The 54,967-nt window shown below is 64.4% G+C and carries 53 protein-coding genes (1 of these 53 only partly in view); 32 read left to right on the top strand and 21 right to left on the bottom strand.

Features of this window, described 5'->3' with window-relative positions; translation table 11 throughout:
• Window positions 1-62: 62 nt before the first annotated feature.
• The 4 genes from VAR608DRAFT_RS07465 (at window position 63) to VAR608DRAFT_RS07450 (ending at window position 6,945) form a co-directional block, all read left to right on the top strand.
• A complete protein-coding gene (locus VAR608DRAFT_RS07465; RefSeq protein WP_088953482.1) occupies window positions 63-524 on the top strand; it encodes a hypothetical protein in 462 nt (153 codons plus the stop codon).
• Between the two features lie 345 nt (window positions 525-869).
• Window positions 870-2,141 carry a TolC family protein gene (locus VAR608DRAFT_RS07460; RefSeq protein WP_231973327.1) on the top strand — a complete coding sequence of 424 codons (1,272 nt, stop codon included), beginning with the start codon at window positions 870-872 and terminating at the stop codon, window positions 2,139-2,141.
• The gene (locus VAR608DRAFT_RS07455) at window positions 2,138-3,769 is read left to right on the top strand and encodes an efflux RND transporter periplasmic adaptor subunit (protein ID WP_231973325.1); all 1,632 of its coding nucleotides are present in this window, start codon (window positions 2,138-2,140) and stop codon (window positions 3,767-3,769) included. Before VAR608DRAFT_RS07460 ends, VAR608DRAFT_RS07455 begins: the two co-directional genes overlap by 4 nt.
• Before the next feature lie 14 nt (window positions 3,770-3,783).
• A complete protein-coding gene (locus VAR608DRAFT_RS07450; protein ID WP_088958666.1) occupies window positions 3,784-6,945 on the top strand; it encodes an efflux RND transporter permease subunit in 3,162 nt (1,053 codons plus the stop codon).
• A gap of 57 nt (window positions 6,946-7,002) precedes the next feature.
• Here VAR608DRAFT_RS07450 and ftsH read toward each other — a convergent pair whose 3' ends face one another.
• From ftsH to VAR608DRAFT_RS07395, 12 genes are all read right to left on the bottom strand, one after another.
• Window positions 7,003-8,904, bottom strand: a complete 1,902-nt coding sequence (gene ftsH / locus VAR608DRAFT_RS07445) for an ATP-dependent zinc metalloprotease FtsH (RefSeq protein ID WP_443082922.1) — start codon at window positions 8,902-8,904, stop codon at window positions 7,003-7,005.
• A gap of 70 nt (window positions 8,905-8,974) precedes the next feature.
• On the bottom strand, window positions 8,975-10,189 hold the full coding sequence (locus VAR608DRAFT_RS07440) for a hypothetical protein (protein WP_088953479.1): 1,215 nt from the start codon (window positions 10,187-10,189) through the stop codon (window positions 8,975-8,977).
• Window positions 10,186-11,772 carry an oleate hydratase gene (locus VAR608DRAFT_RS07435; RefSeq protein ID WP_088953478.1) on the bottom strand — a complete coding sequence of 529 codons (1,587 nt, stop codon included), beginning with the start codon at window positions 11,770-11,772 and terminating at the stop codon, window positions 10,186-10,188. Before VAR608DRAFT_RS07435 ends, VAR608DRAFT_RS07440 begins: the two co-directional genes overlap by 4 nt.
• Window positions 11,759-13,519: a DUF3141 domain-containing protein gene (locus VAR608DRAFT_RS07430; RefSeq protein WP_088953477.1), complete on the bottom strand. Its 1,761-nt coding sequence runs from the start codon at window positions 13,517-13,519 to the stop codon at window positions 11,759-11,761. The genes VAR608DRAFT_RS07435 and VAR608DRAFT_RS07430 overlap by 14 nt, the downstream gene beginning before the upstream one ends.
• Window positions 13,516-13,722: a heavy-metal-associated domain-containing protein gene (locus VAR608DRAFT_RS07425; protein ID WP_088953476.1), complete on the bottom strand. Its 207-nt coding sequence runs from the start codon at window positions 13,720-13,722 to the stop codon at window positions 13,516-13,518. Before VAR608DRAFT_RS07425 ends, VAR608DRAFT_RS07430 begins: the two co-directional genes overlap by 4 nt.
• Window positions 13,723-13,739: 17 nt before the next feature.
• A complete protein-coding gene (locus VAR608DRAFT_RS07420; RefSeq protein ID WP_088953475.1) occupies window positions 13,740-14,051 on the bottom strand; it encodes a DUF2933 domain-containing protein in 312 nt (103 codons plus the stop codon).
• A gap of 1 nt (window position 14,052) precedes the next feature.
• Window positions 14,053-14,211 (bottom strand): hypothetical protein, encoded by a 159-nt coding sequence (locus VAR608DRAFT_RS36830; RefSeq protein WP_157730711.1) that lies wholly within the window; start codon window positions 14,209-14,211, stop codon window positions 14,053-14,055.
• Between the two features lie 453 nt (window positions 14,212-14,664).
• Window positions 14,665-15,600 (bottom strand): copper homeostasis membrane protein CopD, encoded by a 936-nt coding sequence (gene copD / locus VAR608DRAFT_RS07415; RefSeq protein WP_088953474.1) that lies wholly within the window; start codon window positions 15,598-15,600, stop codon window positions 14,665-14,667.
• Window positions 15,601-15,607: 7 nt separating this feature from the next.
• Window positions 15,608-15,994, bottom strand: coding sequence for a copper homeostasis periplasmic binding protein CopC (gene copC / locus VAR608DRAFT_RS07410; RefSeq protein ID WP_088953473.1), 387 nt, complete (start codon window positions 15,992-15,994; stop codon window positions 15,608-15,610).
• 62 nt (window positions 15,995-16,056) lie between these two features.
• Window positions 16,057-16,932, bottom strand: coding sequence for a copper resistance protein B (locus tag VAR608DRAFT_RS07405; RefSeq protein ID WP_088953472.1), 876 nt, complete (start codon window positions 16,930-16,932; stop codon window positions 16,057-16,059).
• Between the two features lie 8 nt (window positions 16,933-16,940).
• Window positions 16,941-18,857, bottom strand: coding sequence for a copper resistance system multicopper oxidase (locus VAR608DRAFT_RS07400; RefSeq protein ID WP_088953471.1), 1,917 nt, complete (start codon window positions 18,855-18,857; stop codon window positions 16,941-16,943).
• 129 nt (window positions 18,858-18,986) lie between these two features.
• Entirely contained in the window at window positions 18,987-19,391 is a 405-nt protein-coding gene (locus VAR608DRAFT_RS07395; protein WP_157730709.1) for a hypothetical protein, read from the bottom strand.
• A 332-nt stretch (window positions 19,392-19,723) separates the two neighbouring features.
• Between VAR608DRAFT_RS07395 and VAR608DRAFT_RS07390 the strand changes: the two genes are divergently transcribed.
• The 7 genes from VAR608DRAFT_RS07390 (at window position 19,724) to VAR608DRAFT_RS07355 (ending at window position 25,678) form a co-directional block, all read left to right on the top strand.
• Entirely contained in the window at window positions 19,724-20,176 is a 453-nt protein-coding gene (locus tag VAR608DRAFT_RS07390) for a hypothetical protein (protein WP_088953469.1), read from the top strand.
• A 200-nt stretch (window positions 20,177-20,376) separates the two neighbouring features.
• Entirely contained in the window at window positions 20,377-22,761 is a 2,385-nt protein-coding gene (locus tag VAR608DRAFT_RS07385) for a heavy metal translocating P-type ATPase (RefSeq protein WP_269458538.1), read from the top strand.
• A gap of 258 nt (window positions 22,762-23,019) precedes the next feature.
• Window positions 23,020-23,298 carry a DUF2933 domain-containing protein gene (locus VAR608DRAFT_RS07375; RefSeq protein WP_088953467.1) on the top strand — a complete coding sequence of 93 codons (279 nt, stop codon included), beginning with the start codon at window positions 23,020-23,022 and terminating at the stop codon, window positions 23,296-23,298.
• The gene (locus VAR608DRAFT_RS07370; RefSeq protein WP_088953466.1) at window positions 23,295-23,966 is read left to right on the top strand and encodes a methyltransferase family protein; all 672 of its coding nucleotides are present in this window, start codon (window positions 23,295-23,297) and stop codon (window positions 23,964-23,966) included. The genes VAR608DRAFT_RS07375 and VAR608DRAFT_RS07370 overlap by 4 nt, the downstream gene beginning before the upstream one ends.
• Before the next feature lie 18 nt (window positions 23,967-23,984).
• Window positions 23,985-24,263, top strand: a complete 279-nt coding sequence (locus tag VAR608DRAFT_RS07365; protein WP_088953465.1) for a DUF5676 family membrane protein — start codon at window positions 23,985-23,987, stop codon at window positions 24,261-24,263.
• A gap of 87 nt (window positions 24,264-24,350) precedes the next feature.
• Window positions 24,351-25,022: an L-2-amino-thiazoline-4-carboxylic acid hydrolase gene (locus VAR608DRAFT_RS07360; RefSeq protein WP_197700489.1), complete on the top strand. Its 672-nt coding sequence runs from the start codon at window positions 24,351-24,353 to the stop codon at window positions 25,020-25,022.
• On the top strand, window positions 25,022-25,678 hold the full coding sequence (locus VAR608DRAFT_RS07355; protein ID WP_231973323.1) for a hypothetical protein: 657 nt from the start codon (window positions 25,022-25,024) through the stop codon (window positions 25,676-25,678). The genes VAR608DRAFT_RS07360 and VAR608DRAFT_RS07355 overlap by 1 nt, the downstream gene beginning before the upstream one ends.
• A 375-nt stretch (window positions 25,679-26,053) precedes the next feature.
• Here the strand turns inward: VAR608DRAFT_RS07355 and VAR608DRAFT_RS36825 are convergent, their stop codons facing one another.
• The gene (locus VAR608DRAFT_RS36825; protein ID WP_157730707.1) at window positions 26,054-26,356 is read right to left on the bottom strand and encodes a hypothetical protein; all 303 of its coding nucleotides are present in this window, start codon (window positions 26,354-26,356) and stop codon (window positions 26,054-26,056) included.
• A gap of 174 nt (window positions 26,357-26,530) precedes the next feature.
• Here VAR608DRAFT_RS36825 and ligD point away from each other — a divergent pair, with 174 nt between their 5' ends.
• The 3 genes from ligD to VAR608DRAFT_RS07340 all read left to right on the top strand — a co-directional run bounded on the left by ligD (window position 26,531) and on the right by VAR608DRAFT_RS07340 (window position 30,866).
• On the top strand, window positions 26,531-27,958 hold the full coding sequence (ligD, locus tag VAR608DRAFT_RS07350; RefSeq protein WP_231973321.1) for a non-homologous end-joining DNA ligase: 1,428 nt from the start codon (window positions 26,531-26,533) through the stop codon (window positions 27,956-27,958).
• Window positions 27,955-29,031, top strand: coding sequence for an HAD domain-containing protein (locus tag VAR608DRAFT_RS07345; protein ID WP_088953461.1), 1,077 nt, complete (start codon window positions 27,955-27,957; stop codon window positions 29,029-29,031). The genes ligD and VAR608DRAFT_RS07345 overlap by 4 nt, the downstream gene beginning before the upstream one ends.
• A gap of 959 nt (window positions 29,032-29,990) precedes the next feature.
• On the top strand, window positions 29,991-30,866 hold the full coding sequence (locus VAR608DRAFT_RS07340; RefSeq protein ID WP_231973319.1) for a hypothetical protein: 876 nt from the start codon (window positions 29,991-29,993) through the stop codon (window positions 30,864-30,866).
• A 9-nt stretch (window positions 30,867-30,875) separates the two neighbouring features.
• Here the strand turns inward: VAR608DRAFT_RS07340 and VAR608DRAFT_RS07335 are convergent, their stop codons facing one another.
• The 3 genes from VAR608DRAFT_RS07335 to VAR608DRAFT_RS07320 all read right to left on the bottom strand — a co-directional run bounded on the left by VAR608DRAFT_RS07335 (window position 30,876) and on the right by VAR608DRAFT_RS07320 (window position 32,825).
• Window positions 30,876-31,472 carry a type II toxin-antitoxin system VapC family toxin gene (locus tag VAR608DRAFT_RS07335; protein WP_088953460.1) on the bottom strand — a complete coding sequence of 199 codons (597 nt, stop codon included), beginning with the start codon at window positions 31,470-31,472 and terminating at the stop codon, window positions 30,876-30,878.
• Window positions 31,472-32,215, bottom strand: a complete 744-nt coding sequence (locus tag VAR608DRAFT_RS07330) for a hypothetical protein (protein WP_088953459.1) — start codon at window positions 32,213-32,215, stop codon at window positions 31,472-31,474. Before VAR608DRAFT_RS07330 ends, VAR608DRAFT_RS07335 begins: the two co-directional genes overlap by 1 nt.
• Before the next feature lie 313 nt (window positions 32,216-32,528).
• Window positions 32,529-32,825: a hypothetical protein gene (locus VAR608DRAFT_RS07320; protein ID WP_088953457.1), complete on the bottom strand. Its 297-nt coding sequence runs from the start codon at window positions 32,823-32,825 to the stop codon at window positions 32,529-32,531.
• Window positions 32,826-32,979: 154 nt separating this feature from the next.
• On the opposite strand from VAR608DRAFT_RS07320, the gene VAR608DRAFT_RS07315 reads away from it, so the two are divergent.
• Genes VAR608DRAFT_RS07315 through VAR608DRAFT_RS07305 form a run of 3 tightly spaced genes read left to right on the top strand, consistent with a single transcriptional unit; the run spans window position 32,980 to window position 36,780 of the window.
• Complete coding sequence (locus VAR608DRAFT_RS07315; protein ID WP_088953456.1) at window positions 32,980-34,140, top strand: mandelate racemase/muconate lactonizing enzyme family protein; 1,161 nt, start codon at window positions 32,980-32,982, stop codon at window positions 34,138-34,140.
• Window positions 34,141-34,177: 37 nt separating this feature from the next.
• Window positions 34,178-35,317 (top strand): M24 family metallopeptidase, encoded by a 1,140-nt coding sequence (locus tag VAR608DRAFT_RS07310; protein ID WP_088953455.1) that lies wholly within the window; start codon window positions 34,178-34,180, stop codon window positions 35,315-35,317.
• Window positions 35,318-35,340: 23 nt separating this feature from the next.
• The gene (locus VAR608DRAFT_RS07305; RefSeq protein ID WP_088953454.1) at window positions 35,341-36,780 is read left to right on the top strand and encodes an amidohydrolase family protein; all 1,440 of its coding nucleotides are present in this window, start codon (window positions 35,341-35,343) and stop codon (window positions 36,778-36,780) included.
• A gap of 13 nt (window positions 36,781-36,793) precedes the next feature.
• Here VAR608DRAFT_RS07305 and VAR608DRAFT_RS07300 read toward each other — a convergent pair whose 3' ends face one another.
• The 3 genes from VAR608DRAFT_RS07300 to VAR608DRAFT_RS07290 are packed head-to-tail and all read right to left on the bottom strand — an operon-like array spanning window position 36,794 to window position 39,074.
• Window positions 36,794-37,801, bottom strand: a complete 1,008-nt coding sequence (locus VAR608DRAFT_RS07300; RefSeq protein WP_231973318.1) for a CobW family GTP-binding protein — start codon at window positions 37,799-37,801, stop codon at window positions 36,794-36,796.
• A 29-nt stretch (window positions 37,802-37,830) separates the two neighbouring features.
• Complete coding sequence (locus tag VAR608DRAFT_RS07295) at window positions 37,831-38,301, bottom strand: RidA family protein (RefSeq protein ID WP_088953452.1); 471 nt, start codon at window positions 38,299-38,301, stop codon at window positions 37,831-37,833.
• 26 nt (window positions 38,302-38,327) lie between these two features.
• The gene (locus VAR608DRAFT_RS07290) at window positions 38,328-39,074 is read right to left on the bottom strand and encodes a GntR family transcriptional regulator (protein ID WP_088953451.1); all 747 of its coding nucleotides are present in this window, start codon (window positions 39,072-39,074) and stop codon (window positions 38,328-38,330) included.
• Between the two features lie 197 nt (window positions 39,075-39,271).
• On the opposite strand from VAR608DRAFT_RS07290, the gene VAR608DRAFT_RS07285 reads away from it, so the two are divergent.
• From VAR608DRAFT_RS07285 to VAR608DRAFT_RS07230, 12 genes are all read left to right on the top strand, one after another.
• Window positions 39,272-40,273, top strand: coding sequence for an ABC transporter substrate-binding protein (locus VAR608DRAFT_RS07285; protein WP_231973317.1), 1,002 nt, complete (start codon window positions 39,272-39,274; stop codon window positions 40,271-40,273).
• A 46-nt stretch (window positions 40,274-40,319) separates the two neighbouring features.
• Complete coding sequence (locus VAR608DRAFT_RS07280; protein WP_231973316.1) at window positions 40,320-41,111, top strand: ABC transporter permease; 792 nt, start codon at window positions 40,320-40,322, stop codon at window positions 41,109-41,111.
• Window positions 41,112-41,181: 70 nt separating this feature from the next.
• Window positions 41,182-41,970, top strand: coding sequence for an ABC transporter ATP-binding protein (locus VAR608DRAFT_RS07275; protein ID WP_088953449.1), 789 nt, complete (start codon window positions 41,182-41,184; stop codon window positions 41,968-41,970).
• 16 nt (window positions 41,971-41,986) lie between these two features.
• Window positions 41,987-43,075 (top strand): NAD/NADP octopine/nopaline dehydrogenase family protein, encoded by a 1,089-nt coding sequence (locus tag VAR608DRAFT_RS07270; RefSeq protein ID WP_088953448.1) that lies wholly within the window; start codon window positions 41,987-41,989, stop codon window positions 43,073-43,075.
• Window positions 43,072-43,962 carry a dipicolinate synthase subunit DpsA gene (locus VAR608DRAFT_RS07265; protein ID WP_088953447.1) on the top strand — a complete coding sequence of 297 codons (891 nt, stop codon included), beginning with the start codon at window positions 43,072-43,074 and terminating at the stop codon, window positions 43,960-43,962. The genes VAR608DRAFT_RS07270 and VAR608DRAFT_RS07265 overlap by 4 nt, the downstream gene beginning before the upstream one ends.
• Window positions 43,959-45,305, top strand: coding sequence for a dihydroorotase (locus VAR608DRAFT_RS07260; protein ID WP_088953446.1), 1,347 nt, complete (start codon window positions 43,959-43,961; stop codon window positions 45,303-45,305). The genes VAR608DRAFT_RS07265 and VAR608DRAFT_RS07260 overlap by 4 nt, the downstream gene beginning before the upstream one ends.
• The gene (locus VAR608DRAFT_RS07255; RefSeq protein ID WP_157730705.1) at window positions 45,302-45,982 is read left to right on the top strand and encodes a resolvase; all 681 of its coding nucleotides are present in this window, start codon (window positions 45,302-45,304) and stop codon (window positions 45,980-45,982) included. The genes VAR608DRAFT_RS07260 and VAR608DRAFT_RS07255 overlap by 4 nt, the downstream gene beginning before the upstream one ends.
• A 1-nt stretch (window position 45,983) precedes the next feature.
• Window positions 45,984-46,178, top strand: a complete 195-nt coding sequence (locus tag VAR608DRAFT_RS07250; protein ID WP_088953444.1) for a 2-hydroxymuconate tautomerase — start codon at window positions 45,984-45,986, stop codon at window positions 46,176-46,178.
• The gene (locus VAR608DRAFT_RS07245) at window positions 46,178-47,167 is read left to right on the top strand and encodes an isochorismatase family protein (protein WP_088953443.1); all 990 of its coding nucleotides are present in this window, start codon (window positions 46,178-46,180) and stop codon (window positions 47,165-47,167) included. Before VAR608DRAFT_RS07250 ends, VAR608DRAFT_RS07245 begins: the two co-directional genes overlap by 1 nt.
• Window positions 47,168-47,272: 105 nt before the next feature.
• Entirely contained in the window at window positions 47,273-48,403 is a 1,131-nt protein-coding gene (locus VAR608DRAFT_RS07240) for a Re/Si-specific NAD(P)(+) transhydrogenase subunit alpha (RefSeq protein WP_088953442.1), read from the top strand.
• A 35-nt stretch (window positions 48,404-48,438) separates the two neighbouring features.
• Window positions 48,439-48,774, top strand: a complete 336-nt coding sequence (locus VAR608DRAFT_RS07235) for an NAD(P) transhydrogenase subunit alpha (protein ID WP_088953441.1) — start codon at window positions 48,439-48,441, stop codon at window positions 48,772-48,774.
• A gap of 1 nt (window position 48,775) precedes the next feature.
• Complete coding sequence (locus tag VAR608DRAFT_RS07230) at window positions 48,776-50,263, top strand: NAD(P)(+) transhydrogenase (Re/Si-specific) subunit beta (RefSeq protein WP_088953440.1); 1,488 nt, start codon at window positions 48,776-48,778, stop codon at window positions 50,261-50,263.
• A gap of 29 nt (window positions 50,264-50,292) precedes the next feature.
• Here VAR608DRAFT_RS07230 and VAR608DRAFT_RS07225 read toward each other — a convergent pair whose 3' ends face one another.
• Together VAR608DRAFT_RS07225 and VAR608DRAFT_RS07220 are read right to left on the bottom strand one after the other, a co-directional pair.
• Window positions 50,293-51,060 (bottom strand): amino acid ABC transporter ATP-binding protein, encoded by a 768-nt coding sequence (locus VAR608DRAFT_RS07225; protein WP_088953439.1) that lies wholly within the window; start codon window positions 51,058-51,060, stop codon window positions 50,293-50,295.
• Window positions 51,053-51,724, bottom strand: coding sequence for a helix-turn-helix domain-containing protein (locus VAR608DRAFT_RS07220; RefSeq protein WP_088953438.1), 672 nt, complete (start codon window positions 51,722-51,724; stop codon window positions 51,053-51,055). Before VAR608DRAFT_RS07220 ends, VAR608DRAFT_RS07225 begins: the two co-directional genes overlap by 8 nt.
• A 126-nt stretch (window positions 51,725-51,850) precedes the next feature.
• Between VAR608DRAFT_RS07220 and VAR608DRAFT_RS07215 the strand changes: the two genes are divergently transcribed.
• The 3 genes from VAR608DRAFT_RS07215 to VAR608DRAFT_RS07205 form a co-directional block, all read left to right on the top strand.
• Window positions 51,851-52,924, top strand: coding sequence for an amino acid ABC transporter substrate-binding protein (locus VAR608DRAFT_RS07215; protein ID WP_197700488.1), 1,074 nt, complete (start codon window positions 51,851-51,853; stop codon window positions 52,922-52,924).
• 10 nt (window positions 52,925-52,934) lie between these two features.
• The gene (locus tag VAR608DRAFT_RS07210; RefSeq protein ID WP_088953437.1) at window positions 52,935-54,029 is read left to right on the top strand and encodes an ABC transporter permease subunit; all 1,095 of its coding nucleotides are present in this window, start codon (window positions 52,935-52,937) and stop codon (window positions 54,027-54,029) included.
• A gap of 98 nt (window positions 54,030-54,127) precedes the next feature.
• A protein-coding gene (locus VAR608DRAFT_RS07205) for an amino acid ABC transporter permease (RefSeq protein WP_157730703.1) crosses the window boundary here: on the top strand, window positions 54,128-54,967 show its 5' portion. It continues 102 nt past the right edge of the window; 840 of the gene's 942 nt are visible here — the first part of the coding sequence; the start codon lies at window positions 54,128-54,130; its stop codon lies off the right edge, out of view.

The raw sequence follows: 54,967 nt of genomic DNA, 5'->3' as shown, positions 1-54,967 counted from the left end.
GTCAGAGCGAGACTGGCGAGATTGAGACACATCAAGGCGCAGAGGCAGCGGCGCAGGCGAGAATGCGATCAGTCAACCAGTTCAAGATGTTTGCCCAACCCATCCGCATACGCCGACTGTCAGCCAAGGTGCTGCTCGTCTGGCTGTTTGCGCTCGCCATGGGCATCGTCAATGCGTGCGTGATTGCGCCTCAATCGATGCCGGCTGCAGGCACGATGGGCAGCACCGCGGCGGTGCAGCCGACACCGGGTGATCACAATGGCGGCTGCCCCGAGTGCCCCGACGAGGATTCGACCGGGATCTCGCAAGGCTCCTGTGCCAAGTTCTGCGTCGACGAGTCCTCGAGCGTGCCGACTGCCAAGCAGGCGTTCGATCCCTGGCCCGCCCTTGGCATCGCCGTCGTGCCGACGATGGCCCTTGCCGTAGTCGATCCGGAGCCTCGCGTTCACGACAGACCCGACGGCGCGCCACCCCTACAGGCGCGCATTTCCATCCCCATCGCCTATCTGCGCCTGACGCTATGAAGCGTCCACTCGTGCCGCGCTCCCGTCCTGGGATGCCGCGCCGAGCCCATTGCCTCGCCGGCTGCTAGCCGCTGCGTCGCGAAGCGCCTGGCCCTCCAGGGCCTTCCATTGACCTGACGGTGCGCCGCCCGTGTTGCCGCAGCTGTTCGATCGACCTTTCGGAGTCCACCATGAAGTGCACATTGCTGCTTCGGTTCGTCCTTGCCCGCGATCGGCGCCACTGCCGCGTTTGGCTGCTGAAAGCGCGGCCTCGCACCGCCTACCTCTGAGCCGCCGCGCTCACACCGAAGAAGAACGGAGGCCGAGATGCCGCACCGATCCCCACGCACAACACACGCAACTTACGTGAAACGCACAACCCGTCTCGTTGCGGCGCTCGCGACGAGCCTTGCCGCGCTGTCTGGCTCGCCGGCCATCGCGGGCGAACTGGGCTCCGATCTCGCCGGGCTGCTCGACTTCGCGCGAGCCCAGAACCCCGAGCTGGCGGCCATGCGTCACGAAGCCGACGCCGCGAACGAGCGCATCCAGCCGGCCGGCGCCTTGCCCGACCCGGTGCTGCGCGTCGAGCTGGAAAACATCAACAACTATGGCTCCTCGAACCCCCCCAGCCTGCTCCCGTCGAAAGTGGGCGATACCAAGTACACGCTCATGCAACCTATCCCGCTGTGGGGCAAGCGCGATCTGCGGCGTGACGTGGCGGCGGCCGACGCGCAGCAGGCCTCGGCGCGCGCGGGAGTCACCTGGAACGAGCTGGCGGGCAAGGTGAAGGTGGCCTACGCGCAATACTTTCTCGCGGCTGGCACCGAGCGGATCACGCGCGAGGTGCTGGACCTGCTGGCGCGCATGGAGCAGATCGCCCAGGCCCGCTATACCGGCGGCCTGGCGGCACAGCAGGACGCGATCCGGGCGCAGGTCGAGCAGACCACGGTCCGCACCGAGCTGATCAGCCTGGACGCCGACAAGCGCCAGGCCGCCGCCAGGCTCAATGCCTTGCTGGCCCGTGACGCCGGTGCCGCCCTGGCCGAGCCGCAGGCCCTGAGACCCTTGCCCGCGGCGACCACCTTCGATGCTGGCGCGCTGGAGCAACGTGCGCGCGCGACCAACCCCGCCGTGGCGGCCGAGGAAGCGCGGCTGCGCGGCGCGCAGAGCAATCGCGAGCTGACGCTGCGCAACCGCTACCCCGACATCCAGGTCGGCATCGTGCCGACGCAGATGGGCTCGCGCATCACCACCTGGGGCCTGATGGTCGAGATGAACATCCCGCTGCAGCGGGAAACGCGGCGCTCCCAGGAGCGCGAAGCCGAGGCCATTGTCAGCGCCCAGCTCGCGCGCACCCAGGCGCTGCAGGCGCAGCTGCTGGGCGAGCTGGGCGAGAACCTCGCCGGCCTGGACGCCGCGCGCCGCAGCGAGGCCCTGATCGGCACGCAATTGCTGCCGCAGACGGAGCTGAGCTTCCGCTCGGCGCTGGCGGCGTACGAGAACGGCAGGGTCGACTTCGCGACCCTGCTGGAAGCGCAGAGACAGATTCGCAAGGCCAAGGCCGACCGGCTCAAGGCACAGGTCGAGGCGCAGGTACGCCTGACCGAGCTCGAACGTATCGTGGGAGAAGATCTGTGAAGAACACCAACGCCATCCTGCTCGTGATCCTGCTGGCGGCCGTCGGGATTGGCGGCTACGCGCTGGGCTCGCACGGGCGAGCACCGGCCGTCGTGGTCGCCTCGACGGCCGACCCAGCTTCGGGCCCGGCCTCCGCGCCGCGCAAGCTCCTCTACTACCGCAATCCGATGGGCCTGCCCGACACCTCGCCCACGCCCAGGAAGGATCCGATGGGGATGGACTACATCCCAGTCTACGAGGGCGAGGAGCCCGCCTCCGATCCCAATTCGGCCAACCTCGTTCGCATCAGCACCGAGAAGGTCCAGAAGCTGGGTGTGCGAACCGAGGCCGCCACGCTGCGTCCGTTAGGCCGAGCGGTCCGCGCCTCCGGCCGGGTCGAGCCCGACGAGCGGCGCGTGTCGATGATCTCGCCGAAGTTCGAAGGTTACGTCGAGCGCCTGCACATCAATGCGACCGGCCAGCCGGTGGCCAAGGGCCAGCCGCTGTTCGAGGTCTACAGCCCCGAACTGGTCTCTGCCCAACGCGAGTACGCCATTGCCGCACAGGGTGCACAAGCAATGAAGGACGCGGGCAGCGAATCCGCCGCTGGCATGAAGCAGCTCGCCGACTCGGCGCTGGCGCGCCTACGAAACTGGGACCTCTCGCCGGGCGACGTGGCTGCCCTTGCCAAATCCGGCGAAGCGCGTCGCACCGTCACGCTGCGCTCGCCGGTCTCGGGCATCGTCACCGAGAAGAAGGCTTTTCAGGGCATGCGATTCACGCCCGGCGAGGCGCTGTACCAGGTGACGGACCTCTCCTCGGTGTGGGTGGTGGCCGACGTGTTCGAGCAGGACATTGGCCTCGTGAAGACCGGCGCCAAGGCGAGCGTCACGCTGCCGGCCTATCCCGGCCAGACCTTCGGCGGAACCATTACCTACGTCTATCCGACCCTGAAGGCCGAGACCCGCACGGTGCCGGTCCGCATCGAGCTGGCGAACCCCAGGCAGTTGCTGAAGCCGGCGATGTTCGCCCAGGTCGAAGTGCAGCTCGGCACCAGCGCTCCCGTCCTCACGGTGCCGGATTCGGCGGTGATCGACAGCGGCAAGCGCCAGATCGTCCTCGTGCAACGCGGCGAGGGTCGTTTCGAGCCGCGCGAGATTCGCACCGGCGCCCGGGGGGACAACCATGTCGAGGTGCTCGAGGGGCTGAAGGCGGGCGAGGAAGTCGTCGTCGCGGCCAACTTCCTGATCGACGCCGAGAGCAACCTCAAGGCGGCGATCGGTGGGCTCGGTGGGCACGCGGGCCACGGTGGCGCAGCACCTGCAGCTACTGCGGCATCGGCGGAGACATCCACCGCCACGCCAACGCCCGCCGAGTCATCGGTCGGGCACCAGGGCACCGGCAGGGTCGAGGGCATCGACGCGAAGACCGGCACCCTGACCCTGAACCACGAGGCGATCGCATCGATGAAGTGGCCCGCGATGACGATGGAGTTCCAGGTTGCCAACCCGTCGCTGCTGGCCGGACTGAATCCGGGTGCAGCCGTGACCTTCGAGTTCGTCGAGCGCCAGCCCGGTGAATGGGTGGTCACCCGGGTGACGCCCAAGCCTGCTGCGCCTGCCAGCCCGGGCAGCCACAGCGGCCACTGATGGATGAGATGGCCATGTTGAAGAGCATCATTCAGTGGTCCGGGCGCAACCCGTTCCTTATTCTGCTTGCCACGCTGTTCGTGGTGATCGCTGGTGCTGTTGCCGTCATGCGCACACCGCTCGACGCGCTGCCCGACCTGTCGGACGTGCAGGTGATCGTCTACACCGAAGTCCCCGGCCAGGCGCCGCAGGTGGTCGAGGACCAGGTCACCTACCCGCTGACGACGGCGATGCTGGCGGTGCCGAAGTCCAAGGTCGTGCGCGGCTTCTCCTTCTTCGGGGCCTCGTTCGTCTACGTGATCTTCGAGGACGGCACCGACATCTACTGGGCACGCAGCCGGGTGCTGGAGTACCTGAACTTCGCCGCCTCGCGCTTGCCGCAGAGCGTCTCGCCGGCACTCGGGCCCGATGCCACCGGCGTGGGCTGGGTCTACCAGTACGCGCTGCTGGCCAAGAGCAAGACCCTGGCGGAGCTGCGCGCCATCCAGGACTGGTACGTTCGCTACCAGCTCACCAAGGCGCCCGGCGTGGCCGAGGTCGCTTCGCTAGGCGGCTTCGTGCAAACCTACCAGGTCACCGTCGATCCGCTGAAGCTGCGCAGTTTCGGCATTCCGCTGGCGAGGGTCACGCAGATCATCCGCGAGTCCAACCGCGACGTGGGTGGACGGGTCGTCGAGATGGCCGAGACCGAGTACATGGTGCGCGGCAAGGGCTACCTGCGCGGCAAGACCGACATCGAGGCGCTGGTGGTGAAGTCGGACAAGGGCACGCCGGTGCTGATCCGGGACATCGCGCGCGTCGAACTCGCGCCCGACGAGCGTCGGGGACTCTCGGAACTCAACGGAGACGGCGAGGTAGTTTCCGGCATCGCAATGTCCCGGTACGGACAGAACGCGCTGGAGGTCATCCACAACCTCAAGACGCGCATCAACGAAATCTCCGCCGGGCTACCCGAGGGAGTGTCGATCGAGGCGGTGTACGACCGCTCCGACCTGATCCACCGTGCCATCGACACGCTCAAGCGCACATTGCTCGAAGAGAGCCTGATCGTCGCCGCGGTCTGCGTGGTGTTCCTGCTGCACGTGCGCTCCGCACTGGTGGCCATCCTGATGCTGCCGGTGGGCGTGCTGATCGCCTTCATCGCGATGCGGCTGCTGGGCATGAACTCGAACCTCATGAGCCTGGGTGGCATTGCGATCGCGATCGGCGCCATGGTCGATGCGGCCATCGTGATGATCGAGAACGCTCACAAGCACCTGGAGCGATTGCCCAACGGACACACGGTGCGCCAGCGCGCAGACGCGATGCTGGAAGCCTGCGTCGAGGTCGGGCCGGCGCTGTTCTTCTCCCTGCTGATCATCACCGTGTCGTTCCTGCCGGTGTTCACCCTGGAGTCGCAGGAGGGGCGCCTGTTCTCGCCGCTGGCCTTCACCAAGACCTTCTCGATGGCTGGTGCGGCGCTGCTTTCGGTGACGCTGGTTCCGGTGCTGATGATGCTGTTCATCCGCGGCAAAGTGATGCCCGAGGCGCGCAACCCGGTGAACCGCTTCCTCATCTGGGTCTACCGGCCGATCATCGCGGGCGTGATGCGCTGGAAGGTGCTGACCATCCTCGCCTCGCTGCTTGTGCTCGGACTGACCTTGTATCCGGCTTCGAAGCTCGGCAGCGAGTTCATGCCGACGCTCAACGAGGGCACGCTGCTGTACATGCCGGCCTCGCTCCCCGGCATGTCGATCACCAAGGCGGCCGAGGTGCTGCAGACGCAGGACAAGCTCATCAAGAGCTTCCCCGAAGTGGCCTCGGTCTACGGCAAGGCCGGCCGCGCCAACAGCGCGACCGACCCGGCGCCGACCGAGATGTTCGAGACGGTCATCAACCTCAAGCCGCAGAGCGAATGGCGCGCGGGCATGACCACCGACAAGCTGATCGCCGAGATGGACAAGGCGCTGCAGTTCCCCGGCATCTCGAACGCCTGGACCATGCCGATCAAGGCGCGCATCGACATGCTGTCTACCGGCATCCGTACGCCGATCGGCATCAAGGTATTCGGCAAGGACCTGACCGAGATGGAGCGCCTGGCCAAGCAGATCGAGGCGGTGGTCAAGACCGTGCCCGGCACCACCAGCGCCTTTGCCGAGCGCATCACCGGCGGCAGCTACCTGATGATCGAGCCGAACCGCGAGCAACTGGCCCGCTACGGCCTCGGCGTCGGTGAGTTGCAGGACGTGATCGCCACCGCGCTGGGCGGCGAGATGGTGACGACGATGGTCGAGGGCCGCGAACGCTTTGCCGTCACTGTGCGCTACCCGCGCGAACTGCGCGGCAACCCCCAGCAGATCGAGCGCGAGGTACTGGTGCCGGCGATGGACGGCGCGATGGTGCCGCTCGGGCAGGTGGCCCGAGTCTCCATCGAGCGCGGCACGCCGGGCATCCGCACAGAGAACGCGCTGCTGTCGGCTTACATCTTTGTCGACATCCGCGAGCGCGACATCGGCTCCTACGTGAAGGACGCGCGCAAGGCCGTAGCCGACCAGGTCAAGTTCCCGCCCGGCTACTACATCACCTGGAGCGGGCAGTTCGAGTACATGGAGCGTGCCGTCGAGAAGATGAAGATCGTCATCCCGGTGACGCTGCTCACCATCTTTCTGCTGCTGTACCTGAACTTCCGGCGCTTGACCGAAACATTGATCGTGATGCTGTCGGTGCCGTTCGCGCTGGTCGGCGGCGTCTGGTTGATGTGGTGGCTGGGCTACAACCTGTCGGTGGCGGTGGCCGTGGGCTTCATCGCGCTGGCCGGGGTCGCCGCGGAGACCGGCGTGGTGATGTTGATCTACCTCGATCACGCCTGGGAGGCGGTGCAGGCGAAGTGCCGCGAGGAGGGGAGGTCGCCGACGCCGAGCGATCTCTATGCGGCCGTGATGGAGGGCGCCGTCGAGCGCGTCCGACCCAAGATGATGACCGTCGTGGCCATCATGGCCGGACTGCTGCCGATCATGTGGGGCACGGGGACCGGCTCGGAGGTCATGAGCCGCATCGCTGCGCCGATGGTCGGCGGGATGATCTCGTCCACCGTGCTCACGCTGGCCGTCATCCCGGCGATCTACGCGCTTGTCAAGCAATGGCGGCTTGGGCAGGTGACACGCGAAGCCGCTGTCGCCGATCGCCGTCGTTGCTGAGGAGCCCGTCCAGGCGGGCGACCTCGTTGCCCGCCGCCGTGATCTTCCGCCCGTCGGTCACGTCGATTGCAGCGGCACGGCCGCTGCCCGCGACTGACCAGGTGCCGTGGCGGCAGCGGCCATCAGCTCATCGAGCATCACGCGATCGACGACCTCCTTCTCCAGCAGCAGAGCAGCGAGCGCGTCGAGTGTCGCCCGATGGGTCATGAGCGTCTGCGTCACCCGCTCGCGCGACTCTTCGAGGATGCGGCGCACTTCGGCATCGATCTGCTCCGCGGTGCGCTCGCTGAAGCTGCGCGGCTCGGGCATCGTCGGGCCGCTCAGGAAGAGGGGAGTGGGGCGCGAGTCGAAAGTCGCGAGCCCCAGCGTCTCGCTCATGCCGTAGTGCGTCACCATGTGGTGGGCCATGTCGGTGGCTCGCTGGAGATCATTCTCGGCGCCAGTCGACACGTCGTCGAAGACCAGCATCTCTGCCACGCGGCCGCCAAGCAGCACGTCGATGCGGTCGAGCAACTCGCTTCGGCGCATCAGGTAGCGGTCCTCGGTAGGCGACTGCTGCGTGTAGCCGAGCGCGGCGATGCCGCGCGGGATGATGGAGACCTTGGACACCCGATCCGTATTGCGCCGCAGTTCGGCGACCACCGCGTGCCCGGCCTCGTGGAAGGCGACGAACTTGCGCTCCATCGGGTTCATCACCCGGTTCTTCTTCTCGAGCCCGGCGACGATGCGGTCGAGCGCCTCTTCGAAGTCCGTCATCTCCACCGCCTGTTTGTCGCGCTTCGCTGCGCGCAGCGTGGCCTCGTTGACGAGGTTGGCGAGGTCGGCGCCGGCGAAGCCCGGCGTGCGCGCGGCGAGGGCGGCCAGATCAACGTTCGGCGCCAGCGTCACGTGCTTGACGTGCACCTCGAGGATCTGTCTCCGCCCGTTCAAGTCGGGGCGGTCGATCGCGACATGGCGGTCGAAGCGACCTGGCCGCAGCAGCGCCGGATCGAGGATCTCGGGCCGGTTCGTCGCCGCCATGATGATGACGCCACGGTTGGTGTCAAAGCCGTCCATCTCGACCAGCAACTGGTTCAGGGTCTGCTCGTGCTCCTCGTGGCCGCCGCTCAGTCCGACGCCACGCGCCTTGCCCAGCGCGTCGAGCTCGTCGATGAAGACGATGCAGGGCGCTTTCGCCGCGGCCTGCTCGAACAGGTCGCGCACCCGCGCGGCGCCGACGCCGACGAACATCTCGACGAACTCGGAGCCGCTGAGAGACAGGAACGGCACGCCTGCCTCGCCCGCCACGGCCTTGGCCAGCAGCGTCTTGCCGGTACCCGGCGCGCCGACGATCAGCACGCCCTTGGGGATCTTGCCGCCGAGCCGCTTGTAGCGGTCGGGGTTCTTCAGGAACTCGACGACCTCCATCAGCTCCTCGCGCGCCTCGTCGATGCCTGCGACGTCCTTGAAGGTCACGCCGGTCTCTGTCTGCATGTAGACCTTGGCCTTGCTTTTGCCGATCTCCAGCATGCCGGCGTGGCCCATGCCGCCGCCCATGCGCTTCATCAGGACCCACCAGATACCGAAGAAGACCAGCGCGGGCGCCACCCACGAGAGCAAGGCCCCCAGCCATTTGCTCTCGCGCACCGAGCCGTAGCTGACCTTGGCCGCGTCGAGTTGGGCGACCAGGTTCGGGTCCTCGATGAGCACGGTGGCGAAGCCGTGCTCGCCACCGGCGCGCTTGAGCGCCTCGATCTTCTCCTTCGGGAGGATCTCGTCCAGACCCTCGGCGCGCAGGTTGCCAGTGGCCACGCCGTCGGCAATGAGCACATCGTCGAGCTTGCCGGCCGCCAGGGCCCGCTTGAACTCGCTGTAGGTGAGCGTCTGCGTGTGGCGCGTCGCCCCGAACTCCTGTACCAGGATCAGGCCGACCAGTGCGGCCAGCACGTACCACAACGAAAACGTCTGTTTCCTGTCCATTGCCATTCTCTGCTCCGTTCCTCAGCTGTCGCGATGATGGGGTTCAGAAGCCAGAACACCGCCACCGGGACTACACCGCCGGCTCCACACGGATCGCGGGGTCGTCACGCAACGCCTGCTGCGCGCGCGCGAGCCGGTGCGAGTGCTTCGCGTGAAGCGTCAGCAGGGGCTGCTCGCGCTCGACCTTGTCGCCGATCCGCACGTGGAGCACGACCCCGGCCGTCGGCGAGGATGGCGCACCAGCGGCCGCCGCCAGTCGTGAAAGCGCCTGGCCATCGATGAGTCGCACATACCCGTCGCAGGTTGCGAAGACGGGAGCCTGAAGCGGCGCGGCCGCGGGCTCCCGCCAGTCGCCCTGGCTCCGGCAGAGGGATTCGAACTTCGACCACGCCGCCCCGTTGTCGAGCAACCGCCAGGCGTCACGTTCTCCCTGACCCGCCCGACTGGCGCCCCCATGCTCCAACAGACGACCAGCCTCCACGAGCGCGTGCATTCGCAGATCCATCGGGGCCGCGGCAGCGCCGCGCAGGACATCCAGAACGTCGCGCGCAGCCAGGGCAGGGCCGATGCCCCGCCCGACCGGCTGCGAACCGACCGAGCGTGACGCTTGCACCTGCAGGCCGAGCTGCGCTCCCGCCCCGATACACAGGTCTCGAAACGCGTGCCAGGTGTCATCGTCCGGCACGCCCGTGCCGGCGCCGACGGCGACGTCCACGAGCACTCGCGGCACCTGCGCCGCGATCCGCACAGACAACATGGCCGCGAGCCAGAGCGCCAGCGTCGCGGGATGCCGGGTCTCCGCGACTGCTGCCGCAGTCGCCGCGTCCGTCACCGCAGCTGCGCACGCGGCGTCGGCGATGCAGCCTCCCTCCTGCTCGAACACGTGCATCAGCCGTTCCCGGTTGAGCCGGACGTTCGACAGCGCCGCCATGACGGCCAGGCCACTGACCACATGGCTCGGGGACGACATGGCCAGGTGCGGCATCGGAACACCGGCCGCCGAGACGATCGCCACGACGATGGGCGTGGTGTGATGCCCGGGGACCAGCCCGAATCCGATCTTGTCGACCGCCGCGGCGACCTTCCACGGGAGGGGCTGGACCCGCTCGGCCAACGACCGCGCCAGCTCCGCGACATCGTGCGCAGTAACCAGCGGCAGCTCGAATCGGGCAGCCAGCCGCTCCCAGCCCTGCGCGCCGGTCGATTTGGTGGCTGGACGGGTGGATCCGTGTGTCATGGGCTTCACGCGCGTGGTGTCGAGCGGCACTTCGCTGCCCGAGTTCACTGGATCAGCGTTCTCAAGCTGGCAAGCGCGACGCTCGGATCTGCGATGCCGTGATAGATGGGCGGGATCTCGTTGTCCATTTGCAGCAGCCCGTAGACGGCATGCATGGCGCCGCGCACCGAGTACTCGACCGTGAACACGACATCCTCGGGAATTTCCACGTACTGACCCAGTAGCGCAAAGTTCGTGGATCCCGACGGAATCACCGGCGGCCGGTCGCCTGCGTCCCGCCGCTCGAACTCGCTGGTGATGTACGGCATCATTGCGGGGATCACCGTGGTGCTCTTCTGCACTTCGTCGAGGATGTCCTCGAACTTCAGGTGATGAATCAGCTCCGAGAGGAGTTCGCGACCCGACGCCTGTGCCATCGTCTTGTCGATGTAGTCACCCTTTTTGTCTACGAAGAGCCCATACCCCCAGATCGTGTAGACGCCCTCGGGCTGATCGGAAAAATGAGGCGGATGTGGCACCACGATCGACATCAGCCAACTGGAATCCTTGAATGTCATCAGCCCGCCCGTGCCGGGCGCATTGCCAGTCAGCGCCTCGATGCGTTGAATCAGAGTCGGGGATCGCGACGTCAGCGTGAACGACTCCCACTTGCTTGAGTCGACGTTTCCGCAGAACGCATTTGGTCGGCCCAAACCCGGGGCTTTCCGGGCCATGGCTTCCCATAGCGTCCAAGCACCGTCACGCTTGTCCCGTACCAGCTCCGGCGCATGATCGTCATCGCCGTACCTCGCATCTGCAGTCATGGACCCGATGGTGATCAGCGCCAGATCGTCCGGGTCGAGGCGATAGATGGTCTCGCGTCCTTCGCACACGGCATGCAGTGCCTCGACCCGGCGGTGCGATCCCTGCTCGACAAAGTCGACGTCCACGACCTTGGTCCCTCTTTGGAAGATCACGCCTCGCTCGGTGAGCCAGCGCTCGACCGGGCGGACGATGGCGTCGTACTGGTTCAGCGGGGTGCGCCGAACGCCGGCCAGCGTGTGGATGCGCGGAAATTCCTGCAGGAAACGCAACATGTAGCGTCTGAGTTCCACCGCGCTGTGCCAGTTCTGGAACGCGAAGGTCGTCCGCCACATCGCCCAGAAGTTGGTCTCGAAGAAGTGCGACGAAAAGCAGTCCTCGATCCGTCTCGCGTGCAATGAACGCTCCGGCGTCACCAGAAGGCGCATGACTTCCAGGCGGTCCTGCACGTTGAATCCAAGGTCACTCGCATCGAGGATGCGTCGGTCGCGGTCGATCAACCGCGCCTTTGCGTCCGATCGCCACTCGCGGTTGAAGGACCACGCCTGCGCCTTGACGGACGTCCCCGGGTCATCCAGCGAGGGGATGCCGTCGAGCACGTTCCAGAGGCACACATAGGTCTCCTCGGTGAGCATTCGACCGCCGCGAGACACGTAGCCGCTGTAGACGTTTCCCGAGCGATCGAGGGCTCCACCAGCGACCGGGAGTTCCTCGATGATTCGAATGTTCGGTCCTGCAAACCCCGCGTCGCGTATGAGAATCACCGCTGCGCTCAATGCGCCGATTCCGGCCCCGACGAGAAAGGCTTTGCGATCTTCATTGGCATTCATGACTTTGATGTCCGCATGAGTGACTTGGTGTGGATGACGCCTTGTTCAGGATGGCCCCGTCTCGACCCACCTGGAAGCTTGGCCACACGGCGTAGGTTTGTTCGAAGGTCCATTCGGCCCACAGATCGCGCAACGTTCGCCATGATGTCCAGGCCTGTGCCACTGCGTCGGCCCCGGCTCGCTCCAGGCGGTACCAGGGGTTGTTCGCGCGCTTCGGGTCTGCGGCCCCGAGGCGCTCGAGACAGTCGCTCGCCCAGGGCAGCCAGGCCAGCGCCGGCACGGCGCGCTCGGACCACAGCATCCGGCTGGCGCGCATCGGATGGGCCGCGCGCCAGGGCCGCGCGATCTCGGGCCGCATGACTGCCTTCACGGCCGGCGAGACCCACTGCGCATAGATCCGCTCGAGGCCATCGGACACCGCCTTAACGTTGTCGAAACCGGCCGGTGCCGGATCGAATTGCAGATCCTCCACGCGCCGTGCCTCGAAGCGCGCCCGGGGCGCGGCCTCGGCCGAGGGGGCGTCCTCCAGCAGCATCTGGTAGAGCCCCGGGGCCAGTCGCTCGATGGACTGCGCATGGTGGAGGATCGCGCGATGCTCACGACGCGCCACGTCCGCCGAAACGAAGATGCCCAGATGCCCCACTTCGCGGTGGGTCAGGAAGACAATGCGCTGCCCGGCCGCGACGAGGGCCTCCGTGGAGGGATAGATGGCCGGCAGCCAACCCAGGGCTTGGTGCGGCGGCGTGATGTTGTCGCCGTACGAGCTGAAGATCACCAGCGGAGTGCGCACGCTTGTCAGGTCGGCATGGCAGTGCTCGTCGACCACCACCTTGCCATCCTCGAGGAGGTTGCCGACAAAAAGGTCGCGCGCGATCGCGAGCATCTCCTGGCCACCCAAGAAATAGAAGCCGTTCCACCAACGCTCGAACTCCAGAAAGCGCTCACGCTCCAGGCCCGGCTGCGCGAACAGCGTGTCGTACTTCCGGAAGACGCCCTCCGGTCGCAGCGCCTCGAAGTTCTGCACCAGCCAGGCCCCGTCGAAGGTGCCGCCGCCTAGGTCCGAGAGCCAATGCGCGGGCCAGGTTCCACCGGTGAAGCCGCCGAGAAGCCGCATGGGATTCACGCCGCGCTCGCCCGCCCAGTAAGAAAGCGGCGAGCCGTTGAGCACCGCCAGTGCGGCACGGTGACGGCAGTGCGACAAGGCCAACATGAGTGCCCAGCCACCCTGGCAGTTTCCGTACACGATCGGACGCTGGTTGCGATGGCGCGCAGCCAGCAAGTCGATGAACACGGCAAGCGTGCGAACCACGGCGCCCAGGGTCTGGCCTTCCGCGGGCTCGGGATCGAAGACCACGAAATAGACCGGGTGGCCTTCCAGCAAGGCCATCCCAACCTCGGAGTCGCGCTTGAAGCCCCCGATCCCGGGACCGTGGCCGGCGCGCGGATCGACGACCATCACCGGCGCAGCACCCTTGCGCACGTGGCGCTCGAGCGCGTCAGAACCGCAGCGCGTCACCCGCAGCAGCCGGTAGTTGCAGGGCGGCTCGAGGTCGTGCCCGTCGGCAATCTGCTCGGACTCGAAGTGAAGTAGCGGCGGCATGCCGGCCGCCTCGTGTTCGGCCATGTTGGCCGCGCGTTGGCGTAGCGTGTCGGCCGTTTCGACCGCCCGCCATAACAGGTCCAGCCAATACGCGGCGAGCGCCGCATCCTGCGCGAAAGCCCCTTGCGGAATGCTCTGCGTGTTCATGCAAGCCAGTCAATCGCAGCAGCAGCCGTGCTTCTGGACAACGCGCGCCCGGAATGCTCGCCCGTGATCCGAGCGATGCCGCTCGGCAGGTCGACTTGCACATTGACATTGTCTACTCCGGGCTCCCGCTTGAGCGCTTTGGTGACCGAGGCGGCACAGAACCCCCAGGTCATGGCGACAACCTTCAATTCGGTGGTTTCCATCTGCTTCCCACAGAGCTTCAGTGTTGATGACCAGCGTGGCCACCGGCGGGGGGTTGCGGGTTCGAGTTGTGCTCCGGCCGAGCCGCAGGTTCTTCCGGGTTGCGAGGCGTGGTATCGCCATGCCCGCCGTGGCCGCCGTGGCCGAAGATGTGCATCAGCGGGCAGGCCAGAATGAAGAGAAAGGGCAGCAACTGCAGCAAGTGGGCGTTGTGACGGAAGAACATCCAGGCCACGGCCGCAGCCAGGCCTATCCACAACAGCCACTGGTTGATGCGAGACCAGTTGGGGCCGGCTCGGTGCCCTTGCTTAGGGTCGAACGGCAAGTTCATGTCAATGCTCCTTCAGTTCGCGTAGTCGTGGCGCTTCATGCTCCGTCGCGATGCCGAACAGCCATGCCAGGAAAACCTGGATGGGGAAGCGGCGGAGACGGCGACGGTCGCGGAACATGGTCAGTCGGCAAAGGGCAGGTTCAAGTGCCTCGATCAGCATATGGTCGAGTTCATGAAGTGACTTTGATTAGGATCAACTCCAAAACCGTAGTCGGCTACGGAGTCCAGACCCGCTCAAATCGAGCTGCGGCGGAACTTGTACATGGCGCGCGGGAAGTCCGGGATGTCCTGATGTCGATGGCGCGACAGGCAGCACCGGGTCCAAATTGGGCCAGCGAAATCCGACTCACTGGAGTCCAGCCAAGCCATCACCGGGCGCCAATTTCATCGGCGCCGGTGAACCGCTCGCGGGGACGGTGGATGAGGCGACGCAACTGCCTCGGTTCATGCCAGCCGAAGCGTCCGTCGCAGGGCCGGTACTTCGGCAGCCTGCTAGAGCCGGGGCGCCATGTCTCCGGGCATCAAAACGAAGGCCGACGTCGACGCATCGGGCGCGCTGAAAGCGCACTTTGCTGGGACCTGGTGCCGAGCGCACACAGCGAAGGAGTGCGGTTCAACCGCTGGCAACCGACGGCGAAAGCGTTCCAAGCCACGCCACCAGCATCAGGATGCCTGTGGCGGCAGTGAACTCGACGGCGAGACTTCGGCGCAATGCAGCCAGCGCTTCCGAAGCGGAACCATGTCGCAACGCACCGACTAGCCGAGGACTCAGCAGGTATCGATGGGCCGCGGCCAGCCCCAGCATCAGGACAAAGAGCGAGAGTTTGACGAGCATCAACACGCCGTAATCGGTGGAAACTAGCGCCCGCAATGCCCCCTCGCTGATCAGCCAGTAGTTGGACGCGCCGGTGATCACGAGGGTCACGACAATGACGGTGCCGATATTGGCGAAGGCGCCGAGCATCCTGCTGAGCAGTTCCGCTCGATCTGCTGCGGCGAAGCTCGCCCGCACCGACAGCAGTACGAACATCACGAGCGCACCCACCCAGGCGGCACCCGCTAGGAGGTGGAGGATGTCTGCCGACAGGTGCAGCAAGCCCTTCGCACCGTCGTCCATCGCGCCATGCCCGGTCCAAGCGAGGCTCGCAAGCGCCACGGCGCCTGGTACTGCGATGGCGGAAAGGCGAAAGGTCGGCCAACGCCCAAGGAACACGGCAGCGCAGATCGCAAGTGCCAGCGCACCCATGCGCACCAGCCAGCTGATGCCCACGTCCGTTTGCATAACGACCATCTCGTAGACATGCCGTTCCACGGACGCGTAGTCCTCCGCACCGCTCATGGACTTGGCCATCACCGCCATGCCGAGGACGGAAAGCGCGACGCCGAAAATCCCTGTCGCGGCCAGCAGGCCGCCGAGGGGCCTGCGTGCAAACAGCGCGCGCTCATGACGCCGAAACGCGTACAACCCGAACAGCGGCACTCCGAAGAGCAGCATCAGGTCCAGGTAGAGGCCGAAGCGAACCGCGATGGCCTGCCAGTCGTCACCCATGTCGCTGCTACTTCACGCTGAAGGGAACGCTTCCTGTGACGCGATGGGTGTCGGACGACACGGCCCGCCAGTCGATTCGGTAGGTTCCGGCCGTCAGGGGTTGGGTCGGCGTGATCACCATCGTCTTCGGGTCCTTGGTGGCCGAAACCTTGATGGTCATCTTCATTGGCGAATGCCCCGTCATCCCGGGCATGCCGGTCATGACAAGGCTGGCCGCCGAGAACTGGGGCATGAGGTCCTCCGAAAAGTGCAGTTCGATCTTCTCGGGCGCCGGGACCTCGGCATTTTCAGCGGGTGTGGAAGTCAGCAGCTTCGGATGGGCGAGCGCCGCGTTCGCCGCCAGGATCGTGAAACCGACGAAGGCGCATTTGAGGGTGTGGAGAAGGGATGGCATGGAAAGTCCTCGTGAAGTGGAAGAAGGATGGAAAGTCGGTTGCATCGGGGACGCGGCCTCGTCTAGAACCAGAGCCGCACGCCCGCGACCCACCTGAATTGCCGAAGGTCCTGGCCCTTCAGCCGTTCGAAGTCGGCCGTGCGTCCATGCGAGCGGTCCCAGGTCACGCCCAGGTAGGGCGCGAATTCGCGCCGGATCTCGTAGCGCAGGCGCAGGCCGAGCGAACTGCTCGAAAGCCCGGAGCCGATTCCGCGCTGCCGGTCGTCCTTGCCGTAGAAGTTCACTTCGACCGATGGCTGGAGGACGAGCCGGTTCGTGAGCAGGAAATCGTAGGTCCCGGCCAGGCGGGCTGCCGACTGGCCTCCATTGCCCACGAACATCGTGGCCTCTGCGTCGAAGTTGTACAGCGCCAGCCCCTGCAGGCCGAGCGCTGCCCATGTCTGCGAGGGGCCCGGCTTGAAGGTCTGGCGAATGCCGCCGACCACATCCCACCAAGGGTTCAAGGCGTGGCCCCAGAGCAGCTGCAGCTCGGCGTCTTCCGTTTTGCCGTCGTGGCGCTTGCCTTCGGTTCGAATCCACAGCCGGTCGATGTCGCCGCCGATCCAGCCCGACGCGCTCCAGTGCAGCAGGCCGCCGGCGTTGACGTCCTGCCATTCGAGCTTGTCGACCAGGAAGAACGAATGAATGTCCCGGTCGCCCATGTCGTGCAGGCCGGGATCGCGAAAGACAGCCGCGCGGTCTTCGTCCGTCAGCGGCGGCACCGGGGAGTGCACAGGCTGCGAGGGTTCCACGGGTTCCATGGGTTCCATGGGCTCCATGGCGTCATCCGGCGCATGCGCGTGGTCCGCTGCCTGCGCACTGGCAGGCTGGAAGGATGCCGATGCCAGCGCGAGCATCAGCGCGTGGAGAGCTGCGCCTCGAAAGCGTCCGTGGTTCATGGCGTGTTTCATTCCTCGACCCGGACTTCGCGAAACATGCCCGTCTCCATGTGGAACATCAGGTGGCAGTGATAGGCCCAGCGGCCCAGCGCGTCGGCCGTGACCCGATAGCTGCGGCGGGAGCCGGGCGGCATGTCGATGGTGTGCTTGCGCACCATGAACCGGCCCTGTTCGTCCTCCAGGTCGCTCCACATGCCGTGCAGATGGATCGGGTGGGTCATCATGGTGTCGTTCACCAGCACCAGCCGGATGCGCTCCCCGTACTTCAGGTGGATGGGCTGCGCGTCGGAGAACTTGACCCCGTCGAAGGACCACGCGAACTTTTCCATGTGACCCGTCAGGTGCAGTTCGATCGTTCGACCTGGCGCGCGACCGTCAGGGTCGGCAAAGGTGCTGCGCAGGTCGCTGTAGGTGAGCACCCTGCGGCCGTTGTTGCGCAATCCGACTCCGGGATCGTCGAGCCTGGGCTTCGGACTCATGGCCTGCGCGTCCACGAGCGGGTTGCCGCTCTCAGACGCAGGGTGCGCCTGCATCTGCTGCCCCGAATGCATCACGCCGTGGTCCATGCCTGCCATGCCCTGCCTCGAGCCGTGGTCCTGGTCCATGCCCGTCATGCCCTGCATCGAGCCGTGGTCCTGGTCCATGCCCGTCATGCCCTGCATCGAGCCGTGGTCCTGGTCCATGCCCGTCATGCCTTGCATCGAGCCGTGATCCTGGTCCATGCCCGTCATGCCTTGCATCGAGCCGTGATCCTGGTCCATGCCCGTCATGCCTTGCATCGAGCCGTGGTCCATGCCGTCATGGCTCATCCCCATGTCATCCATGGTCAGCAGAGGGCGCACGTCCACCGCAGGAACGGGTGCGGCGAGGCCTTCGCGCAAGGCAAGCGTTCCTCTTGCGTAGCCAGTGCGGTCCATGGATTGGGCAAAGATCGTGTAGGCCTGTACGCCGGCTTCGGGCTCGACGATGACGTCGTAGGTCTCCGCCACCGCCATGCGGAATTCATCGACCGTGACCGGCCTGACAGGCTGGCCGTCGGCAGCGACCACGGTCATCTTCATTCCCGGAATGCGCACGTCGAAGTACGTCATCGCGGCGGCGTTGATGAATCTCAGGCGGACGCGCTCGCCGGGCCGGAAGGTCGCCGTCCAATTGCCCTCCGACGCCTGCCCGTTCATCAGATAGGTGTAGGTGTACCCGCTGACGTCGGCGAGGTCGGTCGGGTTCATGCGCATGGTCGACCACATCCATCGATCGTCCAGGGAGGCTTTCCAGCCCTTGTCCCGGACATCCTGGATCAGGTCGCCGAGCGTTCGCTGGTGGAAATTGTAGTAGTTCGACTGCTTCTTGAGCTTGGCCTTGATCCGAACCGGATCTTCATCGGTCCAGTCGGACAGCATGACCACGTAGTCGCGGTCGTGTGCGACCGGCTCCGGCTGCCGGGGCTCGATCAGCAGGGCCCCATAGACGCCGGTCTGCTCCTGAAACCCCGAATGGCTGTGGTACCAGTAGGTGCCGTGCTGCCTGACCTTGAAGCGATAGGTGAAGGTCTCGCCCGGGGCGATGCCGTGGAAGCTGAGCCCCGGGACGCCGTCCATGGTCGATGGCAGCAGGATGCCATGCCAGTGGATCGAGGTGGGGACCGCGAGCTCGTTGCGGACGCGAAGGGTCACGACATCGCCTTCGCGCCAGCGCAAGGTCGGTCCCGGCAAGCTGCCGTTGATCAGGGTCGCGCTGCGGGTCTGGCCGGTGATGTTCACCGGCACTTCGGAGATGGAGAGGTCGAACTCCGTGCCGCTCAGGCTGGCGGGTTCGGACGTTCGCGGGATGGCAAGCGCCGGGGGCCGCCACAGGGCCAGGCCGCCGGCCACGCCGCTGGCCGCGACGCGATGCAGGAACGTTCGTCGAGGTGCGCTGAATTGCATGATGGAAAGGGGTCGATTCGAGGAGCGCGTGCCAGGCACGCAAGCGCCCGCGCAGTCGGCTACGCGGATGGAGGGTGCGGGAGGCCGACGACCCCCGGGGGGCCATTCAGCCAGCGCGGCCGTTGCGTCTCAGGCGCGCGGGGGCTTCTCGAGCGGGCGAGCAGGCACCGCGACGGGCGCGGCTTCAGGTTCGATCAGGTCGGCCTGCGGAAGAGGTGACCCGGTGGCGAACGAGGGGGTGTCGATGAAGGCGATGCCATGACAGGCGCCGCAAAGATTGCAGAGACCGCAGCCATGATCGACATCGGGAGATGCGGCGCCCGGTGTGTCGCCGACGCTTTTCGCGACAGGGCCGTGCGCCCCGTCGTGGTCGGCATCGAGCGCCTGATCGGGGGCTGCCGACATCGGCGTCATGGCGTCCGCCGCGACGATCGTGTTCTCCGTCATGCACGCGCGCATCGAGGCGGCGGCGTACCCTTGAAAGGGCAGTGCCAACATCATCAGCCAAACCATCCAGATACGAACGCGGCGCATTTACCAATTGTAGAGCCGATCTTGGCCCGCCATTGCGGGGGGCATCCGAGGAGGTGCCAGGATGGGCCGCTCAAGCGTTCAACAGGGCGTGGTCGAAGCCACGGAACAGGCCGCTCTTGGAGTCGGGAACCGATCTGGAACCCGGTCAGAGTTCGCAGCGCGAGGCAACGCGAGAGCGGTGCTCGTAGAAAAGGTGCGACGGCGAAAATCTGGAGGTATCGCTGCCCACAACCGGCTTAGGGTGACCGGTGCTATGCGTCCAATCGCTTTGATATGCATCAAGCCGGATGAGCAGGAGCGCTGCGATCCTAGCAAGTCACTAGGAGCCTGATATGCGTTCTGTCTTTCTTTTTGTGGTCGCTGCGGCGCTTTCGACGGGTGCCTTTGCCCAGTCCTCGGATGCGGAGCACGCCACCCACCATCCCTCCGCGGCGACTGCGAAAGCGCGAAAGCCTGCGGCCAAGTCGACCGCGCCCACGCCGTCTCAGATGAACATGCAGATGAAAGCCATGGAGGAGATGCACGCGAAGATACTGGCCGCCAAGACTCCCGAGGAGCGCCAAGCCCTGATGGCTGACCACATGAAGGTCATGAACGACGGGATGGCCATGATGGATCAGATGAGAAAGGGCACGCCAGGCCCCGGCATGGGCGGCATGGGCATGGAAGGGATGGGTGCCATGCACGGCGACCACGAAATGATGTCCAGGCGGATGGACATGATGGAACACATGATGCAAATGATGATGGACCGCGAGTCGGCGCCCGCACCCGCGACCAAGTGAATTCTGGTGATCTGCTCTCCCGGAGCAGCTCAGCTTGATTTCTCTGCCGGGTTGCGCGAGGGAGCTGTGCGGCCTGGGTTTCGCGTAGCTCCGCGATCGCGACGATTTGATTGAAATCAACTGACATGTACATCGCCAGTCCGATACTCAAATAGTGAATCTTCCACTGCAGGCGGTTGGAACCGTTTGAGGAGGCCTCCATGTCGGACGGATCAGTTGTGACTCTGGGGCGTGAGCACGGGGATACGTCGCTGCTCCAAAGCAAGACCTCAGAGCGGGTGCGGGACCCGGTCTGCGGCATGGACGTCACGCCGAATGAAGCCACCCTCAGCGCGGAAGTTGACCACCGGCGCTATTGGTTCTGCTCCCAGCACTGCAAGGACGCCTTCCTCGCCAATCCCGGGGCATACCTTCTCCAGCCGCCAACCAGCGTGCCTGCAGCCAGCGGCGCCAAACAACTCGCCAAGGACCCCATCTGCGGGATGATGGTCGACAAGGCCACGGCACTTTCGGCTGAGCGCGGCAATCGCAAATACTACTTCTGCAGCGAGAGCTGTCTGCGCATCTTCGAATCGCCAGAGAGCGAATTGAAGGCCATGAAGACGCGCGTGACGATTGCGCTCACCGGCGTGCTCGCGCTCGCCGTGCTGCGTGCAGGTGCCTTTCTGGCCTTGGCGGCCGGAGCGACGCTCCTGACCTGGGCGCCGATTCCCGCACTGCCGTGGTTCACCTGGGGGGTGTGGCTCTTCCTGTTGGTGACCCCGGTTCAGTTCATCGGCGGCTGGAGCTTCTACAAGGGAGCGTGGAACGCCATCCGGACCCGCAACGTCAACATGGACTTCCTCATCGCATTGGGGACGTCGGTGGCTTACTTCTACAGCGTCGTGGTGCTGTTCTTTCCGACCTGGCTGCCGGTCAAGGTCGAAGAGCGGGACGTCTACTTCGAGGTATCCGCGGTGATCATTGCCTTCGTACTGCTGGGCAAGTACATGGAGGAGATCATCAAGAAGAAGTCGTCGGCGGCGGTCCGGCGCCTGCTCGATCTGCGGCCCGCCGTCGCGCACGTGCTGCGCGCTGGCAAGGAAGTGGAAATCCCGGCGGAGAGCATCATGGTCGGCGAAGCCGTCATGGTCCGCCCCGGCGAAAAGATTCCTACGGACGGCAAGGTGATCGAGGGTGAATCCAGCGTCGACGAATCGATGCTGACCGGCGAGTCGATGCCGGTGGAAAAGAAGCCCGGCTCGGCGGTCATCGGCGGCACCCTCAACCGCAGCGGCGCCTTCACCTTCCAGACGACGAAGATTGGCGCCGATACCGCACTCGCGCAGATCATCAAGATGGTCGAGGATGCCCAGGCCAGCACCGCGCAGATTCAGCGGCTCGCCGACCAGGTGACCGGGTACTTCGTACCTGCCGTGGTGTCCGTTGCCCTGCTGGCCCTGGTCGGATGGACCGTGGCCGGCCACTTCCCGCAGGGGCTGCTCGCATTCGTGGCGGTCCTGATCATCTCATGCCCCTGCGCGCTGGGCGTCGCGACACCGGCCGCCCTCATGGTCGGCGTTGGCAGGGGAGCGGACAACGGCATCCTGATTCGAGGCGGTGAGGTTCTGGAGCGTGCCGAGAAGCTCACCGCCGTTGTCTTCGACAAGACGGGCACGATCACGCGCGGCGAGCCGACCGTGACCGATGTCATCCCGTTCACGGAGCAGGGGGAAGCGGAATTGCTGATGCTCGCCGCCGCCGTCGAAGCCGGCTCCGAGCACCCATTGGGGGAAGCCGTTGTTCGCGCCGCCCAGCATCGCGCGCTCTCCATCCCCAAGGCGAGCAGCATCAGTGCGCTATCCGGCATGGGCATTCAGGGCCAGGTCGACGGAAAGCAGGTCTGGCTTGGCAACCGGCGTCTGTTTGCAAAGCAAGGGATCGCAACGAGCGGAGCCGAAGCGGTACTCGGCAAGCTCGAAGCCGATGGCAAGACGGCCATGCTGGTCGGCCGCGGTACGCAACTCCTCGGCGTGGTGGCCGTGGCCGACACGGTGAAGCCCGAAGCCGCCGAGGCGGTCGCCGCACTCAAGGCGCGCGACGTCAAGGTCGTGCTGCTGAGCGGTGACAACCGCCGAACCGCCGAGGCGATCGGCCGGCAGGTTGGCATCGAACATGTCATTGCCGAAGTGATGCCGGAAGACAAGGTCGAAACCATTCACGCATTGCAGAAGCAAGGGGAAGTCGTGGCCATGGTGGGAGACGGCGTCAACGACGCCCCGGCGCTGGCTGCCGCCGAGATCGGCATTGCCATCGGGTCCGGCTCGGACGTCGCCAAGGAAACCGGAAGCATCATCCTCGTCCGCGATGATGTCCGTGATGTGGTGACCTCCATCCTGCTTTCCCGCGCGACGATGCGCAAGATCAAGCAGAACCTTTTCTGGGCGTTCATCTACAACTCGATTGGCATCCCGGTCGCTGCGTTTGGTCTGTTGAACCCCATCTTCGCGGCGGCGGCCATGGCGCTGTCCTCGCTGAGCGTGGTGGCCAACTCGGCATTGCTGAAGCGCGTTCGTCTTGCTCACGTCAGTGCGGAGGCGACATGAGGCACATCGTGGCTTGGATCTGCTCCGCGCTCGCAACCCTGCTTGCGATCGCGATCGTGTACTGGTTCGGAGTCTCCCCCCTCACGATCCTGCTCGCAGTCGTTCTGCTTTCCTGCCCCATCGCTGCGGTGTGGGTCACCTGGCGCCTTTCGCGGCAGTGTGAACGAGACATTCAACAGGCGGTGGAATGCGAGTGCGAGGCCCGAGCGGCGGCTGCGAACACAAATTCCAAATAGATCAATTGCGTCGGAGGAAAGTATGGATCACGACCACGACAGTCACGAGCATCCGGACATCACCCAGCGGAAGATCTCCAGGTCGAAACTGGTCACGATCGGCTTTCTCCTCGTGATCGGCTACTTCCTCTGGACGGAGCACCGGGCGCACGTCATTCAATTCCTGCCTTTCCTTCTTCTGGCGTCGTGCCCGTTGATGCATCTGTTCATGCACCATGGGCACGGGCATGGGCAGAACCAGGAAGGCGGCGACGCCCGGGATACCCGGGGCGACAGCAATGTCAAGGGAGAGCAGCGATGAGCCACGAAGCGCAATATGGCTATGGCCTTTGGTCGCTGGTGATCATCAACTCGGCGGTCTTCATCATCTTTGCCTTCAGCTTCACCAAGCCGAAGACCTCGCGCGACTGGCGCTCGTTTGGCGCCTTCTCTGCTTTCATCGTGGCGCTGTTCACGGAGATGTACGGCGTTCCGCTATCGATCTATTTCCTCTTGCCCTGGCTCTCGGCCAAGTTCCCTGGCATCGACTTCCTGTCCCATGATGCCGGCCACCTTCCGGAGATGATCTTCGGCTGGCGCGGAAACCCGCACCTGGGTCCGTTCCACCTCGCCAGCGACGTCCTCATTTTTGGCGGATTCATCATGCTGTCGGCGGCATGGCGAGTCCTCTACCAGGCTCAGCAACAACACCGCCTGGCCACTGCGGGCCTCTATGCCCGGATGAGGCATCCCCAGTACGTTGCCTTCATCCTAATCATGCTTGGTTTCCTGCTGCAATGGCCAACGATCCCCACGCTGGTGATGTTCCCCATCCTGGTCTGGATGTACGTCCGACTTGCCAAGGCGGAGGAACAGGACGCACTCGCCGAATTCGGCGAGGAATATGAGGCGTATCGCGGCAGGACACCTGCCTTCATCCCGCACTTCGGCGGCGGCGATGTCCCTCAAACCGGGCCTCGCCGAGGCTAGCGGCATTCGGAGGCAATCATGAAGCCCTTCAAAACCGGTGTGATTCTGTCGAGCACGATCGTGCTGTTCTATGCCTTGTGCACCCTGGTCTGGATAGCGTTTCCGGAGCCCTTCATGAACTTCATGAACGCGCTGTTTCACGGACTTGACTTCCGGCGCCTGGAAACGGGCCAAGCGCTTTCCTGGTGGTCCGTCATCTACCCCGCCATTGTGTTTGCCGTGTGGTTCTTCGCTGCCGGCGCGTTCTTCGCGTGGCTCTATAACCTGCTGGCAGGTGATGACAGAGCGCGCGTGTGACGTCTGCCGCACGATGCTGAATAGATCTCCCAACGGCAGGCTTTGCCTCGTTGGCGAACTTCGGTCCCTGCCAACCAATGGCCCGCGATGAACACCGCCAGCAGTGATCCTGCGCAGTCAGCGGTCGCGCCGCAAATTGAGGCGGAGGCGCCGCCCCGTGGCATGGATCTAAAGAAGATCACCACGCCCATTCTCTTGCATTTGCTGGCCCGCGAGGTGCGGGTTCCCCTGCTGTTCATGCTCAAGTGCAAGCTCACGGTCTCTCGCTTCAAGAAGACGATCGATCCGCGGTTTCCAGCCGAACTGGTCGACATGTGCGCGCTTCCCCTGTGGGTCTACATCAATCTGAAGGAGAGAGTCGGGCAGGGGAGGGCGTTCGAGATCATGCGGGTCGCAATCCTCACCGGCGGAATGGCCCAATGGAACATCGCTTACCGTGCGGTCGAGGAGGAGCGCACGTTCGAGCATCTCTGCGATGAGGAAATCAAGGTCAACCGGACGGGGCCGACCCGGTGGAACACCCTCCAGGTGGTCGATCGCACGGAGCGGCGCTTCGAGATCAAGATCACGCGATGCCTCTATCACGAGCTCACCACCGCGATGGGGGTGCCCGAACTCACACCGGTGATCTGCCAGATCGACAATGCTGCGTTCAATTCCTATCTGCCCGATCGCGTCGTCTTCACTCGTGGAGGTCCCGGGCATCGCATCGCTGACGGTGCCAAGGAATGCAATTTCGTCTGGCAGAGATACGACTGATGATGCGCCAGGGCGGGCCGTTCGGCGAACCGTCGTTCGCTTGCCGAACTGGACTAGGTACGATTCCCGATCAAGGCGGGGAGGGCGCCGCGGCACTCGTGATCGAATCGGAGGCCCATGCGAGGGCGCGCGGTGCCGGAATCGACCTGGTGCTGGCCGGCTACGCGACCAACATCGACAGCACCCACATGACCAACCCTGACCCGTCCGGTCAGGCGCGCGCGATGCGCGCCGCCCTGGCGGACGCCGGGCTCTCGCCCGCCGACATCGGACACATCAATGCGCACGGCACGGCGACCGCAGCGGGCGACGCGGCCGAAGCGGCGTCGATCCACGATGTGTTCGGCGACCACACCCCGGTCAGCGCAACCAAGGCGATCCACGTCCACTTGCTGGGCGGCGGAGGCGCGCTCGAACTGGTCGCGACCTTCAGAGCGCTGGTGCACCGCCGGCTGCCGCCGACCGCGCATCTGCGCCAGCTCGATCCGGCGTTCTCCATCGATGTCGTGCGTGGCGAGGCGCGCGACGCGCCCGGCCTGCGCTGGGCCATGTCGAACTCCTTCGCTTTCGGTGGCACCAACGCCGTGCTGGGCGCAGCGCATCCGGGGCTGAACGCTCGCTTGCGCTCGCAGCGCCATTCCGATCGCGGCCACTGAGCGCAACGCGCCAGGGCTCAATGCACCGTCCTGGCTGCTCGTTGCCGTAACAGTACGACGCAGAGCAGCATGAACGCCAGCAGCGACGCGGTGGCTCCATAGCGGCTCCGTGCCAGGCCCCCGGCACTGTGCGGGCTTGTCCAGAAGCGTTCGTCCAGCTTCGAGCCTTACCTCAGATTCATTCCGAAGGGCGGGCATCCCGAAAAGCGGTACCGGCGTTGGGTTTCCCGATCGGTTGTCGAAGTCCACGGCATATCGCGCAAACGAATGCGCGCCGCGTCAAACTGCGCGCCGCACTTTGAGCAAGTATGGGTCGAGCGGTTCATGGCGACGTGGGGAGCGCCGCGACTTCATGGGCCCTGATCAGACACCGCGTCAGCCGTGCCTCAACTGGTTGACTCGATTTCCCAGCAGCACCCAGGACAAAAGCGCGCCCACGATCGCGACAATGGGCGACGGTGACGTGAGAGCGTAGGCAATGAAGGCTCCGAACAACAGCACATTGCTGTCCAGCAGCAGCACACAGCGATAGCCCCCATTTGGAATCCGGCGGGGCGCCGGAGTGGCCTCGAGGCATTCGCGAAGAGAGGGCAAGGGATAGGAAAGGAGCGCCGCGCCGGTTTGGATCTGAATGCGGCGGCTTGGCTCGGCGTGCAAGAGAGGGCGGGTGTTTTCCACTAGGCGCACCGGCTGCGCCGACCCGGATCGGCAGCGGCGCCCGCATAACATCGGGCGCCATGTCCATCGCCCATCTGGTTGCCCAATACGGCTATGCCACCGTCTTCGTCGGCAGCCTGCTCGAAGGCGAGACCGTGCTGCTGCTGGCCGGGATTCCTGCCTGGCACGATCCGCATGCGCACCGCCAAGCACCGCAGCAAGAAAGTCCGCTCCACTGTTGGCCGCGCCGCCCTTGGAAGGCAAGCGACAACTCAACCGAGCGAACGGCTCGATGAGCAGGATCTGTGCTTCGACCTCTCCGAAGGCGCAGTGCTGCAACAGGCTATCGCAAGCACGCGTGACCTCGTGCACGAGGCGCCGCCCGCCCTCAAGCAGCGGATCTGGCTGTATCGCGCTGAAGGAAGTGCAGGGGCAACAAAGAGGGGCAACGTCACCTGCCTCGACTCCAAGTCCCTCAACAGAGCCATCCAAGGCGTCATCCAACGCCACAACCTCCTCGGCGACGACGGCCTACCGGACTTCGGCGCGCTGCAGAACGCCTTCGACAGTGCAAGGACGAAGGACATCACCTTCCACCTCTTCGATCTGATGCACCACGACGGCCTGGACCTGCGCCAGGTTGCGCTTGTCGAGCGTCGTGCGCTCCTGAAGGAGCTGCTCACGGACTCGCCCGAATCGATCCGGTTCAGCGAGGCGTTCGCCGGCGCGCCGCGGGATGTGCTCGGGTCCGCCTGCAAGCTGGGCCTCGAAGGGATCATGGGCAAGAAGAAGGATGCCCCCTACGTCCCCGGTCGCTCGACGGACTGGATCAAGCTCAAATGCCTCCAGAGGCAGGAATTCGTCGTCGGTGGGTGGACGTTCCAGCGAGGCACGAAAAGCGGCATAGGAGCGCTTTTGGTGGGCGTGCACGCCGCGAACGGCGACCTGCTCTACTCCGGCAATGTCGGGTCGGGCCTGAGCGGAAAGATCGTGGCGCAGCTGCTGGAGAAGCTGGCGCCCCTCGCGACGACCTCCAGCCCGTTCAAGGGCGCCGCCGCCGAGGCGCGCGGCGCGAACTGGGTGAAGCCGCAGCTGATCGCCGAGGTCGCATTCACCGAGTGGACGAAGGCCGGCCACGTGCGGCACCCTGTCTTTCGCGGCCTTCGCGTTGACAAGCCCGCCAAGACCATCGTGCGTGAGCTTCCGCACCACCTGCGTCCGGAGCCTGGTAGCGTGGTGCAGCACACGCTGCCGGCGAAGTTCCGGGTCACGAACCCCGAGCGGGTCATCGACCCTTCCACGGGCATCACCAAGATCGAGCTCGTGCGGTTCTACGGGCTCGTCGGCCCGCTGATCCTGGAACACCTGAAGGGGCGCCCGGTGTCGCTCGTGCGCGCTCCGGCGGGCATCACTGGCGAACTGTTCTTCCAGAAGCACCTCGACGCAGGCGAAATCCCCGGCGTGCGCCAGCTCGATCCGGCCCTCAGCCCCGGCCATGGCCAGCTGCTAGAGGTGGCGACGGCGCAGGGCCTGCTGTCGGCGGCCCAGCTCAACGTGGTCGAGTTCCACACCTGGAACGCCGTGAAGACAGCGATCGGCAAACCGAGGACGCCCGAACGATGATTCCATTCGCAGGTGATGTGCCACGGCTGGACGAAGCCGGGAACGGCGGTGGGCGTCAACCGGCGGCGCCAACAGAAGACAGCGATGAGAACCAGGCCGATGAGCAGCGGATCGTGCTCCTCTTGGATCTCGACGACATTCTGGTGCTCAACAACCCGTTTGGCGGTTACGACGCGAAGCTCGCACTTGCCGGCCTCGGAACGGGCACTGGCGAGCCGGCGGAGATTTGGAAGCAGCTCTTCGATGCCGGAGCCTGTGAGCTTCTTGCCCAGTTGCACCGGGAGTTCGGCCCCCTCTACGTGCTCACAACGAGTTGGTGGTGGCTGTTCACAAGGGAGGAGTTGGCGGAGGTGTTCGAGCGCTGCGGCCTGTCGTTCGTATGGAACAGCCTTCATGCCGACTGGACAACGCCCCGGGGAAGTCGGTCAGAAAAGCGCTCCGTTGAGATCGAGCGCTGGTTGCATGCGCATCCCGATGCTGCAGACAAGTGGGTCATCCTCGACGACTCGCTGTCCGGCACCGGTCTGGGGTCGAGCTTCCAGACGCATGGAGGCCGTTCGTCGTCCTCTGTTCCGAAAATGTTGGCCTCACAGAGGTGGAGTACGAGCAGCTCCGCGCTGCATTCAAGTTGCGGGCAGCTCAGGCAAAGGCGACCAGCGGTTCGACATGACGCCGTGCACGGCGCGGACCTTCCTCTACCGCTTCATCGAATGAGCTGCCTGTTCTTCAAAGTCCGGTTGGCGCCCCCCGTGCAGTTGCAGGAAATCCTTTCAATCCGGCAGTGGCGTATCGCTCGACTCCGTGACGGTGCTGCAGTGCTTGCAGGGGTGACAGCCGCGACCCGAGTTGGTGTGCTCACAATTCGCGTCAGTTCGGCGATTGCCGGGATCGACCCCGCCCTACGGTCGATTCAAACGACGTCTGGGCGGCTCTATAGGCTTGACGGTCCGCCGGCTCAAATCGCATCGATACGGGAGCTCATTGCCAACAGGCTCGCGTGCCGCGGACATGAAGATGCGCTGGACATCACCGACCTCATCTGGTCTGAGCTGGAGCGCGAAGCACAGTATTGAAAGCAAGGTGGAGGCTTCACCTTCGCTCCAGCTTTGGAAAGCCCCGATCCTCACCTTATGGGCAGCGCCATGACTAGCAGACAACAACGGTACCTCCGATTGGCTGTCGACCTGATGCGCGATGCGGAATCGCCGTGGACAAGCGAATCGAACCGCGCGCTGGTTGCGATAGACGCAGGGTACTATGCTCTGCTATCAGCCCTTCCACGGGATGCAATCGGATGCGTCGTCGATCATCCCTGTCCTCTACTGGCCGCAAGGGGCGCGAGAGAGCTTGGCCTCGGCGATTCGGACGTTGCGCTCGCTGAATCGCTCGTCCGCGACCGGTACTCGGTGCCTTTCGGCTGGCCGGCGTCTATGGTGTTTGCCTGGGCATGGCGGGCAATCGCGAAGGCAGTAGAAGGATTAACCTGAGCCAGGTCGACGCTTCGTCATCGGCGTAGCGCCTGGCGGCGTTCCGTGCTTCACACAGGCAATTCCATTGAGGATCGGCGCACCGAAGCGGCCGCCGTTCTTGGTGGCATGGGCCGCTTCGAACCGGCGCGTGTATACGCGTGCGTTGCAGGGCCCGGAGGAGGGCATGGACCGAGAGCGCGGAGAAAATAGGCCAGCGCCGTGATTCGACGCTCGAGCACGTCGGCGATGCCCATCCAACTGCAGTTATAGAGGTTGCCGACGTTCGGTTAGGGATGCGGGAACGTCTGCAAAGGGGCCCGGTTAGGAAGGAGCCTCACGGTTGTGCGAGGACCGGTAGTCGAGGGTTGCTCGGGGACAGGCCGTCGAGGTAGGTCCAATGATGCAGAAAACTGAAATCCCGAATCGGGACAAGAACTTAGGTTGAAGTGTGAGCCGGATGTGAGTCCCAGTTCGAGGATTCCGGGCTCACGGGCCGCCACTGCGCCTCAGTCCAGCACCGGCATAGCTGATCGACTGCATACCCCGCAACAGATAATCGGTTCATGCCGAAAGTGCCCTATTCGCTCCGGACCGGAATCAATCCGCGCTCGGCTGGCCTGGAGTTGAAAACCATCCGCGATCTGTTCGTCAGGCTGTATGCGCAGCTTGAGGATGAAGGCTATACGCACGAATACTTCGGCTTCTTCTGCGTCGATGAGCCGGACGGCATCAAGGGAAAGATTTCGGATATCGAGTACACGCTCCTTGTCACGCTCCGAAAGGATCGTCAGTTGTGGCCCATCAACGGCTGGGCAAGGAGCTATTCGGAAGACGATCTGTTCGACATGATCGAGTTTCTTTTCGATCGTGTCTCCAAGCCGATGGACGGGCATATGCATTCGTACAACCAGTGCGGGATGCATTGGGAGACGTTCGACAGGGCAGCGGGTCAACGGGAGTTCAGGAAGCGGATCAACGAGCTTTTGGCTCTGTATGAACGCAGGTTCGAGCTATCCCCGGATGGCCTGATCCTTCAGCTACCCCCCAGCGGCTTCGAGCAACTCTACGAGGCCACCGTTCCGACAGAGGACAAGACCATCGCGGAACGGATCGAGGCAGCGAAGACCGAGTACCGTCGCCACGGTGCATCGCTTGATACCCGGCGTCATGCGGTGGCGGACCTGGCTGGAGTACTGGAAGCCCTGCGTCCTAGGTTGGGGGAAGCGATCACCAGCAAGGATGAGGCGGACCTCTTCAACATCGCGAACAACTTCGGGATTCGCCATCACAACGACAAACAGAAGACCGACTACGACGCTTCTCTGTGGCTCAGTTGGATGTTCTATGTCTACCTGTCCACCATCCACTTGATCTTGCGGCGGTTGGACAGCAAGAAGCCCAAGTCCAATCCGGTTGCTGCCTCACCGGGCCGGAAGTAAACCACTCGCTCAGACGCCGCCCGGAGTTGGCGGACTTTTTCGACCGAGGTTCATGCGGCGAGGCGCCGATACTGCCGTTTTGGGCGGTGCTTCCAAGGCTACCTCGGCTATCCCGTCGATATGAAGCTGCTGCGCCCAGACCGGAAGCGGCAAGTCCCTGACTGGGACTGATCGAATGTTGACCGCTTGGGCGAGCTTCGGGATATCGCCGTCAGTCGAGACGATCACATCCACCCCGTGGACCTTTGCAATCGCCACGATCTGGCGGTCTACCTTCACCTTCTGCCAGATGGCGTCCCGGGCGAGAGGGGCTCGCTTGTTCCCAGTCGCCTGAGCCGCCCGATCCATCAGCGCACATTCAGTCGCCGCCACATGGTCGAAGCTCACGACTTCGATGCGTCGGTTCTTTACGAGGCCGGTGAGGATGGGTTGACCAGCGGGCCCAGCCCCCGCGATGTATTCGCCGACAACCTGTGCCGGGATGATCAGCTTCCCATTGGACTTGTCGATGTCTTCTAGCAGCCCCTTCATCCGATCCGCCAAGCTCTTCGGGACACGCGGATCGAGAAGAGCGATCAGTGCATTGCTATCGATCAGCACCTTCATCAGTGGTCCTCCCGGTGCTGCTTCTTCCATTCCGCGATCGGGTCATCAACGCTGTGCCACTGGTTGTCCGGAACCTGCTGAAGCGAAGCGAACAGGTCAACCAATGAACTGGGGTCCGGTTCTTCGAAAGAAAGCACTTCCATATCGCTGCAACTCCATTGACCCGCTTCGTCCCTCGTCCATGTCGCGTTGCCGCTGAACTTCAGATCAGCGCCGAAGAGATGATGGCCAAGCTTCCTGGCTTGCTCCCGACCCTTCACATTCACATCGACGAACGGGCCGTCAGGGGTTCGGATCTGCATAGGGACGGTTTCATCCCGGCCACCAATCTTTATGACTTGGCCGACGATCGTGCTGGCTTGCTGTACCGTCTGCACGGGTTCGGGGGCTGGCTTGTTGATTGCACCCGGGAAGTTGATGACGACGTTGCCCTGTTCGTTCTTGAGTTCGCCGTGCCAACCTTTCTTCGCCAGGAACTCATCGATCCAGACAACTTTGTTGGCCCCGGGACCGTCATCGTTCTTCGCTCGCAGAAGTTGAACGCTGACTGTCTGGCGAACTGGAGGCTCCACCTTGAGTTGGAACCGGGCACTCCCGTTCTTCAGGGCGCCGAAATGCACCTTCTCCTTCGACCCGAGCAAGTCAGCGAGCTTCTTCGATAGCTCTGCGAAGTCGTCCAGCGACAGCTTCCCTTTCGAAATGCCGTGCACATGAAGCTCGTATTGCCAGTCGGGTTGTTTCATGACGGTTACCTTTCTGGATTCTGCCAGCACTAGGCGCATTCGGAGCGTACTTGAATACTGTATGAATATCCAGTATTCTTGGCGACATGGAACCCCGACCCGTCGACCTCCCGGAAAGCGTGTGGATAGCCGCATGTGCCCATGAGCTATCGAAGCGGTGGAGGACCGTGGACCCGGAACAGCTTGAAGGGGTCGCCGAGGATCTTGCGCACGACCACCACCTACGAGGCATGCCGCCATCGGAGGCGGCGATTGAGTGGCTTCGCCCGGTCGGAATCGATCCTTCCCTGGGTTTTTCCGGTCCGCGACGACGCTAGAGCGCCAGTTTCTCCAGGTGGCGCTCAAACCGCTGTACAAGCTGGTGCATGTACTGCCGGGCCTCAGCAAACTCCGGGCTCCGCGCACGTGTCGCCATGTCCGCCTCGTAGGCTTCTTGCGTCTCGAACACGCATTGCCACCGGACGTCTGGCCCGGCCCCTTCAACCTTGGTGAAGATCTCGCCGGGAAGTAGCCCAAGGCGAGCTCTGATAGCGCTGGCATGCCGACGCTGCGCAAGCACTGCCGCTTCCTGCCCAGGACGGGCGTAGTAGTTTGTAGTTTCGACCAGCACGAACCATTCCTTTCATGAATTGATGTGTGAAACCTCGGCGAATCGGGATATTGACAACGATTCCATTTGATCACATACTGTGATCACACTGTTCGTAGGTGGTCGGCAGATGAGCTGCATGACGCGAGTGAGCAGGTATCCGAGGAGCCACTGAATGCCAACGATCAAGGCGATAGAGACATTGCTCGTGCAGTTGCCGACCCGGCGCGAGCACAAATGGACCGGATTGACCGAGTCGATCGGCCGGTACCTTCTGGTGCGACTGACGGACAGCGACGGTCGTGTAGGCTGGGGTGAGGCGCCAGCACTGAAGGATTGGGGCGGCGAATTCGGTCGCTACTTCGGTGAGTCCGTGTCCATCGCGCAGTTGGTCATCCAGAAGTACCTGGCGCCAGCGCTCGCCGGCGTTGAGCTCGGCAACTTCGCCGAAATGCATGCCCGTATGGATGCGGTGATCCGCGGCTATCCCTATGCCAAGGCAGCGGTGGAATTCGCGGCCTATGACGTCACCGGCCGCTGGCTGGATCTACCGGTGCACATGCTGTTGGGTGGCAGGGCCCGAGCCCGTATTCCGGTCACGCATTCCATCGGCCTGATTTCGATCGCCGAGGCGGAGAAGGAGGTGGCTCAGGTTGCGGCCGAGGGCATCAAGACGATCAAGATCAAGATCGGCGTCGACGCGAAGCGCGACATCGAGATGGTCCGAACCGTTCGCGGCGCCGTGGGTGAGGATGTCGAACTCTGTGTCGACGCCAACGAAGGCTACCGCACGCCCGGCGAGGCTATCTCCACGGTGCGTGCCATGGAGAAGTATCGGCTCAAGTATGTCGAACAGCCCGTCATGGGCATCGAGCGGATTGCCGAAGTGGCGCGCGCCATCGACCCTCCTGTCATGGCGGACGAGTCTGCCTGGAACGCCCACGACGCCATCCAGATCAGCGAACGCCGTGCGGCGCAGATCGTGTCGATCTACACGACCAAGCCGGGCGGTCTCTACAAGGCGATGGAAGTCGCCGCTGTTTGCAGGGCTGCGGGCATCATCTGCAACGTCAACGGTTCCGTTGAGACCGGAGTCGGCAATCTCGCCAACATCCACCTGGCGGCCGCGGCACCGGCGGCCACGTTGTCGTGCGTCGTTCCAGTGTCAACGCCAGCAGAGTGGCAGAAGGGCCAGGTGGGAGGCATCTATTACCGGGACGACCTGATCGTCGCACCGATGAAGCTCGTGGATGGCGCCATCGAGGTCCCGACGGGGCCTGGCATGGGCATCGACGTCGATCTCGCGAAGATCGAAAAGTACCAAGTGCGCGACTGAACGCGAACGTCCCTCTCTTATCCCAAGGAAACCCGAGATGCGCAAAGCAATCATCGAACGCCAAGTCAAGGCCATGGCCGAAAACGGGCTCGACGCCATGGTGTCGTGCTCGCCTGAAAACTACGCCTACGCGACGGGCTTTGTCGTGCCGTCGCAACCGCTGATCCGGCATCGGCACGCGATGGCCATCGTCCGGGCCGACGGAAAGACCGAGTTGTTCTCGGTGGACATGGAGGCCAGCACGGTGAAGCGTCGCGCGCCCGACGTACCCACGCGCATCTGGGCGGAGTTCACCGACGACGCGATGGTGGTTTTGGCGGAGCAACTCAAGAAGCTCGGGCTCTCACAGGCGCGCATCGGGATGGAGATGGACTATCTGCCTGCAGGCGATTTTGAGCGCCTGCGCAAGGCGATTCCGGAAGCCCGCTTCGAGCGCTGCGAACATATCCTCGCGCGGCTGCGCCAGATCAAGACGCCGGAAGAGATCGAGCTGCTTCGCCGTCTGTCGCGCATTGCCGACCAGGCCATCACCGATGCACTGGCGTCCGTCAAGGCGGGCGACTCGGAGATGGATATCGCAGGTCACCTGACCCGCAACGTCTATGCATTGGGGGCGGAGCACTTCAAGCTCATGATCGTCGCCACCGGCGAGCGCAGCGTGCTGCCGAATGTCGGTCCGAGCGAACGCCGGCTCAAGGCGCGTGACGTCTGCCGCGTCGAGATCTTCTCGGTCATCGACGGTTACCAGGCCGGCGTATGTCGCACCGCGGTTGTCCAGGAGGCGCCGCCGCATGCGGAGAAGATCTGGCAACACCTCGTCGACTGCAAGTACCGGATCATGGAGATGGTCAAGCCCGGCGCGAGCTGCTGCGCGATCTACGACGCATTCATCGCGAAGCTCTCGGAGATGGACTTGCCGCCGATCTCGTTCGTCGGGCACGGCATCGGTCTGCACCTCCACGAAGATCCCTACCTCGGAAAGACACCGGTCCTTGGCCGGCCTGGCAGCGACGCAGTGATTGAGGAAGGAATGGTCCTGGGGTTCGAGCCGCTGTGCTATGAAACCGGCTTCGGTTTCGGCATGCAAAACAAGGACATGCTGCTCGTCACCGCCGACGGCTGCGAGTTGCTGTCCGACTATGCCAACACCGACAAGCTGCTGGTCGTCAAGGGCTGAAGAACAACACTGGAAAGATTTCCATGCGTACGCTGATCGAGCACCTTGAATTTGCGTTTCTTGTCGACGACAAGGACACCGTCCTTCGCGATGCCAGCATCGTCATCGAGAACGACCGCATCCTCGACATCGGCTCTGCCGAAGTCATCACGACAAAGTACAAGGGCGGGAAGTACGACCGCGTGATAGACGGTCGAATGCTCGGCATTTGCCCGGGCTTCGTGGACAGCCACGTTCACCTGTCCGAAACGCTGTCGCGGGCCGTCTTCCCCGACAACCTGAACACCCGGGCATGGGTCTTTCACTGGGCCAAGCCCTTCTACGCCCACATCACCGAAGAGGACGAGTACTGGGGTGCGTTGTTGGGTATCACCGAGATGCTTCGCAACGGGACGACCTGCTTCATCGACATGGGCTCCCAGTACGACCCGGGCATCACCGTCCGGGCCATGGAGAAGACCGGCATCCGCGGCGTGACAGGGCGACACGCTGCGGACAATCCGCCGGCCGAGTTGCCGCGCGGCTGGACCGAGGAGATGGCGCGGCATCACTTCTTTCCGAGCGCCGAGGCTGCGCTGGCCGAGCTCGAGGCCTGCGTCCGCAAATACGATGGAGCGCTCGACGGTCGCGTGCGCTGCTGGGTGAATATCGAGGGCAAGGAGCCCTGCACGCTCGAACTGCACGTGGGTGCCCAGAAGCTTGCGGAACGACTCGGCGTTGGCACCACCTACCACTTGGCCACTTCGATCGAAGAGGCCAAGGTCTGCGAGGGCAAGTACGGCATGTGGCCCATCACGCGCATCGATCGTGCCGGCGGCATCGGCTCCAACCTGGTGATCGCACACGGTGCGGCGGTGAGCGATGAAGAGGTTTCCTTGCTCGCGCGTCGCGGCGCCAAGGTGGCCTTTTGCCCCTGCTCGTCTTTCAAGCTCGGAAAGGGCGCCACCGCGATTGGCAAGTATCCGGAGTTGGTGGCTGCCGGCGTCACGGTCGGATTGGGCACCGATGGCGTGTCCGCGGCCGGCAACATGAACCTGATGCGGCAGATGCTGCTGGTCGCCGGCATGTTCAAGGATGCACGCATGAAGCCCGATATCTTCACCGCACGCCAGGCGTTGCGGGCCGCTACGATCGACGGCGCCAAGGCCGCCATGTGGGACCACGATATCGGCTCGCTCGAAGTAGGCAAGAAGGCCGACTTCATTCTTTTCGACCTCGACCATATCGAATGGACGCCGTTTCACGACCCGCTGCAGGCGCTGGTGTTCTCGGCTTCCACCGCTTCCATCTCGCAGACCTGGGTCGATGGGAAGGTGCTCTTCAGCGATGGCAAGGTGCACGGCGTCGATGAAGTCGAACTGCGCCGCAAGGCCAGGGAACTCGCTGCCGCCGCGGTCAAGCGGGCAGGCCTGCACGAAGAGGGTGTCGAAACGACAACGACGCTTTACGACGGCGGCAACTGATGGGAGAGCGGATTCAGGCGACGCTGGTTTCGTAGACGGAGCGCAGTGAATGCTCGATCGCCCGGGCGGTGAGGTCGCGTGCAATGAAGACGATCCATCCGGGCGAGCCCGTACCTGCAGGCCAACTCGGCAGTCGATCCGGGGGATAGAGCACATGCTGCACGCCCTGGACCACCACGGGCCGCTCATCATCCGTCACGCCGAGAAGACCTTTCACACGAAGGATTGAGTCGCCCCTGTTTGCGAGCAGCAAGTCGAGCCAGTCGACAAAGACGCTCCATTCCACGGGGCGCTCCAGATGGACTGTGAACGTTCGGATCGCGTCATCATGGTGGCCCACCAGTGGACCCAATGGCGCGTCACTCCCGCCCGGTGCGTTCGCGACGATCGGCAGGATCGACTCGGGTCGGCGCCACCGCGCTTCGGATTCGTCGAAGACCGCGCGAGCCGGCAACTGGCCTTTGCTCGAAGTCGCGAAGATCGCCCCTGGGTTCGCCGCACGCAGCTTTTCGAGGAAGGCCGCGCAATCGGACTCGTCGACCAGATCCGCCTTGGTCAGGATCACCCGGTCCGCCGTGGCCAACTGTTGCCGGGCTTCCCGGTGACGGACCAGGGTCTGGTCGCCGTTGACGGCGTCGACCGTGGTGATCACCTGCCCGAGTCGGAACCATGGCGTCAGGCTTTGCTCGCTGAGAATGGCTTGCATGATCGGTGCAGGGTCGGCCATGCCAGTCGTCTCGACGACCACGCGCGCAAACGCCGGAATCTCTCCGCTGCGCATCAAGGCATTCAGTTCGCTCAGCGTCGACACCAGGTCGTCCCGGACCGAGCAACACATGCAACCTGAACTGAGCAGGACGACGTCTTCGGCAACTTCCCGCACGAGCAGGTGGTCAAGCCCGACCTCGCCGAATTCGTTGATGACGACCGCGGTGTCCGCCAGGTCCGTGTCGGCCAGCAGGTGGCGCAGCAGCGTCGTCTTGCCGCTGCCGAGGAAGCCGGTCAACACGTGGATCGGCACTCGACCATCGAGTCTGGGGCTGCTCATGTTCAGACGATCTCGAAAATGGCGTCCACTTCCACAGCGACATTGCGCGGCAGCGAATTGCAGCCGACTGCCGCTCGCGCATGCCTGCCTGCGTCACCGAACACCTCGACCATCAGATCCGAAGCGCCATTGATGACCTTGGGGTGCTCGCCGAACTCTGGCGTCGCATTGACGAAACCGCCCAAGCGCACGCAGCCCGCCACGCGGTCCAGGCTCCCTCCCAGCGCAGTGCGCAACTGCGCGAGGATGTTGATTGCACACAGCCGCGCTGCCTTCTGGGCATCTTCGATCGACACGTCTCTTCCGACCTTGCCGACGTACTGGTCCTTGCCGTCCGCGGTTGGCACTTGGCCGGCGATGTACATCCTCGAGCCACTCTTGCGAGCCGGGATGTAGTTGGCTGCGGGCGCCACTGGATTCGGCAATTCGATGCCAAGCTGCTTGAGACGGGCGTCGTGTCCTTGCTGAGTCATGTCCTTCAAGTCCTGTGATGGGTGGATCAGTTGCCGAAATAGAGATCGTCGAGCGGGGCGGAGAGCAAATCGGTTGCCTGCAGTTCGGCAAGCGCGGGCGCCAATGACTGCGCAGTGTTTCGAATGTCGCGCAGCACCCCGCGCTTCGCAACGCCAGGTTTTTTCGCTCGAAGACCTTCGAGGATTTCGACGTGTGCCGATGCGTCCCATGGCATGTCCGGGGATAGCAGCGACAAGTACATCGTGGGCCCGAATTGCAGCCAAAGGGATTCGACGAGCGGCATGACCACCTCGGTACCGGACGCCTCGTACAGCGTGAAATGAAATCGCTGGTTGGACGACAGGCAGCCGATCAGGTTGCGCTTTGCGATTGCCTCGAGAAGGTCGTTGTTGATGTTCGTCAGCGACTTGAGCAGGGCTGGCGTGCAGTTGTTGCAGGCCATCTCCGTGGCCATGCCTTCGATCAATTCCCTCACGGCGAAAAGCTCATTGAGCTTCTTGGGCGTGAGACGGGGCACGCGGACCGAACCGCTCGTCGTGTCCTCCAGCGCGTTGATCACGACCAGGCGCGTCAGCGCCTCTCGAATCGGCATCGGACTGGTACCGAAGCTGGCGGCCAGCTTGCGCAGGCTCATCACCTGCCCGGGCACGAAGGCGCCCACCATCAGTCCTCGTCGCAGCCTTTGGAAGACTTCTTCCGGGACGCTGCCGCGTGCCCGTTTGCTCGGCTCTTCCGCGATGTCCGCTTGACGGCGGCTGGCGATCTTTTCCATGGCGCTCCCTCTGGGAATGTGTACTTTGCGTGGAGTGCGGGTTAACCCGGTTGTTGGCGATTATAGGTGTGATCACACTTAGTGATCAATAGAGAAAACACAGAGAACAGATGCGAGATCGCCAACCCTAGTCCCGGCCAGCCGCTCACGCAAGTTTCGGCCCCGGTTCATTCACCCAACCCCATGGCAGGTATTTCATGCGTTTCCATTATTCGGCCATTTCATTGACTTGCGGCATTCGAGCGGCAGCCGTTGCGGCGGCGTTCGCACTGACCTCGGCAGCCTGGGCTGCGGACGATGTCAATGTGCGCTTCAGCTGGAAACTCAAGGGCGAGTACGCCCATCTGTACCTGGCGCAGGAACAGGGAATGTATGCGGCCAACAAGCTCGATGTCCGGATGGGGGAGGGCGCCGGCGCACCGGCCGCGCTGGGCGCACTGCTGCAGGGCCAGGAGGACGTCGTGGTCATGCCCGCCATCTTCGCGGTGTCCGCGATCCAGAAGGGCATGCCCGTCAAGATCATTGCCCTCTATCAACCGAAGACGCCCGTGGTGCTGATCTCGCAGCCGGACAAGCCAGTGCTCAAGCCCAAGGACCTGGAAGGCAAGACCGTCGCGCACTCCGTGGGTGAAACGGGAACCTCCTATCTGGCGGTCTTCTGTGCCGTCAACCACATCGACTGCACCAAGGTGAAGAAGGTCCAGATGGACGCGCAATCGCGCGTGCCCCAATTCCTGCAGAAGCAGGTCGACGTGGTCAGCGTCTACAAGAACAACGACCTCCCGATCATCGAGGCGCGCATCGGTACGAAATTCCCGACGCTCGACCTCGCCCAGAACGGCCTGGCGATCCCCGGGCTGGCCGCGGTATCGAGCAACGCCGCGATTGCAAAGAAGCCCGACGTACTCAAGCGCTATCTCGCGGCGGTGAACCAGGGCATCGAGGCAACCCGGAAGGACCCGAAGGCTGCGACATCGGCGATTTCGAAGGCCTGGAAGGGCGGGCCGGCGCCGGAGGTTATCGAAGAACAGGTGCGGGCGACGATGGAAGCGATCGAAGCACCGCCCGGCAAGCCGCTCGGGTGGACGGACCCGAAAACGATCGCGCAAGCGCTCGAGCTCCTGAAGACTGACGAAGGCATCGGTGCGCCGAGGCCGACCGAGACCTTCTATACCAATGACCTGCTGACCCAGCCGTAGCCCAAGGTGATCCATGACAGAACTCAAACACCCCGGAATCGTCGCAATGCCCGTCTCCAGAAGCACGAAGAAGAAGCCGCCGCGCATCAGATTCGTCGAGCGCTACGCCTCCGTGCTGCTGGCGATCGGTGTACTCGTGCTTTGGCAACTCGCGGTGCCCCTGTCAGGCCTCTCGGAGTTCGTTCTGCCGACGCCACTCGCAATCGCGAAGCGAATGGTGACCGACTTCAACCTTCTCGCGACGCATTCGTACATCACTCTGCTCGAAGTGCTGGGCGGCTTTCTCTCCGGCGTAATGGTCGGCATCCCGCTGGCACTGGCGATCTTCTATTCGAAAGTCTTCGAGCGCGCGGTGTATCCGCTTCTCGTGGCACTGCAGACCGTTCCGAAGATCGCGCTCGCGCCGCTGCTCGTGCTCTACCTCGGCTACGGCTGGGCGCCGAAGATCAGCCTGGCCTTCCTGATCTCGTTCTTCCCGATCGTGATCTCGACGGTGGTCGGCCTGCAGTCGCTCGACAAGGGGCTCGTGAACATGGTCCGGTCGATGGGCGCGACCGAGGCGCAGACCTTCTTCAAGGTTCGCCTGCCGGCAGCGCTGCCGAGCATCTTCGGCGGCCTCAAGGTCGCGATCTCGCTGGCAGTCATCGGCGCGATCATCGGCGAGTACATCGCCGCCGAACGCGGTCTCGGCTACCTGCAACTCCAGGCGAACTCGCAGTTCGATACCACCCTGAATTTCGCAACCGTCGTCACGATCTCACTGATCGGCGTGCTGCTGTATTTCGTCCTTGCGCTCGTCGAGAGCAAAGTTTCGTTTCACCGCGAGAGCGCCAAATGATGGGAATCCGCCATGAACCTGAAGTATGCGAAGGAACGCGTCCTGCGAGCCGGCGCCGGGAGTCGACGCGATGAGTAGCGCAGCCGCCGTCACAATCGAAGGCGTCTCCAAGTCCTACGAGGTGCGCGCAGGCGACGACGTGCTTGCGCTGGATCGGGTCGACCTCGACATCAAGCCAGGCAGCTTTGTCGCCATTGTGGGCCCCAGCGGGTGCGGCAAGAGCACGTTGCTGTCGCTCCTGGCGGGCCTCACACCGGTGAGTTCCGGGCGACTGGGAATCGACGGCGACATTGTGGTCAAGCCACATCCAAAGGCTGGCGTCGTCTTCCAGTCCGACCTGCTGCTCTATTGGCGCAGCATTCTCGACAACATCCTGCTGCCTATCGAGATCAAGGGCCTGGATCGCAAGGCCTACACCGACCGGGCGCGCGAACTGCTGGCGCAGGTCGGGCTCAAGGGCTTTGCCGACAAGTTTCCCTCCGAGCTTTCGGGCGGCATGCGCCAGCGCGTGGCGATCTGCCGTGCCTTGATCCAGGAGCCGGGGCTGCTCTTGATGGACGAGCCTTTCGGCGCGCTCGACGCGCTGACGCGCGAGCAGATGATCATGGATCTGCAGACCATGTGGATCCGTCTGCGCAACACGGTGCTGTTCATCACCCACGGCATCGATGAAGCGGTGTTCCTCGCCGATCGGGTCATCGTCATGTCGCCGCGGCCCGGCCGCGTGGACCTGGATCTCGCCATCGATATCCCGAGACCGAGACGTTGGAGCGGTATCCATGAGGACCCCGCCTTCCAGCACCACGTCCGGCAGGTGCGCGAGATGTTCGAAGCCAAGGGCGTGCTCGTCGCGCACTGACCAGACAGAGGCAAGAATGAAAGTATCCATATTGGGCGCCGGCGCCGGTGGGGCCGCGGCCGTGGCCGAACTCACGCGAGCCGGCCATGAGGTTGTGCTCTGGAATCGCTCTCCAGAAACGCTGAGCCCCTTCCAGGAACTCGGTGGCGTGCGCTACGAAGGCGTTCTCGGCGAAGGCATTGCACGGCCCACGCTGATCACGGCCGAGCTCTCGGAAGCCATCAAGGGCGTCGATGCGGCGGTCGTGACACTGCCGACCTTCTCGCATGCGCCTGTCGCGCGTGCGCTCGCCGCCGCGTGCTGGCCGGCGAACCGTCCGGTGGTGCTGAATCCCGGGCACACCGGCGGCGCGCTGGAATTCGCGCAAGCCTTGCGAAGCGTGCGCGCCGATCTGCCGCCGATCGCCGAGTTCTCGACACTGACCTACGTCGCGCGCAAGTACGAGCCCGATGCCGTGACCGTGAGCGGTCGGGCGCGCCAAGTGCGTGCGGCGGCGCTGCCCGGTGGCGAGGCGGCACTGTCCGTGGCATGCGACTTGTTCCCGGGCGCCACACCGGTCGGCGACGTGCTCGCGTCGGCACTCGCCAATGCCAACCTGGTGTTGCATCCGCCGGGCGCGGTCCTCGCGGCGGCCTGGGTCGAGGCGACGCGCGGCGATTTCACCTTCTACGTCCAGGCCATGACGCCCGGGGTTGCGCGCACCATGCGCGCGCTCGACGACGAGCGACTGGCCGTGGCGGCCGCCTTCGGCCATCGCCTGCCCAACCTGGTCGACGAAATGAAGCTGATCGGCACTGTGGAATCGTCCGTCACTGACTCGCAGGACTTCGTGGCCGCGATCGCGGGCGGCGAGGCCAACCAGCGGATCAAGGGCCCTGACTCGCTCCAGCACAGGTACTACCGGGAGGACTTCGGTCATGGTCTGCTTCCCTTCCTCGAACTCGCCGCGATCGCCGGCGTGGCCACGCCGGTCGCGCGCTCGCTCTTCACGCTCGCGCAAGCGCTGGTGGGTGTCGACTACAGCAAGGGCGGACGTACCGCCGAGGCGATGGGCATCGCGGGCCTGTCGAAATCCGAACTTCTTCAACGTGTGAGGCAGTCATGAACTGGGACCAAGTCGTCATTGCGATCGTGGGCGGCGATCGTCGCGAACAGGAAATCGCCCGCTGTGCGGTTGCGGCCGGAGCCCAGGTGCGTGTTTACGGATTTCCGTGGCCCGAACAGGGCATCGCCGGCGCTGTTTGTGCAGCGAGCGCGCGTGAGGCGCTGGAAGGTGCCGACATCGCGCTCTTTCCCATCCCGGGCATCGCACCGGACGGTGCGCTCTTCGCGCCGCAGTGCACTGAACGCATCATCCCGGATCGCGAGATGCTGGCCGGCATGCGCCGTCCGGGGCACATCATCCTGGGGTGGGCGGACCCCAAGCTCAAGGCCCATTGCGAAGCGCTCAACATCAGCCTGCATGAGTACGAGTGGGATGAGGACCTCATGCTGCTGCGTGGACCGGCGATCGTCGAAGGCATGCTCAAGGTGCTGATCGAGAACACCGACATCACGATCCACAAGGCCAAGGTGTGCCTGGTGGGGCAGGGGACGATCGGGTCATTGGTCACCCACACATTGCTTGCGCTCGGCGCACATGTCCACGTCGCCGCGCGCAATCCGGTGCAACGCGCGGCGGCATACGCCGCGGGTGCCGATTCGCACGAACTGTCCGACCTGGCCCGGGTACTTCCGGGCACGGATATCGTCATCGCCAGCGTGCCGGCGCGCGTTCTCGGACGCGACTTGCTCGAGACATTGCCCAAGCATGCCCTGCTCGTCGATCTCGCCGCGCCGCCCGGCGGCATCGACCGCGGCGCCGCGCAGGAGCTCGGGCTCAAGTTCGTCTGGGCCCGCGGACTCGGCGCGCGCGCACCCATCACCGTCGGCCGAAGCCAATGGAGCGGCGTGCAGCGCCGCATCGACAACATCCTGAAGGAGAAGCAATGAGCGCCGATCTGGTGATTCGCAACGCACGCGTGGTTCGCCACGATGGAGAATTCCACGGCGGTGTGGCCGTCAAGGACGGCAAGATCGTCCTGACTGGCGCCGACAGCGCCTTGCCAAGAGGCCATCGCGAGATCGACGCCGGGGGCCGCGTGCTGATGCCGGGCGTGATCGATCCGCATTGCCACCTGGGCGTCAAGTACCCGTATGCCGAAGACATGCGTACCGAGACGGCGGCGGCCGCCTCCGGTGGCGTGACTACGGCGCTGCTCTACATCCGCAATCTCAAGCCTTCCTATCTGCCGTTCTACGAAGAGCGCAAGGCGCTGGGCGAAGAGAACTCGATCATCGACTTCGGCTTCCACTTCGGTATCCAGCGCGAGGAGCACATCGCCGAGATTCCCGAGATCGTCCAGAAGACCGGCGTGCGTTCGTTCAAGTGCTACTTCGGCTATGAGCCCGACAACCCGATCGGCATCGTGCCGGCGACCGATGGCTGGGTGTACGCCGCGATGCGCATCCTGGCCAAGATCCCCGGCGCGCTCATCAACGTCCACTGCGAGAACACGCAGATCGCCGCCTGGATGAAGAACGAGATCAAGGCGACAGGGCGTCAGGACCTTGGCGCCTACACGGAATCCCGCCCCGCCTTCTGCGAGGTCGAAACCATCCGCCGCATGATCTTCCTCGCGGAGCGCACGGGCTGCTCGCTTCACCTCGTCCACACTTCCGTCGGGATGGGTCCGGTGCTGGCTGCCGAGGCGCAGGCGCGCGGCGTGCATGTCACCGTCGAGACCTGCCAGCACTACCTCACGCGCACGGCCTACGACAGCGACCTCGACATGCGCGCCAAGATCTCTCCGCCGCTGCGCGACAAGGAAGAGCAGGAGGGATTGTGGCGCGGCGTGATGAACGGTTCGGTCTACAGCCTGGGCACCGATCACGTGCCCTTCCTGCCGAAGAAGCTCGAAGATCTCTGGACCGAGCTGCCCGGCGTGGTGTCCTTTCCGTGGGAGTTGTCTCTGATGCTGCACTTCGGCGTGCATCAGCGGGGCTTGCCGCTGTCGCGGCTGGTCCAGCTCAATTCGGCCAATCCCGCGCGCCGCTTCGGCCTGTGGCCACGCAAGGGCAACATCGAGGTGGGCTTCGACGCCGACCTTGTCCTCGTCGACCTCGACGAAGAGCGCACCGTCCACCACACCGGCAAGGGCACCTGCATTTATGAGGGCTGGAAGCTCAAGGGATGGCCCGTGCTCACGGTGTCGCGGGGCGCGGTCGTCTACGAGAACGGCAAGGTCGACGAAAGTCTCTTCGGCCGCGGCCGTTGCCTTTCCCGGGCCTCGTGACCATGGAGACCGGACTTCGCGAAGCCGCGACCGGCGGGGTAGCGCCCCGTTCCCGGAGCACGGTCCAGCGCATCGCAGACCTGCGCGGGGCGACGCGGGAACTCGCCAGGCTCAGGCCACGTCCGCGGCTGGAACGGCTGTCGGGTCTTCACAATCCGTGGGGCCATGCGGCCGCACGCACGGATGCCTGGCGCTTCCTGGACCTGTGCGAAGACCCGGGCATCGTGGATCGGGTGCAGTCGGCGATCGGTCCGGACATCGTGCTGTGGGATTCCGAACTGCACCTGGAAGCGGCCTCGTACCAGCGTTTCGTCGATGAAGGCCGCGAAGGGCGCTACTGGCCTGTTATGCCACTGGCAGGCGCAGTGGTGCTCGTGGCGCCGGAGCAGGTGCAGCCCCTGACCTGCATTGAACTGGACCGCGTTGTGTCCGGGCTGCCGTCGCTGGATCCGGGCGAGCCTCTCTATGTGATCCGCTATATGCCGGCGACCAGCCACTTTCTTCGCGACGCCCGCGCGCCGGCCAACTGGATCGCCATGGAGGAACAGCCGCTCATCAACCATGCCGTCCGGCCGCTCTGGCTCGTGCGCGGCGAAGACCGTGCGGGCAACGACTTCGTCACGGGCTTCTCACTCCTCGTCCCGCGTTGGGCAGGAATTCAACCTAAGGAGCACTGACATGCCATTCGTCATCGTCGAAATGTGGGAGGGTCGAACGGTCGACCAGAAGCGAAATCTGGTCAAGGCCATCACGCAGGCCATGGTCGACCACGCAGGATGCAAGCCGGACCACCTCCACGTCGTGATCCACGACACGCCCAAGGACAGCTGGGGGCGCAATGGCGTGCTCGGCATCGATATGAAGGAAAAATGATGAACCTCCAGGACCTCGACCCTCGCACTTCGGCGCTGCTGGTCATTGACCTCCAGAACGCCTTCATTCATGAGAAGGGAACGCTCGGCATCTCCGGCGTCGATACGAAGCGTCTGTCGTCGATCGTGCCGGCCCTCGCGGAATTGATCCCGCGTTGCCAGGCGGCCGGCATCCCGGTCATCTGGACCGTGCAGGAACACTTTGCAGTGGACGCCAGCCGCGCGCGCAAGAGGCTCGCCGGCCACACTTCGCGGCGCAAGCAGGTCTCCGCGCTGGCCGGGAGTTGGGACGAGGAGATCGTCGATGAACTGAAGCCGTTGGCCGCCTTCAATCCGTCTTACGTCATCCGCAAGCACCGTTTCGGCGCCTTCTACGAGACTCGCCTCGAGATGATGTTGAAGATGCTGGGAACTCGGACGCTCTTCGTGGCCGGAACCACGACGAATGCTTGTGTCGAAACCAGCATCCGTGAGGCCTATCTGCGCGACTACGATGTCGTTGCGCTGAACGATTGCATCTCCGGCGTCAACGGAGAGTGGGAAGAAACGGCAAAGCAGGTCTGGAAGCAGTACTTCTGCGAGCTGTCGGACTCAATGGAGATGCGCAGCTGGATCGATGAGAAGTCCGCGCCGCGCACGCTCGGCTATGGCCACATGTTGCTGATGGTGCAGAACGTGGAGCGTTCCGCGTCCTTCTATGTGAACCAGCTCGGCTTTTCCATTCGGCCTGCGAAGCCATTGGCCGACGGCCGGCCCTTCACCGCGTTTCACCAGGGCATCGCGATTGTCGGCGGGCGTGCGCCGGCGCACCGGCAGATCGATCACATGGCCTTCGAAGTCAATGATGTCCGTGCGCTGCGGGAGCGGCTGAAAAGGGCGGACGTCGAGTTCCAGCAGGATCTGCACGACGGGCCCTATGGCCTGACGATTTACGTGTCCGATCCGGACGGAACCAGGGTCGAGCTTTATCAGGTTGGCGCGACCGCCTGAGTGACTCGCGTCGCCGGCTGACGGCGACGATTCAATCCGACGCACGACACCTGGCGCGAGCGCCGGGTGTCGTGTCGTCTCGTCCACCTCATCCAAGGATCCCCCATGCTCATAGGCGTGCCGGCCGAAACTGCGCCAGGCGAAACCCGAGTGGCCGTCACTGCGGAAACTGCGAAGAAACTGGTGCAGCAGGGCCATACCGTGCGAGTGCAATCGGGCGCGGGCACCATCGCCAGCGTCACCGATGCGGCCTATGAGGCCGCAGGCGCGGAGATCACCGATGCCGCGGGCGCCTTCGGCTGCGAGATCGTGCTGAAGGTGCGCTCGCCCTCCGAATCGGAACTGGCGTTGATGAAGCCCGCCACCGTGCTGGTCGGCATGCTCAACCCCTTCGACGCCCAGGGCCTGCAGCGCCTGGCCACCGCCGGCCTCACCTCCTTCGCCCTCGAAGCCGCCCCTCGCACCACGCGCGCGCAGAGCATGGACGTGCTCTCCTCGCAGGCCAACATCGCCGGCTACAAGGCCATCATGATGGCTGCCGACAAGTACCAGCGCTTCTTCCCGATGCTCATGACCGCCGCCGGCACCGTCAAGGCCGCCCGGGTCGTGATCCTGGGCGTGGGCGTCGCGGGCCTGCAGGCCATCGCCACCGCCAAGCGCCTGGGCGCGGTGATCGAGGCTTCGGACGTTCGCCCCTCGGTCAAGGAGCAGGTCGAGTCTCTCGGCGCCAAGTTCATCGACGTGCCCTACGAGACCGCCGAGGAGAAGGAAGCTGCCGAAGGCGTCGGCGGCTATGCGCGGCCGATGCCCCAGAGCTGGCTCGATCGCCAGAAGGTCGAGGTCGCCAAGCGCGTGGCGCAGGCGGACGTGGTCATCAGCACCGCGCTGATCCCGGGCCGCGCCGCACCGACCCTCATCACCGAGGACATGGTCAAGGCCATGAAGCCGGGCTCTGTCATCGTCGACATCGCCGCCGGCAAGGGCCCCGAGGGCGTGGGCGGCAACTGCCCGCTGTCCGAAGCCGACAAGACGGTGGTCAAGCACGGCGTGACGATCGTCGGCGAGACCAACCTGCCCGCGCTGGTGGCGGCCGATGCCTCCTCGCTCTACGCGCGCAACGTGCTCGACTTCTTGAAGCTCGTGCTGCCCAAGGAGGGGGGCCTGAAGATCGACCTCGAGGACGACATCGTCGCCGCCTGCCGCATGACGCAGGACGGCCAGGTCACGAAGAAGTAACGACGAACGCGAGAACCCCGAGGAGAAGAAAAGCCATGGACCCCGTATCCCACACCGTCATCAACCTGATCATCTTCGTGCTGGCCATCTACGTGGGCTACCACGTGGTGTGGACCGTCACGCCGGCGCTGCACACGCCGCTGATGGCCGTGACCAACGCGATTTCCGCCATCGTCATCGTCGGCGCGATGCTGGCCGCGGCGCTGACCGAATCGGCGCTGGGCAAGACCATGGGCGTGCTCGCCGTGGCGCTGGCGGCGGTGAACGTCTTCGGCGGCTTCCTGGTCACGCGCCGCATGCTCGAGATGTTCAAGAAGAAGGACAAGAAGCCGGCCGCCGCAGCCAGCGCCGCCAAGGCGGAGGGCCACTGACATGTCGATGAACGTCGTCACGCTCTTGTACCTGATCGCCTCGGTCTGCTTCATCCAGTCCCTCAAGGGCCTGTCGCATCCCACCACCTCGATCCGCGGCAACCTCTTCGGCATGGTCGGCATGGCGATCGCCATCCTGACCACGGCCGCGCTCATCGTGCAGCTCTCGGGCGGCAAGGCCATCGGCATGGGCTGGGTGCTGCTGGGCCTGGTGGCCGGCGGCGGCTACGGCGCCTATCGCGCCCGGACCGTCGAGATGACGCAGATGCCCGAGCTGGTGGCCTTCTTCCACAGCATGATCGGCCTGGCGGCCGTCTTCATCGCGGTGGCGGCGGTCGTGGAGCCCTGGGCCTTCGGCATCACGCCGCTGCCGGTGGCGGCGAGCGGCACGGTCGACACGCCCGAAGGCGCGATGATCGTCGACGGGTTCCTCCGCTATGCGATCCCCACGGGCAACCGGCTGGAGCTGTTCCTGGGGGCCGCCATCGGCGCCATCACCTTCAGCGGCTCGGTCATCGCCTTCGGCAAGCTCTCGGGCAAGTACAAGTTCCGCCTGTTCCAGGGCGCGCCGGTGCAGTTCAAGGGCCAGCACCTGCTGAACCTGGTGCTGGGCCTGGCGACCATCGCGCTGGGCCTCCTCTACATGGCCACCGAGAGCTGGCTCGCGTTCGGGCTGATGGTGATCCTGGCCTTCGTGATGGGCGTCTTGATCATCATCCCGATCGGCGGGGCGGACATGCCGGTGGTGGTGTCGATGCTCAACAGCTACTCGGGCTGGGCCGCCGCGGGCATCGGCTTCAGCCTGAACAACGCGATGCTGATCGTGGCCGGCTCCCTCGTGGGCAGCTCGGGCGCGATCCTGTCCTACATCATGTGCAAGGCGATGAACCGCTCGTTCTTCAGCGTGATCCTGGGCGGCTTCGGCGGCGAGGCGGCCACGGCCACGGGCGGCGCCAAGGAGCAGCGCCCGGTCAAGAGCGGCAGCGCCGACGATGCGGCCTACATGCTGGGCAATGCGGACACGGTGATCATCGTGCCGGGCTACGGCCTGGCGGTGGCGCGGGCGCAGCACGCGGTCAATGAACTCGCGGAAAAGCTCACCCACAAGGGCGTGACGGTGAAGTACGCGATCCATCCGGTGGCCGGGCGCATGCCGGGGCACATGAACGTGCTGCTCGCGGAGGCCGAGGTGCCCTACGACCAGGTCTTCGAGATGGAGGACATCAACGGCGAGTTCGCCCAGGCCGACGTGGCGATCATCCTGGGGGCCAACGACGTGGTGAACCCGGCGGCGCTGCAAAAGGGCACGCCGATCTACGGCATGCCGATCCTGGAGGCCTACAAGGCCAAGACGGTGATCGTGAACAAGCGCAGCATGGCCGCCGGCTACGCGGGGCTGGACAACGAACTGTTCTACATGGACAAGACCATGATGGTGTTCGGGGACGCCAAGAAGGTCGTGGAAGACATGGCGAAGGCAATCGAGTAGGCGCCACGCCGAAGCGTACGTTGCGGCTCCTAGTGAGCAAGAATCTGGCCGAGAAAAGTCTTTGCTCGTTCGGTCTTCGGCGCATCGAAGAATTCCGCCGGTGTGCCGCTCTCGCCAATGTGTCCGTCGGCCATGAAAACGACGCGATGCGCCACCGCGCGCGCAAAACCCATCTCATGCGTGACGCATACCATCGTCATGCCGGTGTCGGCCAGTTCCACCATAACGTCCAGCACCTCCGACACCATCTCGGGGTCAAGAGCCGATGTCGGCTCATCAAACAGCATCAGCTTCGGTCGGATGTAGAGCGCCCGAGCGATGGCCACACGCTGCTGCTGCCCGCCTGAGAGCTGGCCCGGATGCTTGCGCGCGTGAGCGGCGACGTGAACCCGCTCTAGCCATTCCATCGCTGCGGCTTCGGCCGCGGCTCGGTCGCGCTTCTGTGACCAGATCGGTGCCAGCGTGCAATTTTCCAATACCGTGAGGTGCGGGAACAGGTTGAACTGCTGGAACACCATTCCGACGTCGTGGCGCACCGCTTCGACGGCCCGGGCATCTCCGAGGTCACGGCCTTCGACCCGCAGCGAACCCCGTTGGAATGGCTCCAACCCGTTGACGCAACGCACAAGCGTCGACTTGCCGGACCCCGATGGACCGCAAATGACCACCCGCTCGCGGCGCCGAATGTCGATGGACACGTTGTCGAGCACCTGATTTCGGCCGTACCACTTCGAAATCCTGGAGGCTGAGACGCTGAGTACGCGTTCGCCAGTTGTGCTGGATGTCAAGTCACTCATCACGATCCTTGTGGCGGCTCAACGCATCCCGGTCAGAGCAAATCCAGACCACCTTCGCGTCTTCCTTGCTCGTTGATACCAGCGCGTGCCCGGCTCGGCTGTCGAAGTACACACTGTCTCCCGGACCGAGCTTCAAGGGCTCGTAGTGCTCGCTGTGGAGCTCCAGCGAGCCGGAGACGACATACACAAACTCCTCGCCCTCGTGCGAAGGCAGCCCCTCGAATTCGTCCGGGCTGCGCGCCTTGATGGTCGCGGTGAGGGGTAGGAACTGCTTGCGCGCCAGATCGGCGGCCAGCGCCTCATACTCGTAGTGCTCGGACGCGTAACGCACTCCCTGGCCCCGTTTGGTGACGCCGCGCCGCCCCGCCGGCGCGGGTTCGACGCGTGGCATGAACAGTTCGGCCGCGTCGACGCCGAGCCCAACAGCCAGGCGCTGGATGGTCTCGTAGCCTGGCGAGAGCTGACCCGCCTCGATCTTGGAAAGAGTGGAAATCGCCAGGTTCGCGCGATCGGCAAGGGCGGTCAAGGTGAGACCCGCGCGGTGCCGCAGCGCCTTCACGATCGCCTCCAGCCCTACCGCCTTGACAGAAGGCTTTCCCGCGGCAGGAGCCGCCTTGGTGGGACGCTTGGCCGCACCTGCGGCTTTTCGCTGCGCTACAGACATTTCGATGCCTCGTTGCTCATCATAAAAATGTTTTCCAATAGGAAAATGTTTTGCTTATGATAGCTGCATTCTTCGGCGCTGTGCAATGCACACACCGTGCAGGGCGCGAGAAGAGGAGACAAACACATGCGAATCTCGAAGAGTCACTTCCAGGTGGCGGCGGGCGTGGCGGCAGTTGTGCTGGCAGGCATGGCGCTGACGAGCGCGCCAGCCATGGCGCAGCAAGGCAAGAGCGCACTCGATGCAATCAAGGAGCGCGGGAACCTGCGCTGCAGCGCCCATAACGGCAGCTTCGCCGGGTTCTTCGAAGTCGATGACAAGGGCAATTGGAAGGGCTTCGACATCCAGTTCTGCAAGGCGCTGGCGACCGCCATCCTCGGCTCGCCGGAGAAGGTGACCTATGTGCCGCTGAGCTGGGCCCAGCGGTTCCCTTCGCTGATCTCGGGCGACGTGGACGTCGTATTCAAGGCCACAGGCTGGACGCTCTCTCGCGACACGAAACAGAAGATCGATTTCAGCCTCCCGTACTTCATGGGTGGCTTCCAGTTCATGGTGCCGCCTTCGTCCGGAATCAAGAGCGGGAAGGAGCTCAACGGCGCCACCGTCTGCACGGCTGCAGGAACCAGCATCGAGCCGGTGCTGGCTGATTTCATGGCCACGGAGAAGGTGAAGTTCAAGGTCGTCACCTATGAGAAGAGCGAGGAGGAACGTTCTGCCTACGAGAGCGGGCGTTGCGACGCGATGGCCGGATGGGGCCCGAGCCTGGCCGTTGCGCGCGCCCAGCAGAAGGGGCTGGCCACCCACACCATCCTCCCGATCACGCTCACACTGGAGCCGATCGGCGCGGCCCTGCGCCAGGACGACAAGCGCTTTCGAGACGTGGTTGGCTGGACCATCGCGGCCATGATCCACGCCGAGGAGATCGGCATTTCCAGCGCCAACGTCGATACCGTGCGCTCGCAGGTGGCGGCCAATCCGACGGCCAACCCGGGGCTGGCCAAGTTCCTCGGAGTGCAAAAGGGCCTCGGCGCGGAGCTGGGCTTGTCGGACACCTGGGCGTACGACGTGATCAAGAAGGTCGGCAACTATGGCGAGATCTATGACCGCGAACTGGGCGCAGGCTCACCCTACAGACTGGATCGAGGCTTGAATCGACTGTGGAAGAACGGTGGTTTGATCTATTCGCCGGTGTTTGACTGAGCGATCAGCTATGGGAACGCTTGTCCGCAAGAAGCCCCGGCTCGGCATGCCGTCACTGCGCGGCGCCGTGCCGGCGCTTGCCGTGCTGGCAGCGTGCCTCATCGCCTACGCCACCGGCTCGCTTCGCTTCCTTGACGATGCGACCTCCTGGCAGCTCGGCTTCTCGGTCCTTCCGCAGGAGCCGGGAGACCCGTACTGGCGGACCTTGGGCATTTCGGTGCTCAACACGCTTGTTCTCGCCGGGGTGTCGATCGGCGCTGCGACCGTCATCGGCACCATCGTGGCGCTCCTGGCGGTCACCGGCCATCCTCTCTGGAGCCGGCTGGCCCGGGGCTACGTGCAGCTATTCCGCAATATGCCGCTGCTCGTCCAGGCCCTGTTCTGGTTTGCCTACGTCACCCACCTGCCGGCGCCGCGTCGCGCATTCGGCTTTTGGGGCATACACCTGAGCAATCGCGGGCTCAGCCTGCCCGTGCCCACGCTGGCCGGATGGGTTGTCTTGGGGGCAGCTCTGATCGGAGGCGCGGCTGCGTTGCGTGCGTCCCGAGCGTTCGAAGGCCGGTGGGTGCGTCGCGGGGCGGTGGTACTGACGTCGATGCTGTTCGTTGCTGGCCTCGCGAAATTTGCGCTCTTCGCCGGACAACCGGCGTGGGACGTGCCGCAGTTGGCAGGTTTCAACTTCGATGGTGGCCTGACGGTAGCTACCGAACTGATCGCGATGGTCATCGCGCTGTCCATGTTTGGCTCCGCATACGTCGCTGAGATCGTGCGGGGCGGCTTCGCGACGGTGCCCAAAGGCGTGATCGAAGCCGCAAGGGCGCTGGCGCTGCCGTGGTGGGCGCTGGAAGTAAAGGTCCGGGCGCCGCTGGCCCTTCGCGCCATCATCTTGCCCTTGGGCAGTCAGTACACTGTGCTGGTCAAGGCGACTTCGATCGGGCTGGCGGTAGGCTTCACCGATCTATTCGCCGTGACCATGATGTCGATCAATCAGTCGGGCCACACCGTGGCGCTGCTGTGCGTGATGACGACTGGCTTCGTCGTCCTCAATCAAGTAGTCGTTTCTGCCGCGTCCGCTCTCGATCGAGCGTTCGCCCTTCCGACATGATCAGCTTGTCGACCTCATTTGCCTTTTCCGGTCGGCGTGTGGGCTCCGCGCTTGGCACAGTGCTCGCTGTGGCACTGATCGCCTGGATTGGGTGGCACTTGGCCCGCTGGGCCGTGCTCGACGCGACCTGGCAAGCCGACTCCGCAGACCAATGCACGGCGGTCGGTGCGTGTTGGGCCGTGATTCGCGCACGCTACCGGCTATTGCTGTTCGGGCTGTATCCGCATGAAGAACAGTGGCGTGCGGCGCTTGCGTGTGGGGTGACCGTAGCGACTCTGCTCACGCTGTGTTGGCGTCGGATGTGGCAGCCTAAGGCGCTCTTGGCGCTGTTTGTCGGTGCCCCGGTGGCCTTTGTGTCGCTGATGTCCGGCGGTCTGCCCGGGCTGCCATTCGTGCCCACCGATCGCTGGGGCGGACTGGCGCTGACCTTTTTCCTCTATCTCGTGGGCATCGTCGTGGGCCTGCCATTGGGCGTCCTGCTCGCCATCTCGCGACGCAGCGAGCGCCGGGCCGTGGCGGCGACCGCCGCGTTTCTTGTGGATGCCGTGCGGACGCTGCCCATGGTGATGATCCTGTTCACGGTGGGCGTTCTGGCACCCATGGTCTTTCCTGAAGGATTCGCCGGGGACAAGCTCTGGCGTGTGGCGGTCGCCTTTGCATTCGCCTTCGGTTGCTACGAGTCGGAGATCGTGCGGGCGGGCCTGCAGGCGATTCCGACCGGGCAGGATGAGGCTGCCAAGGCCCTGGCCCTGACGCCTTACCAGCGGATGCGGCTTGTCCTTCTGCCCCAGGCGCTCACGAATGGATTGCCGGCCACCGTCAACCTGCTCGTGGCGACGTTTAAGGAAACGTCCATCGTTGCCATCATCGGCTACTTCGATTTCGCCGCTTCGGCACAAGCGGCCTACGGCAACGCGGACTGGGCTGGAGCCTACGTA

Origin of the sequence: Variovorax sp. HW608 (genome assembly GCF_900090195.1) — a bacterium.
Lineage (GTDB): Bacteria > Pseudomonadota > Gammaproteobacteria > Burkholderiales > Burkholderiaceae_C > Variovorax.
Note: the sequence above shows the minus strand (reverse complement) of the source record. Positions and strands in the feature narration are given on the sequence as shown.

What these genes read in the sequence shown, in the direction of transcription:
- VAR608DRAFT_RS07465 (WP_088953482.1), top strand. Translation starts at nt 63, where the DNA reads ATGCGATCAGTCAACCAGTTCAAGATGTTTGCCCAACCCATCCGCATA.
- VAR608DRAFT_RS07450 (WP_088958666.1), top strand. Translation starts at nt 3,784, where the DNA reads ATGTTGAAGAGCATCATTCAGTGGTCCGGGCGCAACCCGTTCCTTATT.
- ftsH (WP_443082922.1), bottom strand. Translation starts at nt 8,904, where the DNA reads ATGGACAGGAAACAGACGTTTTCGTTGTGGTACGTGCTGGCCGCACTG.
- VAR608DRAFT_RS07435 (WP_088953478.1), bottom strand. Translation starts at nt 11,772, where the DNA reads ATGAATGCCAATGAAGATCGCAAAGCCTTTCTCGTCGGGGCCGGAATC.
- VAR608DRAFT_RS07430 (WP_088953477.1), bottom strand. Translation starts at nt 13,519, where the DNA reads ATGAACACGCAGAGCATTCCGCAAGGGGCTTTCGCGCAGGATGCGGCG.
- VAR608DRAFT_RS07425 (WP_088953476.1), bottom strand. Translation starts at nt 13,722, where the DNA reads ATGGAAACCACCGAATTGAAGGTTGTCGCCATGACCTGGGGGTTCTGT.
- VAR608DRAFT_RS07420 (WP_088953475.1), bottom strand. Translation starts at nt 14,051, where the DNA reads ATGAACTTGCCGTTCGACCCTAAGCAAGGGCACCGAGCCGGCCCCAAC.
- VAR608DRAFT_RS36830 (WP_157730711.1), bottom strand. Translation starts at nt 14,211, where the DNA reads ATGCTGATCGAGGCACTTGAACCTGCCCTTTGCCGACTGACCATGTTC.
- copD (WP_088953474.1), bottom strand. Translation starts at nt 15,600, where the DNA reads ATGGGTGACGACTGGCAGGCCATCGCGGTTCGCTTCGGCCTCTACCTG.
- copC (WP_088953473.1), bottom strand. Translation starts at nt 15,994, where the DNA reads ATGCCATCCCTTCTCCACACCCTCAAATGCGCCTTCGTCGGTTTCACG.
- VAR608DRAFT_RS07405 (WP_088953472.1), bottom strand. Translation starts at nt 16,932, where the DNA reads ATGAACCACGGACGCTTTCGAGGCGCAGCTCTCCACGCGCTGATGCTC.
- VAR608DRAFT_RS07400 (WP_088953471.1), bottom strand. Translation starts at nt 18,857, where the DNA reads ATGCAATTCAGCGCACCTCGACGAACGTTCCTGCATCGCGTCGCGGCC.
- VAR608DRAFT_RS07395 (WP_157730709.1), bottom strand. Translation starts at nt 19,391, where the DNA reads ATGCGCCGCGTTCGTATCTGGATGGTTTGGCTGATGATGTTGGCACTG.
- VAR608DRAFT_RS07390 (WP_088953469.1), top strand. Translation starts at nt 19,724, where the DNA reads ATGCGTTCTGTCTTTCTTTTTGTGGTCGCTGCGGCGCTTTCGACGGGT.
- VAR608DRAFT_RS07385 (WP_269458538.1), top strand. Translation starts at nt 20,377, where the DNA reads ATGTCGGACGGATCAGTTGTGACTCTGGGGCGTGAGCACGGGGATACG.
- VAR608DRAFT_RS07375 (WP_088953467.1), top strand. Translation starts at nt 23,020, where the DNA reads ATGGATCACGACCACGACAGTCACGAGCATCCGGACATCACCCAGCGG.
- VAR608DRAFT_RS07370 (WP_088953466.1), top strand. Translation starts at nt 23,295, where the DNA reads ATGAGCCACGAAGCGCAATATGGCTATGGCCTTTGGTCGCTGGTGATC.
- VAR608DRAFT_RS07365 (WP_088953465.1), top strand. Translation starts at nt 23,985, where the DNA reads ATGAAGCCCTTCAAAACCGGTGTGATTCTGTCGAGCACGATCGTGCTG.
- VAR608DRAFT_RS07360 (WP_197700489.1), top strand. Translation starts at nt 24,351, where the DNA reads ATGAACACCGCCAGCAGTGATCCTGCGCAGTCAGCGGTCGCGCCGCAA.
- VAR608DRAFT_RS07355 (WP_231973323.1), top strand. Translation starts at nt 25,022, where the DNA reads ATGATGCGCCAGGGCGGGCCGTTCGGCGAACCGTCGTTCGCTTGCCGA.
- ligD (WP_231973321.1), top strand. Translation starts at nt 26,531, where the DNA reads ATGCGCACCGCCAAGCACCGCAGCAAGAAAGTCCGCTCCACTGTTGGC.
- VAR608DRAFT_RS07345 (WP_088953461.1), top strand. Translation starts at nt 27,955, where the DNA reads ATGATTCCATTCGCAGGTGATGTGCCACGGCTGGACGAAGCCGGGAAC.
- VAR608DRAFT_RS07340 (WP_231973319.1), top strand. Translation starts at nt 29,991, where the DNA reads ATGCCGAAAGTGCCCTATTCGCTCCGGACCGGAATCAATCCGCGCTCG.
- VAR608DRAFT_RS07335 (WP_088953460.1), bottom strand. Translation starts at nt 31,472, where the DNA reads ATGAAGGTGCTGATCGATAGCAATGCACTGATCGCTCTTCTCGATCCG.
- VAR608DRAFT_RS07330 (WP_088953459.1), bottom strand. Translation starts at nt 32,215, where the DNA reads ATGAAACAACCCGACTGGCAATACGAGCTTCATGTGCACGGCATTTCG.
- VAR608DRAFT_RS07315 (WP_088953456.1), top strand. Translation starts at nt 32,980, where the DNA reads ATGCCAACGATCAAGGCGATAGAGACATTGCTCGTGCAGTTGCCGACC.
- VAR608DRAFT_RS07310 (WP_088953455.1), top strand. Translation starts at nt 34,178, where the DNA reads ATGCGCAAAGCAATCATCGAACGCCAAGTCAAGGCCATGGCCGAAAAC.
- VAR608DRAFT_RS07305 (WP_088953454.1), top strand. Translation starts at nt 35,341, where the DNA reads ATGCGTACGCTGATCGAGCACCTTGAATTTGCGTTTCTTGTCGACGAC.
- VAR608DRAFT_RS07295 (WP_088953452.1), bottom strand. Translation starts at nt 38,301, where the DNA reads ATGACTCAGCAAGGACACGACGCCCGTCTCAAGCAGCTTGGCATCGAA.
- VAR608DRAFT_RS07290 (WP_088953451.1), bottom strand. Translation starts at nt 39,074, where the DNA reads ATGGAAAAGATCGCCAGCCGCCGTCAAGCGGACATCGCGGAAGAGCCG.
- VAR608DRAFT_RS07285 (WP_231973317.1), top strand. Translation starts at nt 39,272, where the DNA reads ATGCGTTTCCATTATTCGGCCATTTCATTGACTTGCGGCATTCGAGCG.
- VAR608DRAFT_RS07280 (WP_231973316.1), top strand. Translation starts at nt 40,320, where the DNA reads ATGCCCGTCTCCAGAAGCACGAAGAAGAAGCCGCCGCGCATCAGATTC.
- VAR608DRAFT_RS07275 (WP_088953449.1), top strand. Translation starts at nt 41,182, where the DNA reads ATGAGTAGCGCAGCCGCCGTCACAATCGAAGGCGTCTCCAAGTCCTAC.
- VAR608DRAFT_RS07270 (WP_088953448.1), top strand. Translation starts at nt 41,987, where the DNA reads ATGAAAGTATCCATATTGGGCGCCGGCGCCGGTGGGGCCGCGGCCGTG.
- VAR608DRAFT_RS07265 (WP_088953447.1), top strand. Translation starts at nt 43,072, where the DNA reads ATGAACTGGGACCAAGTCGTCATTGCGATCGTGGGCGGCGATCGTCGC.
- VAR608DRAFT_RS07260 (WP_088953446.1), top strand. Translation starts at nt 43,959, where the DNA reads ATGAGCGCCGATCTGGTGATTCGCAACGCACGCGTGGTTCGCCACGAT.
- VAR608DRAFT_RS07250 (WP_088953444.1), top strand. Translation starts at nt 45,984, where the DNA reads ATGCCATTCGTCATCGTCGAAATGTGGGAGGGTCGAACGGTCGACCAG.
- VAR608DRAFT_RS07245 (WP_088953443.1), top strand. Translation starts at nt 46,178, where the DNA reads ATGAACCTCCAGGACCTCGACCCTCGCACTTCGGCGCTGCTGGTCATT.
- VAR608DRAFT_RS07240 (WP_088953442.1), top strand. Translation starts at nt 47,273, where the DNA reads ATGCTCATAGGCGTGCCGGCCGAAACTGCGCCAGGCGAAACCCGAGTG.
- VAR608DRAFT_RS07235 (WP_088953441.1), top strand. Translation starts at nt 48,439, where the DNA reads ATGGACCCCGTATCCCACACCGTCATCAACCTGATCATCTTCGTGCTG.
- VAR608DRAFT_RS07230 (WP_088953440.1), top strand. Translation starts at nt 48,776, where the DNA reads ATGTCGATGAACGTCGTCACGCTCTTGTACCTGATCGCCTCGGTCTGC.
- VAR608DRAFT_RS07225 (WP_088953439.1), bottom strand. Translation starts at nt 51,060, where the DNA reads ATGAGTGACTTGACATCCAGCACAACTGGCGAACGCGTACTCAGCGTC.
- VAR608DRAFT_RS07220 (WP_088953438.1), bottom strand. Translation starts at nt 51,724, where the DNA reads ATGTCTGTAGCGCAGCGAAAAGCCGCAGGTGCGGCCAAGCGTCCCACC.
- VAR608DRAFT_RS07215 (WP_197700488.1), top strand. Translation starts at nt 51,851, where the DNA reads ATGCGAATCTCGAAGAGTCACTTCCAGGTGGCGGCGGGCGTGGCGGCA.
- VAR608DRAFT_RS07210 (WP_088953437.1), top strand. Translation starts at nt 52,935, where the DNA reads ATGGGAACGCTTGTCCGCAAGAAGCCCCGGCTCGGCATGCCGTCACTG.